33 protein-coding genes, 1 tRNA gene and 1 pseudogene (1 of these 35 running past the window's edge) are annotated in these 57,671 nt (G+C 58.2%); 11 read left to right on the forward strand and 24 right to left on the reverse strand.

Translation table 11 applies throughout. The features are described from left to right. A protein-coding gene (locus GDN47_RS28525) for an IS3 family transposase (RefSeq protein WP_152094740.1) occupies positions 1-1,172 on the reverse strand; the annotation gives its coding sequence in 2 pieces (ribosomal slippage) (positions 1-920 and positions 920-1,172; 1,173 coding nt annotated over the 2 pieces). This gene is flagged as partial in the annotation. 119 nt (positions 1,173-1,291) lie between these two features. Here GDN47_RS28525 and GDN47_RS28530 point away from each other — a divergent pair. Beyond that, positions 1,292-1,477 (forward strand): annotated as a pseudogene (locus GDN47_RS28530) (IS66 family transposase); the annotation flags it as partial. Positions 1,478-1,847: 370 nt separating this feature from the next. Here GDN47_RS28530 and GDN47_RS28535 read toward each other — a convergent pair. The 6 genes from GDN47_RS28535 to GDN47_RS28560 form a co-directional block, all read right to left on the reverse strand. Continuing rightward, positions 1,848-3,746 (reverse strand): M10 family metallopeptidase, encoded by a 1,899-nt coding sequence (locus GDN47_RS28535; protein WP_152094741.1) that lies wholly within the window; start codon positions 3,744-3,746, stop codon positions 1,848-1,850. Between the two features lie 139 nt (positions 3,747-3,885). After that, positions 3,886-5,196 (reverse strand): HlyD family type I secretion periplasmic adaptor subunit, encoded by a 1,311-nt coding sequence (locus GDN47_RS28540; protein WP_152094742.1) that lies wholly within the window; start codon positions 5,194-5,196, stop codon positions 3,886-3,888. Then, complete coding sequence (locus tag GDN47_RS28545; protein ID WP_152094755.1) at positions 5,193-6,905, reverse strand: type I secretion system permease/ATPase; 1,713 nt, start codon at positions 6,903-6,905, stop codon at positions 5,193-5,195. The genes GDN47_RS28540 and GDN47_RS28545 overlap by 4 nt, the downstream gene beginning before the upstream one ends. A 2,846-nt stretch (positions 6,906-9,751) precedes the next feature. Next, positions 9,752-9,825: transfer RNA gene (locus GDN47_RS28550), tRNA-Gln, on the reverse strand. A gap of 241 nt (positions 9,826-10,066) precedes the next feature. Further along, on the reverse strand, positions 10,067-10,702 hold the full coding sequence (locus GDN47_RS28555) for an NrsF family protein (protein WP_152094743.1): 636 nt from the start codon (positions 10,700-10,702) through the stop codon (positions 10,067-10,069). Next, positions 10,689-11,255, reverse strand: coding sequence for a sigma-70 family RNA polymerase sigma factor (locus GDN47_RS28560; RefSeq protein ID WP_113389714.1), 567 nt, complete (start codon positions 11,253-11,255; stop codon positions 10,689-10,691). Before GDN47_RS28560 ends, GDN47_RS28555 begins: the two co-directional genes overlap by 14 nt. A gap of 292 nt (positions 11,256-11,547) precedes the next feature. Here GDN47_RS28560 and GDN47_RS28565 point away from each other — a divergent pair, with 292 nt between their 5' ends. The 5 genes from GDN47_RS28565 (at position 11,548) to GDN47_RS28585 (ending at position 14,386) form a co-directional block, all read left to right on the forward strand. After that, complete coding sequence (locus tag GDN47_RS28565; RefSeq protein ID WP_113331357.1) at positions 11,548-11,814, forward strand: BufA1 family periplasmic bufferin-type metallophore; 267 nt, start codon at positions 11,548-11,550, stop codon at positions 11,812-11,814. Positions 11,815-11,861: 47 nt separating this feature from the next. After that, positions 11,862-12,146: a BufA1 family periplasmic bufferin-type metallophore gene (locus GDN47_RS28570; RefSeq protein WP_092718465.1), complete on the forward strand. Its 285-nt coding sequence runs from the start codon at positions 11,862-11,864 to the stop codon at positions 12,144-12,146. Between the two features lie 121 nt (positions 12,147-12,267). Then, on the forward strand, positions 12,268-13,122 hold the full coding sequence (gene bufB, locus GDN47_RS28575) for an MNIO family bufferin maturase (RefSeq protein WP_152094744.1): 855 nt from the start codon (positions 12,268-12,270) through the stop codon (positions 13,120-13,122). A 10-nt stretch (positions 13,123-13,132) separates the two neighbouring features. Next, the gene (locus GDN47_RS28580) at positions 13,133-13,888 is read left to right on the forward strand and encodes an HvfC/BufC N-terminal domain-containing protein (RefSeq protein WP_152094745.1); all 756 of its coding nucleotides are present in this window, start codon (positions 13,133-13,135) and stop codon (positions 13,886-13,888) included. Positions 13,889-13,906: 18 nt separating this feature from the next. Beyond that, entirely contained in the window at positions 13,907-14,386 is a 480-nt protein-coding gene (locus GDN47_RS28585; RefSeq protein WP_152094746.1) for a DoxX family protein, read from the forward strand. Between the two features lie 122 nt (positions 14,387-14,508). Here the strand turns inward: GDN47_RS28585 and GDN47_RS28590 are convergent, their stop codons facing one another. Further along, entirely contained in the window at positions 14,509-15,465 is a 957-nt protein-coding gene (locus tag GDN47_RS28590) for a phytanoyl-CoA dioxygenase family protein (protein ID WP_152094747.1), read from the reverse strand. A 470-nt stretch (positions 15,466-15,935) separates the two neighbouring features. On the opposite strand from GDN47_RS28590, the gene GDN47_RS28595 reads away from it, so the two are divergent. Beyond that, entirely contained in the window at positions 15,936-16,853 is a 918-nt protein-coding gene (locus GDN47_RS28595) for a DUF1003 domain-containing protein (RefSeq protein WP_113397672.1), read from the forward strand. Between the two features lie 99 nt (positions 16,854-16,952). On the opposite strand, the gene GDN47_RS28600 is transcribed toward GDN47_RS28595, so the two are convergent. Continuing rightward, complete coding sequence (locus GDN47_RS28600) at positions 16,953-18,170, reverse strand: TCR/Tet family MFS transporter (RefSeq protein WP_152094748.1); 1,218 nt, start codon at positions 18,168-18,170, stop codon at positions 16,953-16,955. Between the two features lie 74 nt (positions 18,171-18,244). On the opposite strand from GDN47_RS28600, the gene GDN47_RS28605 reads away from it, so the two are divergent. The 3 genes from GDN47_RS28605 to GDN47_RS28620 all read left to right on the forward strand — a co-directional run bounded on the left by GDN47_RS28605 (position 18,245) and on the right by GDN47_RS28620 (position 20,589). Then, a complete protein-coding gene (locus tag GDN47_RS28605; RefSeq protein WP_113367131.1) occupies positions 18,245-18,850 on the forward strand; it encodes a TetR/AcrR family transcriptional regulator C-terminal domain-containing protein in 606 nt (201 codons plus the stop codon). A 1,135-nt stretch (positions 18,851-19,985) separates the two neighbouring features. Continuing rightward, positions 19,986-20,276 carry a type II toxin-antitoxin system RelE/ParE family toxin gene (locus tag GDN47_RS28615; protein ID WP_112420575.1) on the forward strand — a complete coding sequence of 97 codons (291 nt, stop codon included), beginning with the start codon at positions 19,986-19,988 and terminating at the stop codon, positions 20,274-20,276. Between the two features lies 1 nt (position 20,277). Further along, on the forward strand, positions 20,278-20,589 hold the full coding sequence (locus GDN47_RS28620; RefSeq protein WP_113367134.1) for an addiction module antidote protein: 312 nt from the start codon (positions 20,278-20,280) through the stop codon (positions 20,587-20,589). 291 nt (positions 20,590-20,880) lie between these two features. On the opposite strand, the gene tnpB is transcribed toward GDN47_RS28620, so the two are convergent. The 14 genes from tnpB to GDN47_RS28695 form a co-directional block, all read right to left on the reverse strand. After that, a complete protein-coding gene (gene tnpB, locus GDN47_RS28625; RefSeq protein ID WP_233790171.1) occupies positions 20,881-21,153 on the reverse strand; it encodes an IS66 family insertion sequence element accessory protein TnpB in 273 nt (90 codons plus the stop codon). Between the two features lie 68 nt (positions 21,154-21,221). Next, on the reverse strand, positions 21,222-21,608 hold the full coding sequence (locus GDN47_RS28630; RefSeq protein ID WP_162751111.1) for a transposase: 387 nt from the start codon (positions 21,606-21,608) through the stop codon (positions 21,222-21,224). A gap of 373 nt (positions 21,609-21,981) precedes the next feature. After that, positions 21,982-26,736, reverse strand: coding sequence for an autotransporter domain-containing protein (locus GDN47_RS28635; RefSeq protein ID WP_113397674.1), 4,755 nt, complete (start codon positions 26,734-26,736; stop codon positions 21,982-21,984). Between the two features lie 233 nt (positions 26,737-26,969). Further along, entirely contained in the window at positions 26,970-27,236 is a 267-nt protein-coding gene (locus GDN47_RS32780; protein ID WP_113367136.1) for a hypothetical protein, read from the reverse strand. Then, on the reverse strand, positions 27,233-27,664 hold the full coding sequence (locus tag GDN47_RS28645; protein WP_113367137.1) for a YeeE/YedE family protein: 432 nt from the start codon (positions 27,662-27,664) through the stop codon (positions 27,233-27,235). Before GDN47_RS28645 ends, GDN47_RS32780 begins: the two co-directional genes overlap by 4 nt. Then, positions 27,661-28,071: a YeeE/YedE family protein gene (locus GDN47_RS28650; RefSeq protein WP_113367138.1), complete on the reverse strand. Its 411-nt coding sequence runs from the start codon at positions 28,069-28,071 to the stop codon at positions 27,661-27,663. The genes GDN47_RS28645 and GDN47_RS28650 overlap by 4 nt, the downstream gene beginning before the upstream one ends. After that, on the reverse strand, positions 28,068-28,415 hold the full coding sequence (gene bigR / locus GDN47_RS28655) for a sulfite-sensing transcriptional repressor BigR (RefSeq protein ID WP_113367139.1): 348 nt from the start codon (positions 28,413-28,415) through the stop codon (positions 28,068-28,070). Before bigR ends, GDN47_RS28650 begins: the two co-directional genes overlap by 4 nt. After that, the gene (blh, locus tag GDN47_RS28660; RefSeq protein WP_113367140.1) at positions 28,406-29,704 is read right to left on the reverse strand and encodes a bifunctional sulfur transferase/dioxygenase Blh; all 1,299 of its coding nucleotides are present in this window, start codon (positions 29,702-29,704) and stop codon (positions 28,406-28,408) included. The genes bigR and blh overlap by 10 nt, the downstream gene beginning before the upstream one ends. 349 nt (positions 29,705-30,053) lie before the next feature. Next, a complete protein-coding gene (locus tag GDN47_RS28670) occupies positions 30,054-30,548 on the reverse strand; it encodes a hypothetical protein (RefSeq protein ID WP_113367141.1) in 495 nt (164 codons plus the stop codon). Between the two features lie 34 nt (positions 30,549-30,582). Next, the gene (locus GDN47_RS32480; RefSeq protein WP_152094749.1) at positions 30,583-43,464 is read right to left on the reverse strand and encodes a hemagglutinin repeat-containing protein; all 12,882 of its coding nucleotides are present in this window, start codon (positions 43,462-43,464) and stop codon (positions 30,583-30,585) included. Between the two features lie 189 nt (positions 43,465-43,653). Further along, entirely contained in the window at positions 43,654-44,256 is a 603-nt protein-coding gene (locus GDN47_RS28680) for a hypothetical protein (RefSeq protein WP_113367143.1), read from the reverse strand. Between the two features lie 10 nt (positions 44,257-44,266). Beyond that, a complete protein-coding gene (locus tag GDN47_RS28685) occupies positions 44,267-44,677 on the reverse strand; it encodes a hypothetical protein (protein WP_113367144.1) in 411 nt (136 codons plus the stop codon). A 73-nt stretch (positions 44,678-44,750) separates the two neighbouring features. Continuing rightward, on the reverse strand, positions 44,751-46,496 hold the full coding sequence (locus GDN47_RS28690; protein WP_113367145.1) for a ShlB/FhaC/HecB family hemolysin secretion/activation protein: 1,746 nt from the start codon (positions 46,494-46,496) through the stop codon (positions 44,751-44,753). 13 nt (positions 46,497-46,509) lie between these two features. Next, positions 46,510-47,187, reverse strand: coding sequence for an invasion associated locus B family protein (locus GDN47_RS28695; protein WP_113367146.1), 678 nt, complete (start codon positions 47,185-47,187; stop codon positions 46,510-46,512). An 848-nt stretch (positions 47,188-48,035) separates the two neighbouring features. Here GDN47_RS28695 and GDN47_RS28700 point away from each other — a divergent pair. Continuing rightward, on the forward strand, positions 48,036-50,291 hold the full coding sequence (locus GDN47_RS28700; RefSeq protein WP_152094750.1) for a bifunctional diguanylate cyclase/phosphodiesterase: 2,256 nt from the start codon (positions 48,036-48,038) through the stop codon (positions 50,289-50,291). Between the two features lie 344 nt (positions 50,292-50,635). On the opposite strand, the gene GDN47_RS28705 is transcribed toward GDN47_RS28700, so the two are convergent. After that, positions 50,636-57,671, reverse strand: the end of a protein-coding gene (locus GDN47_RS28705) for a T1SS-143 repeat domain-containing protein (RefSeq protein WP_152094751.1). Its footprint extends 8,840 nt past the window's final position; 7,036 of the gene's 15,876 nt are visible here — the last part of the coding sequence; its start codon lies beyond the right edge, outside the window — the gene reads right to left on this strand; it ends in the stop codon at positions 50,636-50,638.

The raw sequence follows: 57,671 nt of genomic DNA on the forward strand, positions 1-57,671 counted from the left end.
AGCCCCGGCGGTTTTGAATACGCCAAGTGGCGCGGTGTGAGCAACCGGCGGAAACGCGAAGCTTTCATCTTGCGCAGCGTTGGAGCCGGTTGCGGCGATGGTCCCGGCAAAGTCTGCCGGGGTTTTGTATCCGAGCGATGAGTGCGGCCGGAAATGGTTGTAATCGTCCGCCCATTCAGCAATGGCGCCGCGGGCATGATTGAGGCCGAAGAAGAGGCTCTCGTTGAGCAACTCGTCACGCATCCGACCGTTGAAACTCTCGACATAGCCGTTCTGCATTGGCTTCCCCGGCGCGATGTAGTGCCACTCCACCTTGTGATCCCTCGACCAGGCGAGAATGGCATTCGACGTGAGTTCGGTGCCGTTGTCGGAGACAATCATTCCGGGCTTGCCGCGTCGTTCGATCAGCGTCGTCAGTTCTCGGGCGACACGTCGACCAGAGATAGACGTGTCCGGGATCGCTGCCAGGCATTCGCGCGTCACGTCATCAACGACATTGAGGACCCGGAATCGTCTGCCGCAGGCGAACTGGTCGTGGACGAAATCCAGCGACCAGCGGGCATTGGCTTTCGCCTCGACCAGGATCGGTGCACGCGTGCCGACAGCACGCCGCCGGGCCTTTCGCTTGCGAACGGAAAGCCCTTCCTCGCGATAAAGACGGTAGATGCGATTGACGCCGGACGGCTCTCCATCCCGCCGAAGCAGGATGAACAGCCGACGGTAGCCGAAACGCCGCCGCTCGTTGGCGAGGTCGCGCAGCTTCGCTCGCAGATCGACCTCCGGCGGTCGACTGGACCGATAACGGATCGTCTTGCGGTCGGCGGATATGATCTGGCAGGCCCGACGCTCCGAAAGGCCCATGACGGCCTTCAGGTGGGTGACGGCTTCACGCTTGGCGGCGGGCCCTACCATTTTTTTGCAAGAAGCTCGCGGAGTGCGGCTGCATCCAGCATTTGTTCAGCCAGCAACTTCTTTAGCCTGGTATTCTCGTCCTCAAGCGCCTTCAGACGCTTCGCTTCGGAGACTTCCATGCCGCCGTATTTGGCTTTCCAATTATAAAACGTCGCTTCTGAAATCCCGTGCTTCCGGCAAAGATCGGCTGCCTTCGCGCCAGCCTCCTGCTCCTTCAACACCGCAATAATCTGCTCTTCCGTAAATCTCTGCTTCTTCATTCGTCCGTCCTTTAACACGCCGAACTCCAATCCATTCTGGAGGAAATTCTCAGTGGCAGGTCAAGGCATCCGAGGCTTAATGCTGGCGCGTCAGAGGCAAATCGGCTAGTTTCGCGGGTATGGAAACAGCGCCGCTGGACAGTCAGGACGAGATCACTGCTTTGCGCGCACTCGTCGCCGAACAGGCGGCGAAACTTGAGAGCCAGGAAGCCGAGGTCATCAAGCGAGACTCCATAATTGGGCTTCTTCGCGCGCAACTGGAGCTTCTCCGACATCGGCAGCATGGTGCGGGTTTCGGCAAAGTCCGGACAGGATTTCCGGTAATCTCCGGACACTCACGTTCCACATATGGGGGCAAGGTCAGCGTCAACGTGCTGCGAAAATCGCGCTTACATCGGCACCACGATCGGAGCCGGCAAAGAGCCACGACGACCACTTCCAGTCAAAACCTCGAACCCGGACGCTCACTTTCAATCTGAGAAAAGTTCTGATCCCTTGCACCTCGGCAATAAGGACATTGGCGTGCAGTGATTTAACATCTACGGTTGGACGGGGTGACGTGAACTTTGATCTGTGCTGAGATACCGTAACCCGCCACAGCGTTTCACTGCGACCCGATCTCATGGCATCTGCTACTACTCCGCACAAGTACCGACTTCGCGCGCTGTGTATAGCTTAGCCGAGTATCCCATCATTTACATAGGTCCTACCCTCAAAGACGCCAAACTCCAAGTAATGCACAAGGGGGTCGATGCCGGCAGCGGCGACATCCGGGTAAAGTTTTAAATATCCCGCGGTGTCAAACTTTGCGGAGGGATCTCGCCCCTCATGCCAGCCAAATTCCAAGTAATGCTGAAATGGGTTGATTCCAGCAGCCGCTACATCCTTGTACCTCGCCAAATATGCTGAGGTGTCAAAAAATGCGTCAGGATCTCGCCCCTCATGCCAGCCGTACTGGTTATAGTGCTGCTGTGGATCAAGATGGGCGGCCGCTACATCCGCGTTATTCTGGTAGTAGAATTTTCCATTAATTAGCAGATCATTCGCCGTGACAGCACGACCCTCATACATACCGAACTTCAAATAGTGCTCAAGCGGATCAATCTTTGCTGCGGCGACATCTGGATTAATACGCAGATATTCCGCCGTGTGGAAATGGTCAGAGGGGTCACGCCCTTCCTTCCATCCGAATTGATCATAATGCTGTAGCGGGTCGATTCCGGCAGCCGCAACATCATGATATTTCGCCAAATATTCGGACGTACTAAAGAAACTGTTCGGATCACGCCCTTCCTTCCAACCATGTTGATCATAGTGTTGATCCGCATCAACGCCAGCATTGAGAACATCACGATTGTGGGTGTAATAGAACATATCATCGACCAGGCTGTCGCTTTGAACCACCGCTCTATCGGAAAACTGTAGCTTCTCAATTGAAACTAAGCTTTCCACCGCTCCGCCGCCCTTGACTATCATTGCGCGATAGCCGTAATCGACTGTCGCCTGCGCTAGCCTGAAGTCGAATACGGCCGTGTCAAAACCAGCTCCGCCGTCCAGCCAGTCGTTACCGGTGCCACCCTTTAGTGTATTGTTTGCGTCATTGCCGATAATCGTATCATTGCCGGATCCGCCAATTGCGTTTTCGATCAATGAGCGGCTATCGCCATGATACTGCAGAGCATTATAGACATTGCCGTGCGCGAAGTTGCCATCCCCGAGGTAGGCGCTTTGTGCGGCGGACATCAATGACCAGCTGCCCGGTCGCAAATCTATAGACAGATTTGTGGTGTAGTTTGAGAAATCATAGGTGTCGTTGCCACCACCATCCCAAATGGTGAGAAAAATGCGATTGTCGCCAGGCTTTCCCTGCCCGACACCATCAATGAACATTTCGCCGGTCGTGGGTGAAAAGGTATAAGTCGTGTCTCCAGAATGCGTCGCGAAATTAGCACCGTACAACTTCTGGATGGCTGCGATGTCATACATCATCAGTGACTGCGCATAACCAAAATCTTCGTTTGTATAACCAAAGCTCGGCAATGCTGCAAAATAGGACCGGTAGCTCATGACAGTGAATTCCATGCTGTCATGCCAGATACTCACCCTCGGAAAGCCCTCGAAGGAATGCTTGAGACCCAGTGCATGTCCGATCTCATGTAGAGTAGAAATCCATGCATAATTGCCCCTGATCGGATCAGTCATCGCGCTTGTGCCGGTCTGCGTGCCAAACCAAACGTCGCCACCAAGATCAGAATTCGATGGAAAATACGTATAGGCGGTATCTTGCGCCTCATCCGACATGCCAAACCGAATTGTGGCACTTCCCGCATCAGCTTTTTCGTTGAAGGAAAGATTCGAGACGGAGGCATACTGCGCCAACGCAGAATTCACCGCAGCCTGCATGGTGACGTTGAGTGGCTGAAATGTCAGCTGCTCTCCGGTGCTATAGCTTCCATACTGCGCGCCACTCGTCGGGAACGAAAAATCCAGTGAAGTTTGCGCCCAATACTGTCCATAGATCAAGGCGTCGGCATCGTCTCCAAACACCGAGACCGGATAGGTGATCGTTAGCATTCAATACGTCTCCGAGATCGTGACGCCCTAGTGGCCGTTTCACTGCGATGAATAAACGAGGAAAGGAAAATCTGCAAGCATGGGTGGCATCAGCTTTGGCACAATCCTTGATTTCAGAGCGCCATCCATTTCCACATCGTTACTGTTCTTTAAACGCACGAACCACCTGGTCGGACAACGGTTTTGTCAAATAGGCTAGCATCGTTCGCTGATCCGTCTGGACGAATGCCTCCACCGGCATGCCTGCTATTGGTACCATATTACCCAATCGAGCCCATTCGGCCGAAGGTATAGCAACTCTGATATCATAATAGCTTTGCCCAGTACGCTGATCCGTTGTCAGGTCGGCCCCGATACTTGTTATTCGGCCTGCCAATCCCGGCGTGGTCCGTTGATTGAAAGCCGAAAACCGAACCATCACCTCCTGCCCTACAGCCACTTGGTCGATATCCCGTGGTGATAGTTTGAGTTCCGGCGTCAATGCATCCTTGTCGGGCACAATCTGCATGATCGCCTCACCAGGCGTGACAACCGTTCCGGCAGCATGAACGACAAGCTGATGAACGATCCCTTCCTGAGGTGCGCGAATATCAACATGTTTTAGCTCATCTTCGGCAGCAACAAGCCGCTCAGAATATTCGCCGATATCACTTTCGGCCTGACGCAATTGGTCCGATATCTCCGTTCTCTGATCGTCATCGACTTGAATAATCTGCAACCGGGTTTCGGCAATTTTTCCGTTGGTTTGAGCGGCAGAGGCGACCAGGCTGCCAAGCTGGCCGGTGAGATCAGCAGCATCACGCCGTAAGCTATAGACTCGCGTCGCGGGAATGATACCCTGCTCGAGCAGTGGCTGAAGACTGGCGAGTTCGGTATTTATGATATCGATCGCCTGTCGTTTACCTTCCTGCTGAGCACCCAGCCCATCCGCCTCCTTCGAAAGCTGACGAACCCGTTCAGCCAATTGCGCCTTGCGCCCCATTTTGGATGAGCGCCGGTCTTCAAACAGCCGCCGTTCTCCATCAAGTATCGCCGCTACTTCGGCTATATCTTGTTCGTTTAGAAGGTCCTTTGGAAAGGTGATTGTTTCTTTCGCATCTCGCTCTGCCGAGAGCCGAGCTACACGCGCCGAAAGTTCCTTCAGACGCTTTAAGATAATGGCACGATTGGCACGGGCCTGCGTATCGTCAAGATGCACGAGTATTTGGCCAGCTGCAACGAGATCGCCGTTTTTGACGAACACCTGACCAACAGTACCGCCCTTTTGGTGCTGGACGGGCTTGACATAGCTGTCAACAACCAGCGTCCCAGTGGCGATAACGGCACCCTGAAGACGAATGGTGGCAGCCAATCCTCCAAGGACGCCGACAAGAAGGATAACGGCGGCGAGCGCAACCAGCGTGAGCCGGCGCACGGCGCGTTCGGCAAGCGGCGTAAGAGCGCCGTTCATTGTGCCATCTCCTCACCGCCGACAATCAGGCGGACGGGTTGAGGCCCCGGGGGTCCGGGTTGCGTCGTCCTCCTGAGAACCTCATCCTTTGGCCCGAAAGCCTGTATTTGGCCATTCGTCAACACGAGAACCTTGTCGACCGCAGCAAGCGCGCTGGGACGATGCGCAACGACGACGACAATGCCTCCACGGGCCTTGACGCTCAGTATAGCTCGCGATAGCGCCAACTCTCCATCAGCGTCGAGATTCGAATTCGGCTCGTCGAGAATGATCAGGAACGGCTCGCCATAGAGCGCGCGGGCCAGCGCAATACGCTGCCGCTGTCCGCCCGACAGCGACGACCCTTGCTCGCCAATCTTCGTTTCAAAGCCGTTAGGAAATTGCAGGATCATGTCGTACACGCCCGCCGTCTTCGCAGCAGCAATGATCTTGTCCGAGGTCGCATCCGGATCAAACCGGGCAATGTTTTCGGCGATAGATCCGCTAAACAGTGCGACATCCTGCGGCAGGTATCCGATATGTTTGCCAAGCGCATGCGGATCCCATTGCGACAGTGCTGCTCCGTCCAAGCGAACCGCTCCTGCAACCGGTGGCCAAAGGCCGACGAGTCCCCGCGCGAGTGTGGATTTGCCGGATGCGCTGGGGCCGATTACACCAACAGAATCCCCCGCCTGGAGCTCCATGAATATATTTCGTACGATCGAGTTCTTGGACCCCGGCGCCGCAAGATGCAGATTTTCCACTTTCAACGCTTTCACCGGCTTGGGCAAAGCGACCTCGCGCCCATCGACAGACATCAGGTCGGCGAGCTTTACGAGGCGCGACCAACTATCTCTGGCGGCAACAAAGCCCTTCCACTGGCTAATTGCCAATTCCACCGGAGCCAATGCTCGGCTGAGGAGAATGGAGCTCGCAATCATGATGCCACCCGAAGCCTCCTGGCGAATGACGAGCATCGCACCCACGGCAAGGACGGCTGATTGCAGCATCATTCGCAAGATCTTCGAAATTGTCCCGAGGGTAATGGTTAGGTTTGAGAAGCGTAAATGATTGCCTAGATAGCGGCTATTGATCTCATCCCACTTCGTGCCAAGCATATGACCGAAGCCCATTGCAAGCACAGCTTCAGAGTTTCTGCGTGTTTCTTCGGCCAGCGCCATGCGCTCCGAGATTATCTTGGCTGCCTCTTTTGCCGGTTCGCGAGACATCCGTTCGGTCAGGATCGTAAGTCCGACAAGTATCAACGCGCCGGCAAGCGCCGTGACTCCGATCCAGACATGAAAAAGGAAACACAAACCGAGATAAAAAGGCATCCACGGAATATCAAATAGAGCGGTCGGTCCCGGCCCGGAAAGAAAAGAACGTACGACGTCAAGATCGCGTACGGGCTGGAGACCATCTCCTTGCATCTGCATGCGCGCGGGAAACAGGACAAGAGAATCGTAGACTGTTGTTCCAAAGCGCTCATCGACTGACAGTCCTAAACGAACCAAGAGCATTGAGCGGACCACCTCTAGAAATCCTTGGAAGGCGTAGAGGGTCGCCGCAATGATACCGAGGCCGACGAGAGTCGGCAGACTACGCGCCGGGATCACCCGGTCGTAGACCTGCAACATGAAAAACGAGCCGGTTAATGCAAGGATATTGACAAGCGCGCTGGTCGCTCCGATCCCCAGGAATGCCATTTTTAGTGATGATAGCACCGCCATCAGAAATGATCGGGGCGGCTTAATTGCGTTATCGAACACGTCTAAATTCCCCGCGCGCTGTTGCGGGCAGACCGTGAGCCACCGGACCGAGAAATTGCTGCAGCCAAACGGTCGAATAAAAACGAACTATTCGCGTCCTTGAACATAAAGGATACGTTCCCTCTCCGGTCACTGATTTATTTCAGCCCCGCTCCAACTTACTTCAACAATTGACGTGCGGAGCGTCGGGCAGCCAATCGGCTCAGAGCAAAACGAGCCACTGCGGTAGTTGATGAATGTGTTATAAAACGTCGTACCGGCTGCTTCGTGCTGCATTACGGCTGATCGTTATCCTACAACAGAATCCAGTTTTCACCACTCTGTCCGATTTAGCACCAAAACTTTAAAGATTGTTGATTGCTCTAAGGGCTACCCCTAAGGTTGGCGTCGAGGATTGACTCGTTCTCAGGTATTGAGCGTGTCGGTTGTCCTGGTCAAGTTCTTTCGCGTCCGCCTCGTCGTTTCGGGCTAATTCGCTGTGATGTTCTTAGAAAAAGCTGTCCTTCCGATTTCAAGGAAATGGCGGTGACGGGCGAAACGACCCAGCAACGCGATGGTCATCCTGACATCACCAACGATTTCATGGCGTCTGTTTCCTCGATCGTCTATTGCGTTGAGTGCGAGTGCGCAGAATTTCGATCTGGCCCTCGGTCAATCCGATCTGCCGCTGTTGTCCTTTCACTAGATGCCGGCTTTGAACCAGGCCACGTACCAAGTATTTGAAGATGGTCTGCGGCGTAATGCCAAAAGCTGCAGCAGCTTCCTAGGTGGAATAGGTTTCGCCTGGCCATTGGAGGATTGGGCTGGTACCGTTGGTTGTAACCCTTGGAAATACCCCAGCGCCTACGTGGAGCCCAATATTGTTGCAACCGTTTCTGACCGAGAGCCTCCAGATAACAAAGCGAAAGATACTCTTCGCTCGAACGCCTTAGTCGATGGGGCATGCCAAGTGCCACACAGGTTTTTCCGAGTGCCGGTAGCCCGTCATGATCTGCCTCGCTCAGGGCCAAGGGCTCGTCAGGACCGCCACCGTTCATAGTCCCGCTCAATTGTCCCGACTGCACGCAGCTTCTCTTGCCATCCGCATTCCAGCGAATGGCCAGCAACCGCTTCTCAGGCTCGACTGCATCATATTTCCGTTGTGCCCTTTCCGCCTCGTCGCACTCTCGTCCGCGCTGCGCAACCCAATGACGCTCAGGTTGACGGGCTTCCTCTTGCATCTGGCGCAATGCGGCTACAGCAATAGCGAACTCATCCGGCGTCAGCGCCTCGAATAGAATGGTTCGACGCGTGCATCTACCGCCAGAGCACGTACCTCCAGGAAATCTTTCGTAGCGCAACTCGCCTCGCGCATCGGCAAATCCATTTCTCGGCGAAGACACAGTCGGTGTTCGGCGGGTGTCAATACTTAGACATCATACCGTTCGTACTTGTTGCGAAATGGAGCCTCAAGGTCGTCTTCTATAGGGGTACGGTAGCGGCTTATAAGGGCCCACTTTGCATAGGAGAAAACTGGGCGAAAGACGGAGAGTGGCAGCGATAAGAGGGGACGCAATCGCATGAAGGCCTTCACAAAAACACGCCTTACAGGACCCGGCCTCGAATCGTCACCTAAAAGGAGGATCGACAAGATCGATGCAGCCACTAAGACGATGGCCGAAATAAGAAGGATCATTTCAATCTATCCTTGTTGTTTAATGGGCGCTTCCCGCGGCGACTGCGTTTCGAAATGCGCCTATATAAGGGCGATTGCAGACCATTTTGTAGTTCAAGTTAGTTGCGAGAGCAACTTCAACCGAAACTCACAAAAGATTTGATTAACGGTCGACAGTCACCTCTATGCCACCTGGTGACCTCCAAGGGCTCGGCGCGGACGACCATCATCAACAAGGTCGGCCAAAGATTGCGCCCGGCAACTATAGAATTACTCAAAGCTGCAACCCATCCATCCCAATTTGGCAGACTGATCCTTTTTGGAGATCAGAGCCAGAATACAGCGACAATCAGGACTATACACGTAAGCACCACAGCGACGACTGCCAAGGCGCTTTTCCATTCCTGTTCGATATATGGAAGATCCTCGTCCATGGCGTCCATCTACACCTGAGCGCTGATAGGCAGTATGCCCGCAAATTCGCGCGAGTCGAGTAAATAATTCGCCTAAAACAGCCGGAAGAATAGAGAATAAGCTAGCTGCAACTTCGCTCGGTCAGGCAGAGCATTTAAAACGCCACTCCATATTTCGGCTTGGGATAGTCATCCCATCCATGTTCATAGCTGTGGCAAGGCGTTTCGCCCACGCCGATATCGTATCCGAAGCAACCCCACATCTCTTTCAGCCTGGATGCTCGAACCAGTGATCGATGTGGACGGTATCCATCGGATGTATAAGCTCTTCGGGCACCAAGTTCAGATCCCTTCCTGTGGCACCATCAAGTGAGGCCGCCATATTCTCCGTGAAGTTCCGCAATGTCTTCGTAGCGTAGATAAAGCGCGTCGCTCGCGGCGCACCGGCTGCTTCAATCACAGCCTGGAGATCGAACGCGATACTGCCCAGCAAGTTTCGGGTGAAACCTCCATGTTGCACGTTCTTGATGCTAGGTTACCGAGCAAATGGAATACCGTCAGGTCGTGTGTCACGCAGCGACCATCTAGCTCGGCTACTCGCTTTCTAAGCGTTGTTTGATACAACCGCTAGCTCTGATGTTGGCGCGGGAGCCGATCGCTATCACAGGCATAAGGCAATCATTGATGCCAATCTCCGAGACGAATGGCGAATCACTAAATTAAGGAGATTTAGAGAAATTTGGCTGGGAAACCTGGATTCGAACCAAGATTAACGGAGTCAGAGTCCGCTGTTCTACCATTGAACTATTTCCCAACAGCCGCCGGGCCGAAAGTGCCCCTACGGGGAAAGCAGGGCCTCTATAATCGAATTTGCCACGGATGCAAACACTTTAACGCGGGGAAAATGCGATTTTTTGAAAGTCACTTTCATTCAGACATAATAGGTCAGGAACCCGCCTGCCGCCACAAGGTTTTCCGCGCAATACTGCATCATTGGCCGAAACGCATCCTTTAGAAGCGATTTCGCTGGTTTAGGCGTCACGCCTTCTATCGCCTCACCAGCGCAACAGGCGCTTGCCAAGGACATATCCGACAGCGGTCACTATCGCGATCGCAATAGGATACCAGAGCAGGACGAAAAGCGGGCTGTCATCCGTGCAATTGGAGGCATAGAAGGTCGCGGCGATGCCGCTGGCGGCAAGGCCAGCAACGGCGCCGGCCGCCCCCGGCTTTTCCGGCGCACCATAGCGCAGCGCGTAAAGGAAGCAGGCAAGTGGCCCGATCGAAAGCAGCGGGATGAGTGTCAGGCAGAAACGGGCATTATGTCCGATCATCCGCGCGCTCCAACTGTCAGCCGGCATGACGGCCATTTCGACGGCTGCGGCGGCAAGCAGCAGGACAGGCGCCAAGAGCAGCGTCCAGCCCCACAGGCGCAGCGAAGCGCCCGGCCGCCCGATGCGGAAGACGACGGCGCAGGCTGTTGCGGCAAGCGCGATGGTCACGACGAACTTGAACAGGAAACGGACGGTCTCCATCGCTGTATCGATATCGGCCCGAAAGCCAATCATGGCGAAGAAGATACCGCCGCTGATCAGGATGCCCGCGACGACCGCCAGGGTCAGGACTTTGCCGATCCGCATCCGGACCGGCGCGTCCTGCGCCAGAAGATTGATGAGGTCATCGGTTTTCACTGGTCTCACTCCGATACAAAGCCGCAAGCATCTTCAACGCGCGGTGCAGCGCCACGCGCACCGCCCCTTCCGTCATCTTCAGCCGGTCCGCCGTTTCCCGGACACTGCTTCCCTCGACGGAAATCGAGCGCACGATCGTCTTCTGCGGGTCTTTCAGCAGCTCCAGCATACGATCGACATCGAACCGGTCCAAGGCGTCGGTATGCTCTTCCGCCTCCAGGAAATCGATCACATCGTCGATCGGTACGCTCATATGCCGCCCGCGCCGTCTCAGGCTGTCGATCAGCTTGTTGCGCACGATCGTCGACAGCCAGGGTCCGATCGGGCGGGATGAATCCCACGTGCCGCGCTTCAGATGGATGGCGAGCAGCACTTCCTGTACTACATCTTCGGCCTCGCTTACCGGCGCACCCAGCTGATCGCAGCGCCGGCGCGCCATGGCGCGCAGATGCGGCGCGACCGCGGTGAGGAAACGGTGATAGGCCTGCGCATCGCCGCCGATCGCCGCGCGCATCCAGACTGCCCATTCCTCTTCGCGCGCCGAATGATTCATCCGACATCTCCTCTACGCGGGACCGCAGGCCTTCGTTACCGGCAACGGCAACTATTTTTCAAGCCCTTTCGCCTCCGTGGCGGATTCTCCGCAAAATGCATCTGCTACCCATGCGCATGCCAGCCTCACCACCATACCTGCTAGGTTATCGCCCGGCGCAGCAGATAGCCGGCGCACTATAAGTGACGCCATCTTGAAAAAAATTCCGACGCGGCTGTAACATCCGCTCGAGACGCTCCGTAGATCTCGATGCAAGCCAATGACGGCTCGCATCCATCTAGGAGACAGATCCATGAAGAACAGCATCCTCACCCTGGCCATTGCTGGCTCGATCGCATCGGCACTTGCATCCGTCGCCGTCCCGGCTTCGGCGGCCGATTCCAAGGAAAAATGCTATGGTGTCGCCCTCAAGGGTCAGAACGATTGCGCCGCCGGCAAGCATGACTGCGCCGGCAAGTCGACCATGAGCTACGACAAGATGTCCTTCAAGCTCGTTCCCACCGGGACCTGCACCTCGATGAAGACCCCGAAGGGCCACGGCTCGTTGACCCCGGCCTGATCCGAAAACCGGATTGATCGTCAATCATCTCTCGTAAGGAGTTTGTCATGAGCAAGATGTCCGCACTCGCCCTGGCCGCATCGGTCGCAACGGCGGTGACGCTGGTTGCCGGCGCAACGACAGCATCGGCCGCCGATGCCAAGGAAAAATGCTACGGCGTTGCCCTCAAGGGTCAGAACGATTGCGCCGCCGGCCCCGGCACGACCTGCGCCGGCACGTCGAAAGTCGACTATCAGCGCAACTCGTGGAAGCTGGTTCCCGCCGGGACCTGCGAGACGATCAAGACGCCGAACGGCCACGGCACCCTGATGCAGGGTCCGGCCCCGGTTTGACCCTGGTCTGACTGGGCAGCGCAAACGCGTGGGCGACGCAGCCTTTTACAGGCGTCGCCCGCCTTCCGAACATAAACCGCTTCGTAACTTTGCTGGAATTGCCCCAACCCGGAGGCCCGCAATGAAACCGTCAGAACTCCCCCGTCGCGCCGGCGTCGGCTTCAAGCCGGAGCATTTTGCCGCGATCAATGGCGCCTCGCAGCCAATCGGCTTCTTCGAAGTCCATGCGGAAAACTATATGGGCGCTGGTGGTCCGCCACATGCCCAGCTTGGCAGACTGCGCCAGGATTATGCCGTGTCCATCCACGGCGTCGGCCTCTCCATCGGCTCGATGCAGCCTTTGGACAGCGAACATCTCGCTCGCCTGAAGATCGTCTGCGATCGCTACGAGCCGGAGAGCTTTTCGGAACATCTCGCCTGGTCGACCCACGACACGACCTTTCTCAACGATCTTCTGCCCCTGCCCTATACCGAAGCGACACTGGCGCAGATCTGCACCCATATCGATCAGGTGCAGACATTGCTCGGCCGTCAGATGCTGCTCGAGAATCCGGCTACCTACCTTCTGTTCGAAGAGAGCACAATCGAGGAAACGGAATTTCTGGCCGAGGTCGCCAGACGTACCGGCTGCGGCTTGCTGCTCGACGTCAACAATGTCTTCGTCGCCGCCATCAATCACCACATGGACGCGCGCGCCTATCTCAAGCGCTTCCCGGTGCAATGGGTGCGCGAGATCCATCTGAGCGGCCATTCGGAAACCGTCGACGATGCCGGTGCCCCGCTTTTGATCGACAGCCACGATACACCCGTGAAAGATCCCGTCTGGGCGCTCTATGAAGAGCTCATCGGCCGGATCGGTCCAGTAGCCAGCCTGGTCGAATGGGATAATGACGTGCCGGAATGGCCGGTTCTAAGGGCTGAGGCCGAAGCGGCCGATGCCATCCTGAAGCGTGCCGCGGCACGCAGAGCAGCCTGAGGAGGGACCGATGTCTCTCGTCACGCAAAGCGAATTCGCCGCAGCACTCATCGATCCCGCTCTCGCGGTGCCCGATGGATTGACGGCCTGGAATGGCCCACAGCCGGCACGGCGTTTCGGTGTCTATCGCAATAATGTCGCCATCGGCCTGATCGGCGCGCTCGCCTCGCGCTTTCCGGCTGCGGAAAGGATCGTCGGCGAGGAATTCTTCGCCGCCATGGCGCATGAGTTCATCCGGCTGCATCCGCCGCGCTCGCCGCTGTTGCTTGCCTATGGCGATGACTTCCCCGATTTCGCCGGGAGTTTCGAACCGGCGCAGGAAATCCCCTATCTGCCCGATGTCATGCGACTGGAGGCGCTCCGGGGGCGGGCTTATCATGCGACGGACGCCGTGCCGCTCGATGCGGCGCTCGTGGCGACCATCGAGCCGGCCGGTCTGGCGGAACTGGCTTTCGTGCCGCATCCTTCCGCCTCGGTCACACGTTCCGCCTATCCAGCCGTCACCATCTGGGCGATGAACACCGGCGAGATCGAACTCGAAGATATTAGCGATTGGACGGGCGAGCATGCCCTCGTCATTCGCCCGCAGATGATCGTCGAGGTGCATCGCCTGCCGCCGGGTGGCGCAACCTTTCTGGAAGTGTTGTTTTCGGGCGCCTCCCTTGGTCAGGCCTATGAGACGGCTCTCGCCGAAGCCGCCAATTTCGATCTTTCCGCCAACCTCGCCGGTGCGTTCACGGCAGGCGCTTTTATGGCCATTCGCTGAACGCCAAGAGGAACGAAGATGCAGAACCAGATGATGACGGCCGCTACGGCCGAACGCGAAACCTTGCCCCAAAGGTTCTATAGCGGCCTGAAGCTTCTCGACCGCATTCCGCATGACCTGATTGCTCTGATAGCGCGATTGTCGATCGCCGCCGTCTTCTGGCAATCCGGCCAAACCAAGGTGGATGGCTGGCACGTGACCGACAATGCCGTCTATCTCTTCCAGACGGAATACAAGCTACCGCTGGTCGATCCCTGGATCGCCGCCCATATCGCCGCCTTCAGCGAGCACTTCTTTCCTTTTCTGCTGGCCATCGGATTGGCGAGCCGCCTCTCGGCGCTGGCGCTGCTCGGCATGACTCTGGTCATCGAGATCTTCGTCTACCCCGATGCCTGGCCGACGCATGGCACATGGGCAACCTGCTTTCTGGTGATCATCGCAGGCGGGCCTGGGCGTATCGCGCTCGACCACCTGATTGCCAGGCGGTTCACGCACTGAGCCTGAGATCGGTAGACGGGAGCGCCAATACGAGCGGCGCTCCATGATGCCGGCTAAATGCGCATTTTCATTCTGCGCATGTCGTCGTCTGAAAACCACGGCGTACTTCTGCGCGAGATGCCTTAACGCAGGACGGGTTCTCCGTGGAAGCGGCGGCGCGACGGCTTCGAGACCCCGAAACCCACCTCCATCATCAGCCGCGGCTTCTGCGTCGGCACGGTGCCCATATGGAAACCGAAGGGATCCTCGACGAAGCCCGACCCGGCTTTGCCGGTCAGTGTCAGTGCATTCGCCTCGCCATAATAATCGAGCACTTCGTTTGCCGGATGGCCGACCAGCAAGGTCAGCTGATGACGGACCCGGCGGCGTTTGTGACTTCCCTTGACGAAGACATGCGGACCAGTGCCCTCATCCACATCGACAAGATTGAAGAAGAATTTCAGCATCCGCCAATCGTCGAGATCGAAGTGGTATTTGTCGAGCGAAGCGAGGCTGCGGTCGGCTTCGGAAGCCTGGGTCGGGAAGCTCCACCAGATGCGGGTGGTGATCACCTTGGCCTGACCGCCGAGATATTGGCGGGCGACGTCGATCAGCAGCGGATCGCGCTGGACCGCCATGACCGCTTCGCAATCGAGCGAGCGCTCGAAGAAGTGTCCGCTCAGAATCGGCCGCCCAAAACGAGCCTCCGCTTCCTTATGTTCGCCTGCGACGAATTCGAGCTTCCTGTCGAAATTGCCGAAGCAGGCGGTGTTGGCGGCGAATTCTGCGATTTCTCGATGAATATGATCCTGCAGCATCAGGCTCGGATAGATGCCATCGGTCCGCAGAGCGTTGACGACGGCGCTGCGCTCGGTGCCGGCAAACATCGAAGCGCCGGAAACGGGAAGCCTGACGGGCTGCTTGGTGGCCAGCCAATGCATCCGTCGAAACGGTAAGGTTCTGGCCAGCAGGAACATCGGCAGCCATGCCGGGTTTTCCTTAAGATCGGTCAGGTAGGTGGGTATCCTGACAGCCATTCGCTTGAATCGGCCGCCCCGTCGGGCGATAGACTCCAAGTCTTCTGCCGGGGGATTGTGCATAGCGATCCTTTCCACGCATTTAAAAGATCCGTGACAGCAGGCCCCCAACCCGCTGACGATAATTCATTGAAACTTTAACATTTATTCGCTCGCGCGAATGTCTGCTGCACCGCGGCAAATAGAAATCGGCCGGCCTTGGTCAAGGGGTGAAAAATCAAAACCTGATCGAATGGGTAGAAATTTCTGCAGAAACACGCAACGCTTTCGAAACTGTTGACGAATTCGCCCGGAAGGGTTGCTTTTCCGGGGTGGCGGGCGAGACAGACGCAAGGGATTGCGGGAACGGCGTATCGCGTTTGCCGTTGCTTAGGATAATGGCGCTAAAAATTTGATAGGAGCAAATACCAGAGAAGTTGCGGATAGGCGGCTGCGGTCCATGTCGGCGACAATTTCCATTGTCTTCTAACAGTCATATTCCTGTTCGCATTATTGGCTAAATGAGCGAGAAAACGTCAAAGAAGGCCCCTTAGATGACAGAAACGAAGACCTTTGAGCCGGCGGAAGGCATCGTCGATTTCGACGCGGGTGAGGGCGAAAGCCCAACCGTGGTGGAGATGGACGATTATACCAAAAGCCTTGCCCAGGCGAAGGCCAAGTCCGTCAAGCTGGTCGACGCCATCACCGGTCAGGTGCTCAAGAAAAAAGATGCCGTGCATGTCGATGACCTCCGCCCGTCGCTCGCGGATTTCATGCGGCTGAAGCATCCGGAGCTTCGTGCCGACGATTATATCAGCCGCAAGGTCATGGACGATTATCGCGCTCAATATATCGCCGAGCTGCTGACGGTGGAGCGCGGCGAGCTTTCCAACCTCGAGGACGAGGTCGTCGAAAGCCTGAAGACACATGACACGCTGGCGGAAAACATCGAAGAGGACTATGAGGACCACCGCTCGATCGGCGACCGCATGGCCGATGGCGTCGCGTCCTTCGGCGGCAGTTGGACCTTCATCATCTCCTTCTGTCTGTTTCTCGCCGTCTGGATGGGGATCAATCTTGCCATGGGCGAAAAGCAGGCCTTCGATGCCTATCCGTTTATCCTGCTGAACCTCGTTCTATCGACCATCGCAGCACTCCAGGCGCCGATCATCATGATGAGCCAGCGCCGCCAGGAAGAAAAGGACCGCCTGCGTGCCCTCAACGACTACAAGGTCAACCTAAAAGCCGAACTGGAAATCCGTCACCTGCATGAAAAGGTCGACCACCTCCTCAATCGTCAGTGGGAGCGCCTGACCGAAATCCAGCAGATCCAGATCGAGATGATGCTGGAACAGGCCAAGGCGGCGACGCGGGCGATCAAGGCCAATAAGGCAGCGAAGGCAAAGACCAGTGCGCTGAAGAGCCTCTTTACCAAGGTCAAGGATTCCGATCCGGACGATTCCGTTAACTGACGTGGGCAAGCGGCTGCCATTACCGGCGTGCCTGCATAGACACGCCTGCATAGACAGGATTGTTCGCTTGCCAATTCACTTAGCTCGCTAGGGTGCCGCTCACCGCGGCTCCCCTTGCCGGTGCCGCGCTCCGTCCTTCTGTCGATCTGCCCGCTGGCGGTTTGCGAAGAGAACCGGCACGCATAGGAGATAAAGCGAAGCACCAAGTACCCAGACCAGTCCAGGAAAGACATGCCTCGAGGCGAAGTAGATCTCGCTGATCGCCAGAGGCGCGATCATCGATGCGAGGCTCGTCAGGCTGGTCAGCACACCTTGCAAACGCCCTTGTTCGTCCGGACCCACGCGCTTGGTCATCAAGGACAGCAGCGCCGGCTGGCCGACCCCGCCGAGGCAGAAGAGTGGAAACAGAAAAAAGACGAGAAATCCCCGTGTGACGAAAGCGATGGCGACATAAGCCGCGCCGTCGCAGACAATCGCGACCATCAGCGCGCAGCGTTCGCCCCAGCGCTCACTCAAGGGACCGGCGACAAAAGCCTGGGCGAGCGCATGGAACAAGCTGAAACCAGCGAGAGACAGGCCGACGGTCGCCGTATCCCAGCCGAACTTGTCCTGACCATAGAGCACCCAGACGGTGCCGCCGACCTCGCCGACAATGGCAAGGAGGAGGGACATGAAGAGCAGCGGCACCAGCGCTGGAAACGCACCGATCCAGCGCAGCGCCGCCAGCGGATGAAAGGCCGCCGGATCGATCTGCTCGGGCTTCACCGTTCTTGTCTCGGGCAGCGCGACAAGCGCAACGACGAAATTCATCATCACCAGAATCGCGGCCGCGACGAAAGGAGCACGTAGCGAAATCGTCCCGAGTAATCCTCCGATGACAGGCCCCAGGATGAAGCCGATGCCGAAACAGGCACTGAGAAGCCCGAAAGCGCGCGTCCGGCGCTGCTCCGGCGTGATGTCGGCGAGGCAGGCACTCGCAACCGCGGCATTCGCTGCGGTCAGGCCGGCGATGGCACGGCCAAGGAACAGCCACCAGAAGCCTGGCGCCCATGCCATGAAGGCGTAGTCGATCATGCCACCCGCCAACGAAGCGAGTAGCACGGGTCGACGGCCGTAACGATCGCTCAGCGTCCCGAGAATCGGAGAGGCGAGGAACTGCAATGCCGCATAGAGCGACAGGAAAGCGCCGTAGCGCCAACCGAGTTCGGGCGAATGCGCCACGCTCAGCAGAAGCTCCGGCAGGATTGGCATAACAAGGCCGGTGCCGGCGGCATCGAGAACGACGACCGCCAAGATAGTCAAAAGCATCTTGTTCATAGCGAAAACTTATCATTGATAAGGGACTTTATCGCCGATAAATTATACGAGAGAGACTGTCAATCGGAGAGACGATGAAAATCGATCGAAGCCAGATCGTCGATGCGGCGCTGACCATTCTGAACGAAGTCGGCATCGACGGCCTGTCGACGCGGCTGATCGCCCAGCGCCTCGGCGTGCAGCAGCCTGCGCTCTATTGGCATTTCAAGGGCAAGCAGGCCCTTCTTGCGGCTATGAATGCCGAGATGCTGAGGCGAAATCACTCCCGAAACATGCCCCTTGCCGGAGAGACCTGGCAGGAATTCCTGCGCGCCAATGCCCGCAGCTTTCGCTCGGCCCTGCTGGCTTGGCGCGACGGCGCTCGCGTTCATGCGGGAACCGAGATCGATGCTCCGCACCTCGATGCAATCGAAGCGCAGCTCGAATGCCTGCATGCCGCCGGTTTTGATCCCGAGAAGGCTCTGGGGCTACAGATCGCGATCAGTCGCTACGTGGTGGGGTGCGTGCTTGAGGAGCAGGCGGACGAAGCCACCTCCAGGGATGGGTCGGCAATTGATGCCGTCGCCGAAAGCCATCCGAACCTTGCCAAAGCTTTGGCGGTCTATCGCGCCAAAGGCCATGAAGCCTTGTTCGAAACCGGTCTCGACCTGCTGATCGGCGGGGCCGATGCCGGCAAATAGATACCCGCTCGCCCCGGGGCCGTTCCGGCCGAAAATGGGTCATCTCTCGGCCTGAAAGTGCAGCCGAGATCCGGCCCCATGCCGAAACACTGTCGAAACACGTAAAACAGCGGGTTTCATCTGCTGGTGTCGATATGATGGGTGCAGGCGAGACGATATGCGCGTTCGGCGGCCTTACCCGCTCTTGAATGGAGCCAACATCCAGTCAGCCGAAGCTACGTCACCTACCTTGCTACAAGTACTGAATTGTTTCAGGCATGCTTCGATGCGTGGGGGCAACGACCTGCGATCACGATCGATCGTCGCGATGTGCGAACCGGCCTTGCAGCAGTTCTTCGCAACATGCTGCTTGCCTTGAGGTCCGTTCTCGACAATGGTTCTTGCGGAAATGAGTAAGGAACGCCACCAGGTTCCTTACTGGGGGCAGCTTGCGCATCGAGAAACATGAAGCTGACATTACGCGAAGTCAACAACGATGGAATTAAGTTTTTCTCCGGCCTCTCAATCAGAAGACGCTGACGATTTAGCCAGAGAATGCCAGCGTCGCTTGCAGCCCATCATCAGCGAAGTCGTTCGAACTGCGGTTACAGCTGGATGGAGCGAGAGCGCTGTTCTTCTGGCGACGGTTGACGTTGCCTGGGCCCTCTATGAAGGATGCCGAAGCGAATCCGATAGTCATTGATAGCGGAGCAAAGTGCGCGACAGCGCTGCCGCCATCGCTGTGCCAACGGGTGCCGCGGAAGCTGTGGAAGAGAGGCCTGGCTACAAGGATGTTGATTTTTCCCATGTCTGGGAGGAATGGCAGGCCCTTCGCCGGCAGTTCGATCAATCTAAGCCGTGACGAGCCAAAGCGTACGATTTCGCCCCAGCCATCAATTGGAACACCAATCCCGATTTTTGGCACGCGCCCATATCTACCGGCGATTCATCGGGATGATCCGTCTCAATTATCGTGACGGCAATGCCACCGGCACGATCATGACGCCGAAGACGGCGACATGATCGACCTCCCGAGGCGGCTGAGTAACGCCAGCTGTTGCAGGCCGCAGCTTCTCCCCACTGCGGCAGGGGCCTTCTGTGAACTTTAGTTCACATTTAGTTTGCCTTTCTTTGGCGCGTGAATTATAGTTCACAGATGATCGAAGTCCGCCAAACCACCGTTTTTTCAGAATGGCTCAAGGCTCTCCGAGACAGAAATGCCGCTTCGCGCATTGCCGTCAGAATCCGGCGTCTTGAGCTCGGCAATCCCGGCGATATCAAAGCCGTGGGTGATGGTGTGAGTGAAATGCGGATCGATTACGGACCAGGATATCGTTTGTATTTGACTTATACGGGCCGCACCTTGGTCATTCTTTTATGTGGCGGCGACAAGTCCTCGCAGACGCGCGATATTGCCCAGGCGAAGAAAATGGCGAAGGAGATCTGACATGGTGCTAGAAACGACCCGCTTTGATGTTCTGGATTACCTGAAAACGCCGGAGGAACGCTTCGCTTATATCGAAGCTGCTTTTGAGGATGGCGACCCCTCGCTGATTGCTCATGCGCTTGGCGATGTTGCTCGTTCCATCGGCATGAGTGCTGTTGCCAAGGAAGCAGGTGTAACGCGGGAAGCGCTCTATAAAGCCCTGAGTGAGCACGGCGATCCGAAGCTTTCGACGCTGATCGGTGTCGCCAGAGCGCTCGGCGTGAAACTCTCCGTGTCGCCCACCTCGTCGGACGAGCCCTCGAAGGCGGCTTGATTACGAGGTGGCGTGAAGATTTCCTTCGTCGCTGTCTTATAGGGCTGAAGCCGCAGCCTATGCCGAGACTTGGGCCATCGGCGCGGCTTGGCTCCCCCTCCCTCATCCGCCCTGCCGTTTCCACGGCGGACGAGGGCAAGGGCCGTTTGCTGGCTGCCGAGGCAGATCAGGACAGCGACTGCCATGCAAGGAACATGATCAATGTCTCCGAGGCAGCTGAGTAATCAGCCGTCGACAGTCGTAGTTTCTCCCCGCTGCGGCCGCTTGCTTTCTTCGTATCTTGCCCGTTGTTCAGCCCGTGGAGCGCGGTCTCCTGATCGTTGCTGGGCGGATCTTCTTCCAATCCAAACCAGCCAGAAGTGCCATGAGCTGAGCATGGTTGAGGCGGATACGCCCCGCCGTCGCTGCCGGCCGGCAAAAGCCATTCTCCTCGAGAATTTTCGAATAAAGGCAGACCCCGCTGCCATCCCACCAAACGATCCGGACACGGTCCGCCCGTTTCGACCGGAAGACATAAAGCGCGCCGTTTAACGGGTCGAGGCCACCATCTCTGACCAGAGCCATCAATGATGCCGCACCTTTGCGGAAGTCGACAGGCTGGCACGACACATAAACAATAACACCAGACGCGATCATGCCTGACGAACCGCCCGCAGGATCTTCACCAGACGTTCAGTCGCAAGATCGCCGCCTACGCGCACTACAGCATCACCGATGACAATCTCAACCGCAGAACCGGCGACCGCCTCGACCTGTGCAAACCGAACCTGTGTATCAACTGACTTCGAGAGAGGAGCAATCGATCCCGAGGCGATTGCTTTGCGACGCCAATCGTAAAGCTGAGAGGGATCCAGACCCGCTCCACGGGCAATCGCTGATACATTCGCCCCCGGCTCCAGAGTTGCGGCAACCAAACGGGCCTTCTCATCATGCGGCCAGTCTCTCGGCTTGCGGCGCGTCGCGATTGGTGTCGCCGTCAAAAGCTCGAAGGCTCGGGTCTGATTCACAGTATCACTCATAGGACTCTCCGCATGACTCATGCAGAAAATGAGCGTTCTGTCCCTCCAGCGCTACGTGGGATGGCCTACCCGCTTACGAACAATTGGTAATTGGCGCCACATCACTCAGGAAAGCTGGACACGTTGCGCCGAGATTCTGTTTACAGCCGCAGCTTATTGGGCTGGATTTCGCCGTTCCCGATCACACGACCCTGAGCCGTCGGACGAGATTGAAAATCCGCCAAGTGTAGCAGGACAGGTCACGTCATATATGTCGGATTAGGATCAAGCTTTTCGAACGCGCCATTTCCGAGTGGCTGGGAGCCAGCCCTATCATTCGCCGGAAATCGCACCTCAAATGACAAGCGACGTATACCTGTCCATAAAACGGATTTCAGAATCTCACCTTCAGATCGGCCCGCAATCCATGCTCTCGCGCGTTGCGAGCCAGTGAGCCGGAATATGAGAGCCCCAGCATCGCCCCGTTAGTAAGATTGAGATCAAGACCGGTCTCGATGACGGCCACGTCCTCAGCAATCGGCACGCCAGCTACCGTGTATGGATTGCCGCCCGTAAATGCGAGTGACGCGGTCGGCACTTTGTCGCCAAAGGTGTGACGCCAACCAACCATGGCGCGTGCCGTAGCCTCGGCATCCCCGAGCGCAAATCGGGTGTTCCCCCTGAGGCCTAGCGTCGAATAGGTGACGTCCTCTCCGCCGCGTGATCCGTTGAGAGCCGCATCTCCGCCCTTCTCTGTAAAGTTGTTGCTATTGTAATTTACATGAGCGAGACCAGCAAACGGCTCCAACGAGAGCGCCTCCCCTTCGAGCCGATATCCAGCCTCGCCGAAAATCTGGGCGGTGGCTGCGTGATAGCGACCTCTTTCCGTTTCGGAAAAGCCCGGAAAAGCGACAGACCGGGTCGTATCGACATTGTGCCAGGAATAAGCGGTTCCGAAACGCAAACCCAAGCGGCCAATCTCGGACCCACCATAGGCACCGATATGGTATGTGTCGACGCCAGCGTTGGAGGCGCGGCTTGCGAGATCATTGGAGGCATGGTCATAGCCGGTGACAAAGCCGAAGCGCCAATCATCGTTAACGCTCACGTCAGCGCCCAACAGAAACCCACCAATCGAACGATCGAACGATTCTGCATTGCCATTACCGTCCCATCGCCCCCAGGAGCCGAAGCCACGCGCCCAGGCGGTAACGGCAGTTCCTCTAACCGGGGCCGTGTCCGGCCCGGATGGCCGCGCACCTGCCGAGTCGATGTCCAAAAAGGCAGCGCGCGATCGATCAATCGCCGCCTCGCGAATGAAGCGGCTGTCCTCCAATATCGCCCCCTGGAGCGAGGCATGAATTTCACCTGATAACGCGTCCAGTGCCCGCTGTGCGTCGCTCGCGTCCGGAATCGCCGCCAAGGCCTGGTTGACCAAATTGCCTTGCCCGCTACTCTCTAATCCATTGGCCGCCACGCACTGATTGGATGTGCGGGCGACATCACAGTACCTGACCGCGTTGCGCGTGACGTCGACAAAAACGTTTTCGGGATCGTAGGAGAGCGACAAATTCACAAAAGGCATATTCTGCGTCAGCTGCTCAAAGGTGCCCGTCACCCCATCATCAGCCGAGAGGATGACCCAACGACTGCCCGGAGTGAAAGTACCGGCGGACTTCACCACATCAACCGTTCCACCATGAATAGTTGCTGCACCCGTCGCTCCGATCAAGTCCCCGGCCAAGCTCGGGGTGATGTCTACAGCATAGGTCGAGCCTTCATCAAATGTGATATCGCCATTGACATGGAGGGTTCCCGGCGAATGACCGGGAGAGATGGTGCCGCCTTGAGCAATAGTCGTTGTTCCGATGGTGCCGGTGCCGCCAAGTTTGCCGCCGGAAGCGATGTTGAGCGTTCCGCCGAGCTTACCATCGACGAAGAGCGTGCCGCTGGAGATCGTTGTTGTACCGGTAAAGGCGCTCGAGTCGGCCGAAAGGTTGATGCTGCCAGAGCCAAGCTGCCGTATGTTGCCGCCGCCACTGATCCTACCGGCAAAGACAAGATCGTCGGAACGGTCGAAGGCGAGCGTTGCATTGTCAACGACGTCGCCCACAATTGAGCCTGATGCGCCGCCAACGCCGAGCTTCAAGGTTCCGTCGCTGATTATCGTATTGCCGGCATAGCTGTTGGTTCCCCTCAGCGTGAGCGTGCCGGCCCCCGCTTTGACGAGTTCCCCCACACCGGTGATAACTCCGTCCACCCGAAGATCCGCATCCGTCTGAAGCGTGCCGCCACCGGCATCCAAGCTAACTGTCCGCAGGGTTGCAATATCGGATGTATTTCTAAGGCTGCCGCCGTCGAGGGTTAGTCCACCGGCTTCGGTACCAAGATTAGAGTCCGAAGAAATCAGGAGTGTTCCGTCTCTGATCGTCGTGCCGCCGGCATAGGTGTTGGCGCCCGTCAGCGTCAGCGTGCCGCTGCCGGTCTTGACGAGCGCGCCACCGCCGCTGATGACACCGCTCGCCGTAAGGTCGGAGTCTGTTTGAAGCGTGCCGCCACCGCCATTGAGCGTCATGTTGCGGGCGGTGTCGAACGCTGCGGTTGTTTGAAGCACGCCTGCGTCAAACGTGAGCGCGCCCGCCGTCAGGCCCAGATTGGCGTCGGAGGAAACCCGCACGACGCCGCCCAGAATGCTCGTTCCGCCGGCATAGGTGTTTACTCCTGATAAGATGAGTGTCCCCGCATCCGTCTTCACCAACCCGCCGCTTCCAGAAATTTGGGCGTTTATAGTCGCCACCACGCCCGGGTCGGTCCTGATCGTGGTCGCCGCGTCGCTGGCGGTCAGGGTATCTCCGTCGATCACATAGCCATCGCTCATGAACTGAATGCCCTTGAAACCAACGGCACCAGCGGAATTGTCAATGGTGACAGTACCGGCGCTACCCCCAAATACGGCGAAATCCTGCCGCCAAATGCCATTGATCGCGCCATTCGCATCGGTCCAATTGCGGCTTGAGGCGTCCCACCTTCCGCTGCCGCCGGTTATGGTGCCGTCATCGTGGCGAGCGACATCGCCACCGTCCCAAAAGCCGAGTGTGGCGCCGACGCTGGAGATGAGATTTATCTGACCTGCAATATTGGTTTGGACATAGAGGTCGCTCGAACTGACGCCGCTGGGTAGAGCGCCCAGGGCCAGGCCGTTATCCGTCAGTCCCCCGCCATAGTTCATCAACCGATAGACACCAGCGCTGAAGCCGCCGACGTCGATGACGTTCAACGTGCCATCCAGGGTAAGGTTGCCAGTGACCTCGATCAAATCATTGACACCGCCGCCGATTACGCCCGGGCGACCGAGCTGATAATTGAGAATGGAACCGCCATTAAATGAAAGCGAACCCACCGTCAGGGTGCCGGGGCTCGACCCCGGCGCGATTATGCCGCCATCCGCCACGGTGACGGATCCGGCAATCGAGCCTGAACCTCCGAGTGTGGCACCGCTAGCCACGGTCACAGCGGTATTGGCAAGGGAGCCTTCGACGCTAAGCATGCCATCCGCGACGGTCGTCGCGCCGATATAGGTGCTAGAGCCCGACAATGTCAGTTTGCCGCCACCCGTTTTCGTGAGCGGCCCGGAACCGCTGATGACGCCGCTCAGTTCGAGATCGGCGTCGGTCTGAAGCGTTCCATTGTTGTCCAGGACAATATCGCGTGCGGTGGTAAAGGAACTTGTCGCCTGCAGCGTGCCCATGTCGAATGTCAAGGCACCTGAAAGCGCGCCGAGGTTGTTGTCAGACGAGACTGACAGGGTCCCACCGCTGATCGTCGTGCCGCCCAGATAGGTGTTCAACCCAGTAAGGGTCAATCGTCCATTGCGGGATTTTATTACGCTACCGGCTCCCGAGATGGTGCTCGCGTCGACAAAATCAGCCCCGCTGGTGTCAAAGCCGATCGTCGACATACCGTCTTGCAGGTCAATTGAATTGTTTAGAATTAGCCCGCTGCGCAGTGGCGAGATAACCGCACCCGCGCCTGGCGCGATTACGATATTCCCGATGAAATTCGAGCCGTCCAATAGCTGAAGGACGTTTCCGGTGCCATTGAACTGTATGGCCGCGGCGCGGGTCACACCGTCGCTATTGAGCCCGCCAGCGATGGTGCCACCATTAGTAATGAAAGTATGTCCCCAGCTGATAACGCCCGCGCCCGCGGCTGCGCCATTTCCCGCCCCGCCCGTGATTGTGCCAATGTTTTGCAGAAAGCTGCCGAAGCCGCCAAGATTGACACCCGCGCCACTCGCCCCGGCGCTACCGGTTCCGCCCAGAGAAGCCGTTCCGGGGCTGCCTCCCATGCCGCCGGTGATGGAGCCGATGTTGGTAACCTGCGTCGCGTCACCAAAGACGAGCAAGCCGTCACCGCCACCGCCGCCACCGGCGCCAAAGCCGCCGCTACCACCGTCTCCTCCATTCCCTCCGACGATGGTGCCTTCATTGGAAACCGTGGCCCCGACAAAAGCCGATACTATACCTGCGCCACCACCACCACCGCCGGCGCCATTGCCCACGCCACTGCTTGCCGTGCCACCCCGACCACCCAAACCCCCAGACACGGTGACGCCGCTGACAATGAAGACGTCTGAACCGGAAAAAAGAGCGGCTCCGCCACCGCCTCCGCCGCTTGCAAAATTAAAACCATCCGGCGCAGCCGTCCCATTAACGCCGGCCAAGTCAGCGCCAATCACGACGGAAGCACCGAAGGCAAATGAGGCTCCTGTTGCGCCGCCCTGCCCTCCGGGAACATCGCCGACGGCCCCATTTCCACCCGCGCCGTTCGTGCTTGCGTTGCCGGAAATAACGTCAGTGTTGCCGGTGCTTGGGTTGAAGGCACTTGTACCACCGCCATCGCCGTTGCCGGCGCCGCCATTTCCCGTGCGGTTTGGAACGCCGGCACCACCTTCGGCGCTGCAAGGAGCTGTCGCGGCCGGGCCGCACGCAGCCCAGGCCGATGTAAGATAACCATCCGTCAGAGTAAAAAAGGCCGCCATCGCCAAAGCCGATGCGCTCATCAGTGGTGTCGGCCAGGCTCGAGGGGTTAGGAAAAGAAAGCAACGCCGTCGCTCAACGAAAGGCACAGCAATTTTTTTCGTTTCCATCCCATCCCCAACACGTCTTCGCAGACTGACTGCCCCACGCCCCAATGTCAGCACCGTGCTTGCGCTTTCTCGTCAAACGCGGAAGTGCCTTTCAATTCCCTCTATCATGAGGAGCATTTTACAGCCAGAGAATAACATCAAAATTGCGCAACATGCATCTTCGGCGCGCATTCCGCGACTATGTTACGGCACCCAGCCGCTCGCGGTTGAGCAATTGCTACTCCAAACATTCGTTATTGAGGCCGGACTTCACACGATAGGTAATTGGAAAAGTAAGCGGCCATGGCCATGTTCAAAGGCAATATTTTTGAACGACCCTTGGCAGGGGCCGCTAAACGCCGCCGAAGCACGCCGGTACCAATAGCGATATGAGGTTGCGCGATGCCGACGACATAGAGCAGGAGCGGCGTCGCCAGGATCGAGCCTCCGCCACCGAGCAGGCCAAACATGAAGCCAACGATTCCACCGGAGCCAACGGCCGGCAAAATGGAGAAGCTCATGCCCTACTGCTCCAAACCCGGTCGTGGAATGTCATGCCGATCAGCATGGCAACCACGAATAGCACCGTCTGCGGGATACCAATCGACAGGGAGGCGACGGCAGGGCCGGGACAGAAGCCGCCAATCCCCCAGCCGAGGCCGAACAAGGCGGAACCGACGACGAGCGGCGAGTCAATCTTCCGGTTCCCAGGTACATGGAAGCTGTCGTCGAACGCGGGATGTCTTAGCCGCTTCATGACCTGCACGCCGATGAAGGCGACGATGACTGCGCCGCCGAGGACGAAGGCAAGACTTGGATCCCAGTTACCGAAGACGTCGAGAAAACCCTGGACGCGTATGGGGTTCAGCATGCCGGAAAGCGACAGGCCGAAGCCGAAGGCTATGCCGGACAAGAGCGCGGCGAGGAACTGGTAGATGTTTCTGTTCATAGTCCGAGCCCTCGAAGAACCGTGACCGCGATCACGCCGGTTGACAGGAAGGTGGCGACGGCCATCATCGATCGCGGCGACAAGCGCGCAAGCCCGACTACACCATGGCCACTGGTGCATCCGGATCCCATGCGCGAGCCGAAGCCGACGAGGAGGCCGGCGACGATAGTCAGCGGCCAGTTCGCGGTAATCTCGACGGTTGGCCACCCGCCGAATGCCAGTAGGTAGCCCAACGGGCCAAGCAGCAGCCCGAGCACGAAGGCGAGATTTGTAGCCAGCCCGACGCCTTGGGCCAGACGTCCGATTATGCCGCTGATCCCCGCGACCCGGCCGTTTAGAAGAAGGAGCATGGCGGCTGAAGCGCCGATCAGCATGCCTCCAGCCAGAGATTGAGAATAGGCGCTCATGTGTCTTCTTTCACGCAGAAGATGTCATGGAGGGCGCAGACCAGTTGCGCGGCCTTCTCCTCGGTTAGGCGGTAGAATATCTGCTTTCCCTCCCGCCGTGTTTCGACAGTTCCCGAGCTGCGCAGTACGGTCAGATGCTGGGAAAGATGCGGCTGATGGATGTCGAGTTTTTCTTCGAGCTCGCTGACGGAGAACTCTCCCTCAACGAGCGAGCAGACAATCATCAGACGCGCCTGGTGCGACAAGGTCTTTAGGAGATCGGCGACCTCTCCGGCCCGGCCGGCCATCCCCGCGGGGGAGAGCCCCGCTTTCATCACCGCCTTCGATTCGGTCCTCATTCCCATGCGGCTCCCTGCAACGCATCGAGGGGAAATTTGAGGTAGCGCTTGCCATTGGCCTCCGGCTTTGGAAGGCGCCCGCCGCGGATGTTAACCTGCAAGGCATGCAGGATGAGCTTCGGCATGGGCAGCGTCCTGTCCCGCTTGGTCCGGAGCGCCACGAACTGCTCTTCCGTCATACCGGCAAAATGCTGGTTGGTCTTCTTCTGCTCGGCCACCGTGCTTTCCCAGCGCGGGGCACGACCGTATGGCTGGTAGTCGTGTCCGGTAAAGATGCGTGTTTCTTCCGGAAGGGCGAGAATGCCCTGAATTGATTTCCAAAGGACGAGGGCGTCGCCTCCAGGGAAGTCCGCGCGCGCCGTGCCGCTGTCGGGCATGAACAGCGTGTCGTGAACAAACGCCGCATCGCCGATCACATAGGTGATTGAGGCAAGTGTATGGCCTGGCGAGAACAGAACCTTCCCATCGATGGAGCCTATCTTGAAGATCTCTGCGTTGGCGAACAGCCGGTCCCATTGCGAACCGTCGGTGGCCAGGTCCGGCCAATTGTAGATGCCCTTCCACAACTTCTGAACATCGACGACGCGTTCACCGATCGCCGTCCGGGCGCCGGTCTTCTCCTTAAGATAATGGGCTGCGGAGAAATGGTCGGCATGCGGATGAGTGTCGAGGATCCACTCGACGGTTAGACCGCTGTCGTGCACATAGTCGAGGATCGCATCAGCATTGATGGTTGCGGTGGCTCCGGACTTCTCATCGAAATCGAGCACTGGATCGATGATGGCGCACTTGGACGTCTCGGGATCGGACACGACATACTGCACGCTCCAGGTGCGCTTGTCGAAGAAACCCTTCACCTGCGGCCGACGCGCGGCGTTCTGCTTGAGCCAGGCGGCAGCGGCACTGGTGTCGAAGCCGCTGGCGCGTCCAAACTCGGCGACGTCTTCCGCGGCCATTCGCCCGTCGAGGACCTCGCCGATCAGATAGAGGCTGAGTGACCTCGTGCCCGACTTGCAGTGCGCCAAGACCGGGCCTTCGGAGGCGTCGAGCGCCTTCTGGAATGCACGCACGTCGGCTTCGGTGATCGTAGCGAGGGTGATCGGGATGTACAGGTAGGACAGGCCGCATTGCTCGGCCTCCTGGCTTTCGACGTCCGTGCCGGGCTGGGCGGCGTCCTCGCCGTCCGGGCGGTTGTTGATCAGCGTCTTGAATCCCCGGCCACGCAGTGATCTGATATCATCGACAGTCGGCTGCGGCGAGACCGATAACCTCTCAGAAACCTTGATGACAGACATGACTGGCTCCGTAGTCCATAACAATATACATTATAATATATTATATAATATAATAATCTCAAGCCTCTTGAGGAGCTTTATTGTCGCGGCAGACTACAGACCGAAGAGGCGGCACGCAGACCTAGAAAAATGGCTTGCAGCGGCGCCTCTCCACAGTCGGCCGGCCGAAGCTGGCATCGCCGAAATGATGGCAGGCCTCTACCGCCGCCCGCTTGATCCTATAGCCGAGGCGCGGCTATTCGAATGGCACCGAATGATCATGATGGCGCCTGGATATCGCAGTTAAGGGCCCAGGTCAGGTCGGAGACATTCAACTGACTCAATATTTAACCCGTGGAAAAAATAACATTCATAGCAGATTGTTATAGTCATAATTGTATTCCAAAACCTCCTGATAGCTCCAAATTCTGCCATCAATTCTATCAATATAGATATGCTTCGATCCGACTCGTTCCTCGACATCTGGATCAACAGCTCTCTTGCTGATCCGAAATGCCCAGAAAACAGGAGGACACAACTCCGTGGCCGCACTATGAGTGAGCTGTTCATCGCTATCCTTCAAGAAGTCAGCAGCAATCGCTCTTGCCTTCTCCTGTGGAATGTTCTCGCTATCTCGGTACTCAATAGGAACGCTGAAGGAAACGATATTACTTTGACGTAAACACGTGACGGTCGAAACAGCGTGCAATCGTTGCAGATCTACCCGCAGATATTCACGATAAACCTTCTGCCGGTCGATAAACCCAGCAATCGTAAACAAATTCAATCCTTGAAGACAGCCATGATCTCCGCCGACGGAAGACGCGAGATATATATCACATATTTGTTTCAATTTCAGCATCATGACTACGCCTTTGTTAGATTTTGCTTAATCCAAGTTAGTCGGCCGATTGTATAAAAACTGCTCTACCGGTCATTTCTTTCTCCAGCGCGCTTTTGGGTACAGAGTAACTAGAACCTGCGCCGAGAGGCCAAGGATCACGTATATAGGCGGTATTGTTCGAAATGGAATCAACAATTATTGCGTGTGGTTGAACGCTTCCAGGCACCTTTACGGTAACTATTACTCCATTACCTTTGGCCAAGGCATCTGAGATAGCGTTGGCCGTCGTCTCGCTGGCAAAAGTCGCATTTCCTCGGAACCCAAGCTGTTCGAGCGCTTGAGGTACACTAGATAGGAAGGCACCGTCGCCAGAATCCCCAAGAGCTTGTCGAATGTATGCTTCCGGCAATTCGATGTTACTACCCATTCTAACGCAGGCAGAAACGCACGAAGACAACTGATTTTGGCCAACGGCAGGATTTTCGGGCACATACTCTCCACGTGCAATTCCGGGGAAAATTCCCTCACCAGATCCTGTTCGTTCCTCGTTACCTAGGTTTTTGAGCACATTGTTCGTCTTAAACTTTGACAAAAACGTCAACACTTGAACAAGTGCAAGCGGATCGCCGTTGCTGGCCTTTGCAATAAGCGATGGGATGGCGGTCACGCCAAATGGATCCCCGGTAAGCACCGTAATAAGCTTGACGGCGTCGCTCCTTTCTTGTGGGGAGAGTTTATCAAATCCTTCTGGAGCCATGATCTTCAATATTTGCTCGAACCCGCCGCTCCTGTTGAGCTCATCGAGTTCTGAGCGGTATTCATCTGCGGATATAAACCAAGATGATGCCGTACCACTGTAACTCGACAACGCAGCTACCACGCTAGCGAAAACTGCACCGCATCCTTCAGCCTGATAACCACTTGGTTTGCACGCAATCATCGCGTCCTGCTGCTGCTTATCCTTGGCCTCCAGCCGTGCCTTCTCCTTGCAGGCTTCATCATCCCCGCCTTTGCACGCTGCCTTTGCCGCATTCAACGCATCGTTGTCGGCATGGTCGAGATAATTATACTGATACTGCGCGACGCCATACGAGGCACCTTCACCACCACCGATTGCTCCCGCGAGACCACTAAGGCTAGAACCGATAGCTGCTGCAAGCGCCTGCTTGTCCTGATCGGACAAGGTGCTGTCCTTCAGCATGCCCTTGACCAGATCGGCAATGGCTGGTGTCAGCAGCGCTGAAGTTGCAGCACCGGCAGCCCCCTTGAGCGCACCCTCCCAGCCATTGACGCCGCCGAGAATGCCGGCGCCGATCGTGTGCAGCAGCACGCGGCCGGCTCCACCCTCCTTCCAATAGTCCATTCCAGCCTGGTCGCGGCCTTCCGCGGCCTGCCGGTAGAACTCACTGGCGATATCGCCCACCAGCCCCGCCATTGTCGCTTGCGCCGCCTGCAGATCGGCCTGCGTCTTATACTGCTGGCGCAGGATGTTCTGCAGGTCCGGCAGACCGGGCAGCGAGCTATTGGTGTTCTCGGTATCGCGGCGGATCGTGGAGATGTCCTGCACCTGATGCGCCGGATCGGTGATCGCGATGCCGATATTGCCGCCGATGGCCGAATAGGCCTTGCCGGTCTCCTTCTCGCCGGCCTTGACGGGCGGAGCGATGGTGAGCCCGCTGGTGCCGATCCCGCCGCCATAGGTTTCGGCCTTCCAGGTCGAATGCGTGTCGATATCGGCAACCGTCAGCGTGCCGGTGGAGAAGGAGTTCTTGTCCGCCGTCGCCTGGCTGGTAATCAGCCCGCCAACAAGCGACGTCTGGCCGCTGACATCGATGTTGAGACCGCCGGTGCCTGCATGAATGCCCGATTGTTCGGAGACGAGCACCGCATCGCCCTTGGCCTTCTGCACCGTGCCGGAGACGCCGGTGTTGCCAAAGCCGATCTGGCCGGAGACATTGAACTGATCGGCCTTGGCCTTCTGCGTATCAAGCTGGCTTTCGATCGTCAGCGAGCGGGCATCGATGCCGACCGAATTGCCGGTAACCGTCGCCCCCTTCAGTGCGAGATCGTTGGCGACGATGGTGACATCGCCGGTGCCGTTAACATGCGTGTTGATGTGGCTGGTGCCGGAGGTTTCCGAACCGCCCTTGCCATAGGAAGCGTTGACCCCGACGCCGGTCTCCTCGCAGCCATTTTTTGTACTGCAGCCGAAGTTGACGCCGACGCCGACACTCCAGGAGTTGTTCGAGCTGGTCGAATCCGTCGTGCCCGTGGCGGCATTGAGATTAATGTCGCCATTTGCCGCCGACAGGAAGATATCGCCGGTCAGCGGATCGCCCGATATCGTCGGGATACCGTTCTTGTCGTAGCCGGCGAGGATCTGCGCGCCATCGCTGGTGATGGAGCCCTTCTCGGCTGTCATAGTGATCGAGCGGCCGGCACGAATATCCGTCACAACCGGGGTCGAGAATGACGAGGACCAGCTGCTTTCCTGATGGCTCACGCCAGCATTGAGGCCGATGCTGAAGGAAAGACCGGTTGCAAGCTTCGGATCCGTGCTGGTCAAGCCCTGATAGACATTCTTCAGGTCCTTATAGGCCTGATAGAAACCGAGGCCAGCAATCGCCGTGTTGGTGACGGCATTGACGCCGCCGCTGTCCGACAGGCGTTCGGCCGAGCTCATGATACTCTCAGCCGCCTTGCCGACCTGGCTCGTCACCGAGAGGGTTACACCGGCGAAGGTCTTTTCGTGCACCTCCTGGTAGTTGGAGACATCATTGGCCGAGAGCAGATTGATGTCCTTGCCGGCGAAGAGAGTGACGTCGCGCTCGGCCGAGGCGCTGGTCGCCTGCAGGTTGACGTTATTGCCCGCCGAGATGTTGAGGTCATGTCCGGCCGAAAGCTTGGAAACCGCATTGGTGTCGGATTGCTGCGCCTTGCTGTCCTTCGTCGACTGCGCGCCGATGCCGATCGAGAAGCCGCCATTACCGGCGGAAAAGGCAAGACCGAAGCCGGACTTCTTCTGCTGCTCGGATTGTGAGGAGCTTTCGGCGCCGGGCGTGACGTTGACATCGCGAGCGGCCGAGAGTTTGATGTCCTGGCCGGCACTGACCGACGATCCCATGATGTTGAGATCGGTTACCCTCGCCGTCAGATTGACATCCTTACCGGTGGACAATGTCGAGCCGACATTGTCCGTGGAGCTTTGCTGGCCCTGCTTTTCATTCTTGCCGTAGAGCGAGATGAAGCCGCCGCCGGAGCCGACGAAGAGGCCGGAATCCTTGCGCTTGCTGTCGGACTGGTGGTTTTCCTGGGCGCCGATGATGCTGACGCTCTCTCCGGAGACATTCAGCGAGCCGTCGGCATCGACCTTCGAGCCGACGATCACGGCGGCCTTGCCGGCATCGAGATTGACATCACCGGAGGCCGAGAGCTGTGAGCCGACGGTCGTCTCGTTATAGCCGTCATAGCTGGAGCTGCCGCTACGCAGGAACCCTTTGCGCTTGGCGCTATCATGCTCCGTTTCCGTATCCTTGCCGGCGGAGACAATCAGGTTGCCGCCAGTCTTGACGTTGAGATCGGCGGTATGAGTATCATCACCTGCCGTCACCTTGGAGGCGGAGACCGTGGTGTCGCCCCCGGAAATGATCGTCACACCGTCCTTGCCTGACAGTGACGAGCCAGCCGCTGTCGTGGTCTCCAGATGACCGGAGGCATTCTCCTTCGTCGAACCGAAGAAGCCGCTCTTCTTGCTCGAGCTCTTGACATCGAGGGTAGCGCTATCGGTCGCCTCGGCGATCGTTACGTTTTTGTCGGCCTGGATGCCAAACATGCCGTCGGCCGCCATCGTCGAACCGATGACGTTGATGTCGCTGTTCGACTTGGCGACGAGATCACCGCCGGCCTTAATGGTCGAGCCGTTATGCGTGAGTTCGGACGAGGAGTTTTTGCCGAAAGTCGAATTCGACTGGTTTTGCGAGGTGGTGATGTTGATGTCACCGTTGGAGGTCAGACCAACATCGCCCTTGGCTGTCAGGTCGGAACCGGAAATCAAGACACCAGTATTGGCATTGACCTGAAGGTTGCCGCCGGCCGAAAGCTGCGAGGCTTGCTGATCGGTACTGGTCGTCTTTGTGTAGCCGTCACTGGTGCGACGGGCGACATCGGTGGACACGATGTTAACCGCGCCATCGGTGGCCTTGACCCTGAGATCGCCACCGGCCTTGGCAGAGGAGCCGATGACATTGATGTCGTTGTTGGCCGCAATGGTGAGACTACCACCGGCGTTGACACGGGCGCCCGTCGCATTCTGCTGACCGCCATTGTCAGCGGAACCGCCAGCGGTTCTCGCGTCAACCTTGACGGCGGCGAGATTGACATTGGTGCCGGAAAGCTGGGCATTGCCACCTGCCGTGATCTTGGTGCCCTGCAAACTCAGCGTGCCACCCGCCGCGATCTGCAGGCCACCGCCGGCCGACACGCCGGCATTGGTGTTGACGACATTCTGGCCGCCGATCGTCATCGTCTGGGCGGCAAGCGTAATGCCATTGGTGGCATTGAGATTCATGTTGCCGCCGGCCAGGAAAGTGCCGCCATTGGCTTTGATCTCGGTCGCATTGATGGTCATGCCATCCGCTGCGGCGATCGCACCGGAGTTGTTGACGGAGCCGGCATCGATGCTGATGCTGTTGCCGGCGATGACGGCGCCGCCTGCGTTGACCTTCGCCTTATCGGCGGCCGAGAGATAGACGACCGGCACCAGCACCTGCGCGCCGTCGACGATCTGGGTCTGGTAGATCACCATCGACTGGGTCAGCGATGCCGCCTGCTCCGGCGTCAGTGCCTGGCCGAGGGCAAGCCCGTTCGCCTCGGCGTATGCGACGCCGTTGTCGAGCAGCGTCTTCATCTGGTCGGTGGCGTTATTGCCGGGGATGAAGGATCCCGCGCCAAGGCCATCGCCGACCAGTTGCCGCATCTGTTCGTCTACGAGCTGATTGTCGAAATAGGCGTCGCCGAGGAAGGGAACCTTGGTTTCAGGCGTATAGCCAACACGGTCGATGAAATAACTCGAGCCGTAGAACTTCGATACGTCGAGGAAGGCCGCCCGTGTCTCGAACAGGAAGACTTGGCCCGGCACCGTGCCGCCGACGCCACCCGATTGCGGCTTGGCAAGCGAGGCGAGTTTCGCGCCGTTGACCTCCAGGACCTGGGCCAGGTTGCCGCTATTGCCGATCGCTGCGGTGAGCTTGCCCATCAGGCTGTTAGGATTGATCGCAGCACTACCAGCTATCAGGGTACCCGAGCTGATCGAAGGGCCGCTCACGACCGTCACACCGTTGCCGCTCACCGAAGCGCCGACGGCTGCCGTCAGGCCGCTGCCGTTGACGGTCGGGCCGCCGCCGATCGTTGTACCGGTACCTGTCAATGATGGACCACTACCGACATTGGCGCTGCCATTTGAGGTGAAACCGCCAAGCGCGGCATTGACATTGAACAGGGCGCCGCCGGCCGTCATGCCGTTCAGGGCCGACAGAGGATCGTTCGGTGTCGAAGGTGCGCTAACGGCCGCGCCGCCGCCCGTCGAACCGAGCGACGTATTGATGACCGTGCCGAAATTGAGACTCAGGGCGCGGGCCGCCTTGAGCGTGCCAGCCGCGCCGCCGACAACCTGCGATCCCGACACGATCGACGTGCCGTTGGCGATATTGCGGGAAGGATCGGCAGTGCCATCGGTGTTGTAGGCCGAGCAGGCGCTCTGAGCGCTACAGGTCAGCGTCGTGGTGCGATTGAGAACGACACCTTCATTGGTGAGCGTCGAACCGGTGAGCGACGCATTGCCGCCGGCTTCGATCCGGCTGTAGGAGTTTGTGAGGTTGGTCGCATCGACTGTGAGACTGCCGCCGGCGCGGATCACGGCCTCAGGACTGAGCGCACTGGTGAAGCGGTCTTCATAAACCGACTGGCTGATATTGGCCGTCGGATCCCAAGTGTAGGTCGTGCTCGTATCCGAACCGTTGCGCACGACTTCATCGACGATGAAATAACGCGAGGGATTGTTGGGATCGAGGATCGGATTGCCGTTGGCATCCTTAGGGACGCGAGCCTTGATCCAGTCGAAGATCGGCCGAACTTCGGTCGGCCCACTGCCGCTGACCCAGGTCCAGGCGTGATAGGAGGTGCCGTCAGCAAGGGTTGCGACCGAATACAGCAGCGGCTGGTAATCGGAAAACTGCCCCGGATCGACCCCTGCATAAAGCTGGAACATATTCTGATCGGTCGATTCCAGATAGGCGAAGGGTTGACCTGCGACTGCTGGATTGAGCGCAAAGGTCCCGACAACGGCACCGGAAGAGACCAACTGACCCGTCACCCAAGTCGGCGTCGTCGATCGCCTGTTAGTGAGATTGTTGGTCAGTATCGACATGTCACCATTGGCCTGAATAAGGCCGGACACATTGGCGACTGCGGCATTGCGCTGGCCAGCGGTCTGTCCCTGGATGGTCATCCCGCCATCTGCGAGGATAGCGCCCTGGTCATTGGTGAGCGTGCTGCCGACGAAGAGGTTGGCATTGTTGCCGGCAAAGACGAGACCAGACGGGCTGTTGTAGAAGTCGCCAGCGACGTTGAAGGTCAGATTGTTGCCGGCCGCCAATTGGCCGGTATTACCAAGCGACGGCAGGTTCAGCGTCAGATCATGGGCGGCGAGCAGCGAAGTACCCGCGGTGGTGGCAAGGCCAGCGGCCGAGATGGTGATGTCACCGGAACCGCCAGCATTGGTAACGGTGCTGACTTGCGCATTGGAAAGATCAGCGCCGCCGGAAAGATTGAGGCTCAGGCCACCGAAGACGAGATTGCTTCCCGACAGATTGGCGGATGAGGCGTTGACGATCAACGTGCCGCCCGCGGCGATCCGGCTTCCCCTGCTGCCCGAGAGATCCAGGGCGCCTGTATTGAGCGTCAGATTGCCTCCGACGCGGGTGGTGCTGGTATAGGCAATGGCGCCAGGGCCTGTGAGCGCAGCATTCCCCAGGCTCTGCAGGCTGTTGTAACCTATGTTCTGCGTCGCCGTAGCGGCAAGATTGCCGCCCGAAAGCAACGAATTGGCGCTGATACTACCGCTCGAGGCCGACAGCGTCATCGCGCCCGTACGCTGCAGCATCAGGCTACCGCCAGCCGCAGCATGGGTGGCCGCGAAGTCGACGCCGGAGACCAGTGTATCGATCGTCATCGATCGGGCGGATAGATTGGCGTTACGGCTTGCAAGCGATTGGCCAGTGAGCGTAATCGCGTTACCCGCTGTGAGCGACAGATCACCATGGGCGACGGCATTGGCGCTGATATTGTTCGCGGCGTTGGCCGTAATCGTCCCGGCAGCAACCAGGCTGTTGAAAGATATGTCGCCTGCCGTGGCCGCGAGCGTTAGATTGCCAGCCGAACCAAGGATGACATTCCCGGCGCCCGATTGGCCGGTTGCGGCGAAATCGACACCGGCCGCGATGACGTTGCCGCTGACGGCGGATCCGGTCATCGAGACGTTGCTGGCGCCCAGGAGTTGGCCGTTGATCCTCACTGTGCCGGGACTGGTAGAAGAGCCGATCGTGACCGCACCGTGGCTCGTGATGTTGCCGCCCGTAAAAGCACTCGCGGCCACATTGAGGTTGCCTGCGACGATCAGCATGCTGGCCGACGCACTTTCGGCGTTAATGGTCAGATTGCCGCTTGATCCTAGAGCGATGGCGCCGTTTGACGATCGCGCGGTGGTGGCGAAATCAACGCCGGTGACTGCCTGACCGAGTTGGACTGTCGAACCTGTGAGCAAGACGTCGCCGGCACCGAGGAGCTGGCCCGAGACATTGACGCTGTTGCTGGCGGTAAGGGTGACATCGTCATGCCCGGTCACAGCATTGGCTGCAATCGCAGACCCACTGGCATTGATAGCGCCGGCAGACAGCATGGTCTGGGCGATGATGCCCGCAGAGGCGGTCAAATTCATATCGCCGGCAATTCCGAGAACTATACCGCCGCCACGAGCATTGGTGGCAGCGAAATCGACACCCGAAATCAAGACAGGCGCACTGATGCTGCCGCCGGTTATTGTGAGATTGCCCGAGGAAATCACCTGATTGGTGGCTGCGAGATTGCCAAAAATATCGACTTTGCCATGACTGGTGATGCTGGCAGCCGTTAGATTTGTGGCTGTTGCCGCGAGATCTCCCGCAGAAAGGATCGTTCCGGCCGTGATGTTGCCGGAGGCTGTCAGATTCATGGCTCCCGACGACGCCAGTACAATGCTGCCGCCGGCGGCATTGGTGGCGGCAAAGTCGATGCCCGAGATCAGGGTTGGCGCGCTGATGCTGCCACCATTGATGGTGAGGTCGCCTGCGCCCAGAATCTGGCTGCTGACATCGACATTGCCGGTGATGCCGACATTGCCGTGGCTTGTAACACTGCCCGCCTGGAGATTGGCCGTCCTTACCGTGATATCATCCGACGACAGGACGGTTCCTGCCGTGGCATTGCCGGAGACGGTGAGGTCCGTCTTACCGGCCCCTCCAAGCACGATGTTTCCGCCGTTGGCCGCGGTCGCCGCAAAATCCACGCCGGAGACCAGAAGTCCAGCGTTGAGGCCAGCGCCATCGATCGAGAGATTGCCGGCCGACAGCAGCTGGCCGCTAACAGAGATACGACCGGTTCCGGTCGTCGTGCCACTGGCCTTGAGATCGACATCGCCGTGGCTGGTGATGCCGCTGGCCGTCAAGTTAACCGCCTTTGCGGTCAGATCGCCCGCTGCCAATACCGTACCGATGGTGGCGTCGCCCGTCGACGTCAGCGAAACGTCACCGGCTGTCGTCTGGACGATGTTGCCGTTGGCGGCAGCGGTGTCCGTAAAGTCGACACCGGAAACGATTGCCCCGGCCGCGATGCTCGCGCCTGAAATTGTTATATCGCGGCCGCCAAGAATCTGACCGCTGACATTAATTGCGCCGGATAGGACAATGTCGTTGTGACCAGTGACCGCACCGGCACTCACGGCAGCAGCATCGACGTTGACGGCGTCGGCGGCCTGCATAGTCGATGCAGAGAGCCCGCCATTGAGCCGGGCGGTAAGATCCCCAGCGCTGCCGAGGATGATATTACCACCAGAGGCGTTGGTCGCGTCGAAGTCAATACCGGCGACAACTGCCTGTGCCGACAGGCTCTGCCCGGTGATCAGGATGTTACCGGCGCCGAGAACCTGCCCAGCAATGCTGGTGACGCCATCAAGCGTGATATCGCCATGCGCTGTGACAGCATCCGCGGTCACGGTCGCACCGCTGGCGGAAAAATTACCGGCTGAGAGCAATGTACCGGTATTGATCGCACCGGTAGAAGCGAGCGTCAGGTTGCCGCTTGTCGTCTGGACGATGCTCCCGTTGGCGGCTGCCGTCGCAGCGAAATCGACGCCTGACACAATGGCGCCGGCTTTGATGCTCGAGCCGGAGATGCCCACGTTGCCGCCGCCCAGAATCTGCTGATTGACGGTTGTTGCCCCGGAAAGGGTAATGTCATGATGACCGGTGATGGTATCGGCCGTCACAGTCGCGGCATTCACGGTGACGGCACCGGCGGCTTGCATCGTCGATGCCGAGAACGCGCCACTCAACTGAGCCGTCAGATCCCCGAACTGTCCAACAACAATATTGCCGCCGGCGGCGTTGGTTGCGCCGAAATCGATACCCGCAACGACCGTTTGGGCCGACAGGCTTGGACCCGTGATCAGCACGTTTCCGGCGCCCAGGATCTGGCCGGTAACGCTAGTGGCACCCCTAAGTGTCACATCGCCATGCGCCGTGACGGTGCCGGCGGTGATGGCAGACCCGGCCGCATTAAGGCTGCCTGCCGAGAGCAGTGTGCCAGTTTCAATGGTGCCAGCAGAGGCGAGCGTCAGATTGCCGCTTGTCGTCTGGACGATATTCCCATTGGCGGCGGCCGTTGCGGCGAAGTCGATACCCGAAACCGCGGTGCCGACCTTAATGCTCGAGCCGGAGATGCCGATGTTGCCGCCGCCAAGTACCTGGTTGGCAACATTCACGCCTCCGATTGCCGTACCGGAAAGGCTGATATCCTTATGACCGGTGATCGAAGCTGCGGTGACGGATGCACCGCTGACGTCGATGGCACCCGCAGCCTGTATGGTCGGCGCCGCAATGGCGCCATTGACGTTCACCATCAAATTCCCGGTCTGACCAAGGACGATATTGCCGCCGGCGGCATTGGTGGCATTGAAGTCAATGCCGGCGACAAGCGTCTGCGCCGATAGGCTCTGGCCTGAGATAAGCACGTTGCCGGCGCCCAGGATCTGGCCACTGACGCTGATCACGCCGGTAAGCGTCATGTCGTGGTGCGCGGAGATATTGCCTGACGTTATCGATGCGCCGTTTGCAACGAGATCACCCGCAGACAATAGCGTTCCGGCGCTGATCGCGCCTGCGCTCGTCAATGTCAGATTGCCAGTTCCCGTGACCGTCGGGCCAAGGGTGATGCGCCCGCCTGCCGCATTGGTGGCGCTGATATCGACGCCTGAGACAATGGCGTCGGCTGCAATGCTGGAGCCGGTGATGCCGACATTGCCGCCGCCGAGGACCTGACCTCTGATCTTCACGCTGCCGCTTCCGGCGGTCGCACTGGCGGCGCCGGACAGCGTGACGGTCTTGCTGCCGGTGATCGCATCGGCAGTGATGGTCTGACCGGTGATGTTGATTACACCGGCTGAAAGCACGGGTCCTGCCTGGATGGCGCCGGCGCTGTCGTTGATCGTCAGATCGCCGTTACCCGCCAGCACGATATTGCCGCCGGCGGCCTTGGTCGCGGCAAAATTGACTCCAGACGCGAGCAGACCAGCGCTGACACCATTGGCGTTGCCATTGATGGTGATATCGCTGGCTCCGAGCAATTGGTTGGTGACTCGCATGCCGCCGTTAATACTGACGTTGCCGTGACTGGTGAGATTGTTAGACTGCAGCAAGGAAGCTTGGGCGGTCAGGTTGCCGGCCGATAGCAACGTGCCGACCGTGATGATTCCGGCGGCAGCTGTCAGATCGATTGCGCCGGCCGAACCTAGGACGATTTTGCCACCAGCGGCGTCGGTCGAGGCAAAGTCGACGCCGGACGCGATGGCGGTCGCCTGAATGCCAGCCCCCGAGATCAGGATATCGCCCGCTCCGAGAATCTGACCGCTCGCGTTCATCGCAGCGTTGACGGTCAGCCCACCATTCGAGGTAACGTTAGCGGCCGTGAGCAAGGTCGCGGTCGTGGTAAGATTGCCGGCTGATTGAATATTCCCCGCCGTGATATTGCCGGTCGCACTGGTGTTGAGGCTTCCAGCCGACTGCAGATTCCCAGTGGCTATCGTGCCGCCGGTTGCCGTCAGGCTCAGGGAGCCGACACTACCAAGGACGACATTGCCATTCGGATCGGCACTGGTGGCAGCAATATTGATGCCCGAGACCACCATGCCGGTGGAAACCGAGCGGCCGGTGGCGCTGACATTGCCTTGCGCCAGCACATTGCCGGAAACACCAATATCGAAGCCGGCGTTCAATGCGATGCTCTGGTTGCTCAGCAGCGAGGCGGCCGAGATCGAACCGGCCGAAGCGGTCAAATTGAGGTCGCCTGTGCTATTGGCAGCGCCGACAATCGCTATATCGCCGGAGGTGGCGACAAGTGTCGCCGCACCGTTGCCAGCGGTGACGCTACCAGCAGCAATGCCGCCGCCTGAACTCATCTGCACGCTTGTGCCGCTGTTGATATCGCCTGACACGCTCAACAGACCGGCACCATTCGCAAGGACGATGTCGCTATCGGCTGCGACCGATTGCAGGGTGATGCCCTGATCAGCCCGGACCGCAACCTTCTGCCTCGAGGTCACCTTGGCAGCAGTGACCTTCTGTTTCGAGGTGATGGTCACGCCATCGCGTGCGGACCCATTGCCGATCGAGATCTTGCCGTCGGCTGATAGAGATAGTTCGCCGGCATTGGCGGCCATATCGCCGCTCATCTTGACCCCGGCGCCCTTCTCGGTGACGACGACCTTGATACGGTCGGCCTGCATGGCGCCCAGCGCAGTGCCATCGATCGCATATTCCGGCGTGCCTGATGTGGCGGTCAGCGCCGTGGACCCTCCGGTCGCGTAGTTATACTGGCTGGCACCACCCGTCAGCCGGATGGTCTTGCCGTAGATTGGCGCGTTGACATGGATCTGGCGGGAGACGACGTCGAACAGATCGACAGCGGCAGGAGCAGCCGCGAAATTGCCGCCTGCCCCTTCGAAGGTGACATCGCCGCCATTGACGGTGAAACCGGTCAGGCTGCCGTCGGCGCCGATATTAGGAACACCGGTCGTCAGCGTCGCATGCGGCGTGTTGATGAAGCCGCAGCCCGCGCAGGTGATTCCGTTCGGGTTCGCGATGATGACGTCGGCCCGGCCACCGAAGACTTCCGTCGGGCCATTCAGAGCTGAGCGGTTGCCTGACGTAACCTCGTTGAGAATGACGGAAGCCGGGTTCGAGGCATTGAGGTTTGGATTGCCTGGCGTCACCCCGCCGAGGTTCGAGATGCCTTGCTCGCCTTTGAAGTTATTGAGGATCAGACCCTGTGTGCCGACATTGAAGTTGTCATATTTGTTGTGTGAAAGACCTACCGCGTTCGGGGTGACGATATCGATCAGCGGCACGCCGTTCGGGGCAGCCCCGACGCTGGGCTGGTTGGCAACGGGTGCAGTGGTGCTTGCCGATACCGACTGAGCGTTCGCGATCGCTGGCTGTAAAAACAAGAGGGCGCTGAGGGTAACGGCGAGGGACTGCCGCCCGAGGCGCACAAGCGACACTAGGAGGCGGCCTGCGGCTCTCCCATCTCCAGTTGCGAGTTTCGATTCAACTGACGCGAACTTTCTACTCATTACAAGCCCTCATAATTATGCAGGCGGCAAACCAATCTCGCCATAATTGTAACTGGCTGTTGGAAAGAGGCACCGGCGCCACGAGACCGGCGTCAATTGCGGCTTTGGTCGGGATAACCCTGTTCCAAATAAAATCGGTTGCTTACGATGATCATTGCGGCAGAACATGCGCCATGGCCGGTCTTGCCGCTATTTCGTCGTCAGCAACCACTGCTTTACCTGTTGGGTGAAGGCGTTCGACAACCGCTGCGCCAGAATATCGTCGGGGCCTGCGGCCGAAGCTGCGTTGACGGCCATGGCCACAAATATGCCGAGCCCCTCCCCACGCATGCCACTGTTACCCGCCGCAATGGGCTGCTCGGCAATGAGATGCCCTGTCTTGGCGTCTTCCAGCCTGACCATCCCAGCAATGCGACTGTCGCTGTGAATAAGAACCCGTCCAGCCTTCGTGGCCAGATCGACCACATGGAGGCTGACGACCAACCGCCCTCGCGTTGGACCACCGGGTAACCCGATCAGTTCCTTCTCCATGGTCCCTTTCAACACGCGTACGACCGTGGCCAATTGCGGATCGGGTTTACCGTCCGTGAAGAGGCCTGTCATTTTGACATCGGGCGCTGTCTCGATGCGGATTTCGCGCACGGAGGTCTTTTGAAGAGCAGCCACAAGCCGTGGATCCGTTGTGACGCAGGATGCGAGCAACATCGCGAAAACAAGGGCGATACCGCCGGAGATATACCGCATCAGCCGAGCTCCCAAGGCACCGGTTACAGAAATCAAGCGCAGATCCATCTTCATCTCCTCAGCCGCCTCTTGCAGCCGGCGCGGTTTTCACGCCGCCGTCGAGCTTCTTGTAAAGTTCTCCCAACTGAGATTTCGGCGCCGCGCACCCTCTCGAACGCGCAAGATCCGTCAGCACCTGATTGCGATTACGCAATGCGTCGATCTCTATCTTCTCCGGCGATTTTGGGTCCATGAAGAACAGGGCCGGCCAGAAGAGAAGAACGCCAGTTGCACCAAGAATCACGTTCTTGCCCTGGGCTTGCGAGCGCTCCTTGACCGTCGAGAGAATCTGGCGTTCGTTCGCTGCAAATTCGCGGCTGATACCACTGCAATCCAACCCGCCATCACCGGTACTGGTCGACGCGATCGGATGAGCCTCACGACCGCCACAACTCGAAAGCACGACTGCGCAGCAGACAAGCGCTGTCATGGAGAGCGATGTCGTGGAGCATTTCCCATTCAATTTTTTTCCAACCCGTTTCATGATTTCCCTCAAAATATGATCACCATTTCAATGACGTGCTAACAAACAGAAGCCCGGAGTCGCGGCGGTCGACCGTGCCGCCGAAGACATCCGAGTAACCCATATCGAAATTGAGATTGCCGCCGGCGAGCTTGGCCCCGACCGTCCAGCCGAGCATGTCGCCGCCCGCGATCTGGTAGCGGGCCTGGCGCGCGATCCGCCCGTAGTCGAGACCGACATAGGGCCTGAACTCTCCAAGCATCTTTGCCAGCTCGGCATTATCGGCAAAGGGCTGTGTCCGCCAGACGAGATCGTTGCGGATGAAGACGCCGTTATTGCCGTAAAGCATGGTCTCACGCGTGCCGCGCACGGAGGAATAACCACCGACCGAGATCTGCTCCGCCCCGAACAGATTGTCGGGAGAATATTGCCCGGTGACGATGGAATTGATCTCAAGATGTTGATCTGCCACCTCGAACGGCCGCGTCAGGGTGATCGTGCCGGTGAACTTCGAGAAGCGGGGATCGGCATTCCCTGCTCCGGCATCACCAGGGGCGACAGCATCGAAAAGGTTGAGCCCCTGGCTGTAGGAGAGGTCGAAGACCCAGAGGCCGCCGAGCATGCGGCGCGAATGCGAGATACCGAGATCGCCGACGGTATATTTGCGGCTGCCGACCTCGATCCTGTTGCCGAGCAGGAAATTGTTGGTTTCCTTGTAGGTCAGGCCGCTGTTGAAGGTCGTGATCGAATCCTTGTCGCGGAAGATTACGCGATCGGCGCCGATGCCAACCTGCTTGCTGTCGCCTGACGTATTGAGCGGCCCGAAATTGCCGGGAACGGAACTGTCGTACTCATACCAGGAGCCGTTCGCCGAGAAGGTCCAATAGCCATAGGGCACGCTGACATTGCCGGAATAGCTGTTGCTCTTGCCATGGCCATCATCGCGCCAGGGGTAATCGGGGCCGGTATGCTCGTAGCCGAAATTCCACTGATCGTTGATGCCGAAAAGATTGTCGTATCCCATGGAGGCCGAGCTCTTGGAATAGCCGGTCTGTGCCTCACCGAGATTGCTGTTGCCGAATGACAGATGCCAGGGATGGCTGGGCTTGTTCTCGATGTTGAGGATGGAGGTGCCGTCGGTCTTGCCGGGCAGCATCGCCGTCTTGGCGTTGTTGGAGGTCAGACGATTGATCTGGTCGAGGCCCTGCTCGATATCGCGCAGATTGGTGATCTTACCCTTCATGCCGGGAAAAGCCGTGGCGATCACGCCGGAGCCTCCCGCACCGAAGCCCGAAACCGGCTTGCCGTTGATGTAGATGTCGGCAAGCGTGCCCTCGACGGCAACGAGGCGCAGCACCTTGGTCTTGGCGATATCCTGCGCCGGCACATAGACGCGAGAGCTGACAAAACCCTTGTCGAGATAGAGATGCGTCAGGTCGCGGAGTAGCCCATTGATCTCGCCGACGCCGACGCAGCGGTTCGCGTAAGGCGCCGTGACCTTGTCGATCGCACCGGGAGAAAACTGCTTGACGCCCTCGACCTCGATATGGGTGATGGCAAAGCACGGGCCAGACTTGCCGCCACCGGCTTTCGCCGGCTGCTGACCTTCGGCCGCAGAAGGCTTTGGGGTCATCTGACCCAAGTTCTGCAGCCGCTGCTGTTCGGCTTCCTGCGCCTGACGGCGCGCGAAGTCGTCATTCGGAGTTTGGGCGGCCGCGGTCGACACCACGAGGACCGCTGCCAAAAGTCCACCGATGGCGGTCGCCGCGCGCGAGATTGAGGTCATAGGCTCGCTCGGATCAGTTGGAGGCGGCCTTCTGCAGCGCATCGAGCGCCGCCGACAATCCCTTCAGCGAGAATTTGATGTTGACCTTCTGACCATTCATCATCTGGACATGGCCGGTGCCATCGGCGGCCTTGGAAAGAGCCGACACCATTTTGGCGTCCAGCTTCTGTTGCGCCCAGCATCCCGCCTGATTGCAATTGCGGTAGGCAAGCTGCACGACGGGCTTGTCGCTTGCATCGATGCCGATGCCCGCTGGCAGAAACATATTGAGCGGCACGAGCGTCGTCAGCACCAGTTCACTGGCCGGTTGCTTTGCCGCCTTCTTGTCCGTCGTGGCGGGCGCCGCAACCTTGGCAATCGCCAGCGTCAAAACGTTGACGTCCTGATCGCCCTGCTTGACCGTGGCGATCTGCGCGACTTCGCAGCTCTCCGCTGGAGAGCCATCCGCCGCCTTGCCGTCAATGCAGCGATAGTACCAATCATCGAATTTCTGAACGCGTGCCTGCGGCGCGGGCTGCTGCTCACTTGCCGCGGCAGGGGAGGCCTGAGCAGAACCGGTGTTGGACGACGTATTAGCTGCAGCCGGAGCAGGCTGTTCCTGCGCGGCCGCCGAAAATGCAACCAGCGCCGAGGAAAGGAACGCGATAGCGGTGAAGCTCTTGAAGGAGAAAGACTTAATTGCGGGGGGCATACAAACTACCAGGTCAAAGCCATCCGCTTGCGCAAGGCGCACGTACCTTGCTCAATCGGCATGTCGGTCGAAAATCAGGAAGGTTCACCACAGGGTGGCGTAGCCGATCATGGGCCTAATCCGCTCAATAGCAGATTTCTAAAAAAGTACAGCAAAAAGTAGCAAGCACATGAGCGATTCACACGCTCGTTTTTAGATATGCGTGTAAAATCTGCAACACCGACGTTCAACAATTGAATAAAATTGTTGTTTGCTCTTGAAGGCACCTCTCCGGCCGATGGGCGGAGCGCGCCCGAGGAATCCTAGATCGTTTGGAATGATGCCAATCATCCACCTGCTTTTGCTGTTTAAGAGCGCATCACCGATTATGAGCTGCCATTCAGCGCGGATTTTAAACCCAACTCACCCCAGCAGGCGGCTTAGTTTAAAGCGTTTCGATGGTCCAGCTCGAGGGGTTCATGAATGGACGGCCTTCCTTGGCAAGGGATTTTGGTGTGACAGCGACTTGGTCGGGCGCAGGCACTCCGAAACCGGCTCAGTTCCGCGTCGAACCAACAGCAAAACAACCGCAATGATGATACGTTCCGACCATTAGAGCGCATGGTTTGAAACAAATGTAACCGTTCCCAAGTCGGGAGCGGGAAAAACCTGGGGTAAGGATCTTTGGCAATCGGGTGCTTTTCTGGAAGTGGTATTCGTGACAGCTCGGATCCCTGTGATAACAATATTCAGACTTCCAATTTAAGAAAGCGGACAGCTTTCCTCGACAGTAGGTTAGTGGTGGACCTTAGCGTTGCTTTAAAGAAGCTGTGCAAGGATGCAGGCGCGTCTCATATACCGGCAACCTGATGAAGTTTCGAAAAAATCCAAAGATATTGCGTGGCTTCGCGAGTTCTGCAGTAAACCATGCTAGCGCATTTGCTCCGGCAATATTTGCGACGATCATCGCAGTAATCGTCGTCTATGTTGCAACCAACTGGCGGCTGGAACGATCACTCGCCGACGAGCGCTCGGTGGTTGCCGGCGAACTTGCTACCATATCATCTCGGCTTCAGACGAACCTCAACAGCAATGTGAAGCTGCTGCAAGGACTGGCGGCCGGTATAACAGTCAACCCGGCAATGGACCAAAGTGCCTTTTCGAAACTCGCCGCGGAGATTTTGCAGCCAGATTCACAGTTGCGAAGCTTCGCAGCAGCCCCCGGCATGGTGGTCAAGTGGGTTTATCCAGAAAAACCAAACCAAAAAGCGATCGGTCTCGACTATCGAACGAACGAAAAGCAACGCGATAGCGCAATGCTGGCGCGCAATACTCATAATATTGTCCTGACAGGCCCTGTGGACCTCCTTCAAGGCGGAAGGGCTTTCGTTGTCAGATGCCCAGTTTATATCACGGACGGAACAAGCCAGATCTTCTGGGGTCTTGTTTCCGGAATCGTAGACATACCGAGGCTCTACCAAGATAGCGGTCTGGTATCTACCGATCTCGAGATTGCCATCAGCGACACACCGGAACCGACGATACCCAAACAAGTTTTTCTCGGCGACCTCGATACTTTTTCGAAGAATCCGGTCGTAGCATCCGTTGATATGACTTATGGCCGATGGACACTTGCCGCAGTACCTCGGGACGGATGGGGTCAAAACAGGGGATTGGCCACTTTCGAGCTCTATGCTTGCTTATTGTCCGTGTGTGTCCTTGCACCGATTGTCTGGATAGGCTTTCTGACCAAATCACGCCAAAGGACCATCGAAAAGCTTCGCCTTCACAAGAAAAAGCTTGTTCGAGCACGGCAACGGCTCGAGCACCTGTCTTTGCACGACGCGCTAACGGGCCTTCCCAATCGCCGATTTATTGACCAGATGATCTCACAGCCGCCGAGGCCGAGTCCGAAAGATTGTCTGATACTGATTCATATCGACCTGGATCGATTTAAGGAGATCAACGACACCAAGGGACATGCCGGAGGTGATACGGTCTTGCAGGCGGCAGCTTCGCGCCTTGTCGACTTGGCCGGCCCAAACGACGTGGCGGCTCGGATCGGCGGAGATGAGTTCATCTTCGCTAGCTGGAGCGCCGATCCCGCGCCGAGGGCAACTAAATTGGCTCAACAGATCGTCGATACACTCAAGCTGCCCTTGTTCGTTGACGGTTTAGAGTGTGTGGTCGGAGCAAGCGTCGGCGTGGCGTGGGAGACTGAACGTGCACAGCGAGATCTCAGTCAGCTGCGTCTCAACGCCGATTTGGCTCTATACGAAGCGAAGAAGAGGGGTCGGGGCCGGGCGGCCATATTCACCGAGGAGCTTCGCAGTGCTGCCATCCATACGAAGGAATTGGCGGACGAATTCAATCATGCGCTCGATTGCGATGAACTGGTTGCGTTCTTCCAACCGCAGTTTCATGCAGACACATTGGATATTGCGGGCGTCGAAACACTTGCGCGTTGGGATCACCCGCAAAAAGGTCTGCTCACCCCGGATAAATTTCTCGCGGTCGCGGAAAATTTGGGACGCTCCGGCGACATGGATCGGCTGATCCTGCAAAAGGCGCTGTTCGAGCTTACAAGATGGGACAGCTTGGGAATGCGCATCCCCCGCGTCTCGGTCAATATTTCCGCCCGTCGACTGGCGCAGCCAAGTCTGCTTGCTGAACTGGCTGAGCTTCCTTTAGTCACGGGTCGCCTGTGTTTTGAGCTGCTTGAAACCATCTCTTTTGACGATCTTCAACCAGCTCTCGACGAGATAATTCCGGCCGTCAAAGAGCTCGGGATCGAAATCGAGATCGATGATTTCGGCACCGGACATGCCAGTATCGTCAGTTTGCTTAGATTTGAGCCACGACGGCTTAAAATCGATCGGGAAATTGTCAAACCGATCGTGACATCTACATCTCAGCGCCGCCTGGTCTCTTCGATTATCGAAATCGGTCGATCGCAGAACATCGACATCGTCGCCGAAGGCGTAGAGACGATGGAACATGCGAAGATCTTGAAAGAGCTTGGCTGCCATTTGTTGCAAGGCTACGCTCTGGCAAGACCAATGTCCTCAAAGCGGTTGATCGAATTTTGCCGCGCGAAGGATAAGGAGCTCAAGCTGGTGGGATAGTCCCGACCATGAGGAAGACTGCAGCGTATCGACATGGCGATGGACGGGCTTCCATTCCCACTCCGCTGGCCGGAAGACGTTCATCACGCACAGCGACATCGGAACGGTATCACGGCCTGACTTCCTGACTTTAGTGTGCTGGCCTCCTGTCCAAAAGCCGGTTTCCATCCGGCGAGTTTCGAAAGACTTCGAAACTGCCTGTGCCCCCTCCTTAAACGAGACGGTCCTTTTCGAAACGTTGACCGCCGCCGCGCCTTCGATCCTGTCCGGGACGGAGGAAAGAATGCACGACAGCGCCATCGATGAAAAGCGTTGCTTCCAGATACAGATCCGACACAAAGCCGTCAGGCGCCGGCGGTCTGGGCATGGGTCGCAAGCTGCTCCTCATGGTTGTTAAACAGCACGTGGACCGCATCGTGGCCCGTCGGCGCGTAGTTCTGCAGCGTGGCGACCACATGGGTCTCCGAACCAGTGTTGACGCTGATCTTCGTCGAATTCGCTGCAGTATCGACCTCGGCGGTCATCGACGCGACCGCACTCGCCTCGGTCATGCCCGGATGTTCGCCGACCAGCGCATTGAGCAGGTTCGATACATCCAGCTTGTCGCCGTCTCCCTTCGGGCTGAAGTCGGTGATGACATCCGCCATGTTGAGGTTGTGCAGGGCCTTGGCATCGAGAACGAAGGTATCCGCACCGGCGCCGCCGGTCATGGTGTAGCCGCCGCCGCTTGTCAGGGTGTCGTTGCCGTCTGTCCCGTAGAGATGGCCGATCCCGCTGAAGTCGATCTCGGCAGATGTACCGTCGTGACCCAGCGAGAAGTCACCGGCCGAATACTCGCCCGTAAGACCGACCGAGGCGGTATGGGTGCCATCGGTGACGGTCAGCACGCCGCCGGTCTTCGCTGCGTTCTCCGTATAGGAGAAGCTGGCGGTCGCGGCGGAGATGTCGCCGAACCGCAAGGCGTCGTTGCCGTCGAGACCGGCGATCGTGCCGGTGAAGGCGGCCGCGTGGTCGATCGTGATCGTAGCCTGAGCGTCCTTGCCAAGTGTGATCGCCTCGTTGAACGAGCCGCCGATTTCAAGGCCTGCGTGACCCGACACCAGCACGGTGCCGGTGCCGCTAACATTGCCGTCGAGATTGACGTCGCCGCCATTCGCCCACAGCAGGCCGTTATTGACGACATCGCTGTGGATATGGAGACCACCCGCCCCGGTCGCCTCCAGCGTGCCGGTGTTGCTCACCGCATTCACGCCGGTGTCGATGACGAGCGCGTGGCTGCCGTCGGCAATGATCGTGCCCGCATTGACCAGCGTCAGGTGGCCGTCGCCGATCTGGCCGGCGCCGGAGATGGTGTTGTCGACATTCGTCAGCGTAACGTGGTCGCTGCTGCCGAAGATGACATTGGATGCGCTGTCGGACAGTGTCACCTTGCCGCCGCCGGTCAGCGTGAGACCTTGCTGGACGATTTCGAAGTCCGTCTCGCTGCCAGCCGAAGAGATATGGATGCTGCCGGTGTTGTCGAGCGTACCGCTGAAGGGCATCAACGCACCGTCGGCAATCACCATGTCTCCGCTATTGTGCGTGACGACCGCTTCGTTGAAGAGGAAGTCGTCAGCAGTCAGCGCCGCGGCGCTGACACCTGCCAGGGTGATAGTCTCACCACTGCCGAGTGTAATGACGGCATTGCCGGAGGCATCGCTGGACAGATGGGCCAGAACATCGGCGAAGCTGTTGAAGCCCGCAAAGCCGATCAGGTCGATCTTGTCATGCGCCACATCGAACTTGTGCACGACGTCTGTGCCGATGGTGTTTGCAAAGACCAGCACGTCGCTGCCGCTCGATGCTGTCAGCGTGTCATCGCCCGACCAGGCAAAGATCGGCGAACCCTTGGCATAGGCTTCGACATTATCGGCCATGGTGGCCATTCCAGTCGAACCATCGGCATTGGTCCAAGCCTCAGTGACCTGGAGAACCACCGCACCGGTTACGCCATCGGGCGAAGTCACCGTCAGCGTGGACGGATTGTTCGTCTCCACGGTCCAGGTGCCATCGGCATTATGCGTGCCTTCGTTGAGCACCCAACCCACCGGAAGGCCGGCGACGCTCACCGTGACCGCGCCGACGTGATGCGACGGATCTGCAAGTGCAAGGTTGATGGACTCTCCGGACATGCCGGCAGGCTTGTTCGTATAGTTGACCGTTACTTGGGCTGCGGCTGAAATTCCGCCGTCACCATCATCGATAGAGAAACTAACTATCCTGTTACCAGCCGTGCTGGAGTTCGAATTATATTGAATACTCTCAAGCAATGCCGTTACTGCTGTCGGAGTAGCATTCGAATTAAATGCAACCGTAAGGGTTGACCCATTGTTCGAGTAGGAGCCGATTGTTTTGCCGTTATAAAATACGCTCCCATTACTGCCATTCACGGTGAAAGTTATCAGGCCTTGAGACTTGATGCTCAACTTGTCCGAAGAACCTGACGAACTGATCGTGAGACTTCCATTGGCGAAATTCGCTGAGTCAACATCCGTGACAAAGGCATTCGGCGCCAAGATAATAGCGTTTGCGCCCTTTGTGTAATTGACCGAGGCATTAACACCGCTCATGGAGCTACCGTTTAGGTCCACCACTGGCGCATCATTCGTCCCGTTGATCGTTACAACGATATCCTGAGAGGCTGTCCCGTCTACCGACGTCACGGTTAATTTGTCCGTGACAGTCTGACCTCCAGTCAACGCCTGCACATTTGCGGCCGAATTATTGAGCGTGTAGCTCCACACGCCGCTATTCGCATCGAAACTGAATGCGCCGTATGTTCCCGACAGCGAAGACGGGGTCTGGAAATGATTCTCGCCGTGGTCGACATCGGTAACCGTAAGCGTGCCCCCAGCCGTCAATTGTCCGTTTTCGGTGACCGTGCCGGTCGCCGCGCCGGAGATCGAGGCTGCGTCATTCGTACCGTTGACCGTTACGACCACATCCTTTGTAACCGTTCCACCGTGACCATCACTCAACGTCAGCGTGTATGTCTGATTAATATGATCATTGGCCCCTAGCGACTGGATGGCATTATCATTGACACTGAATATCCAATTTACTTTGTTATTTGCATTATCAACGCTTGCCGCAAATGTGCCGTAGTAATTACTTCCGGCGGGCACCGTGTAGCTTACGGTGTGGGTATAGGCCGTGTGGACATCGTTAAACGTGATCGCCCCCGATGTCGTTTCAATACCCGGTGTTCCCGCGATCGCCTTTACCGAGACATCATCGATATTGAATGAGCCAAACGGCTGGTAAGGAGACCAGAATTTGATGACGGTGCTCGAGCCCGTTGCAACGAAGTTGACCGTATAGAGTAGGTAGGGGCTACTGCTGGAGTTAGAGTACGTATAGCTGATGGCCTGCGTTTGAGATCCTGTCGTGACATCGAAAATTGCCGCTGCCCCGCCGGGTAGGCTAGTGGCAAAATCCTGCATGTAGAAGCTGAGCTGATATGTCTGTCCAGCAACCGTCGATATTGTCTGCGAAAGCGAGTTGATGGAACTGGTATTTGAGACAAGCATTGCCGACGTGGAATCAAGCCGGCCGCCATTCACATCGTAGACTGACCCGGTGAGAGACCAATTGGTTGGATAGCTGTGGATTCCGGAGAAGTAATAACTCTGGAAACTGCCGTTCGTTATCAGCTCTGGACCTACGCTGTAAGACGCATCCTCCGTCACCGACCCCGTTGTCGTTCCCGTGCCGAACACCGGTGGGTTATCGACGCCCGTAATCGTGACGGTAACGTTGTGCGGCGTTCCGTCGGCCGAGGTGAGGGCCAGGGTATCGGTCAGCTTGGCGCCAGCCGTCAGCGCTTGAACCGCCGTGTCATTGTTGTTCAGCGCATAGGTCCAAGTTCCAGTCGCGGAACCATCATTGGTGAAGGTGAATGTCCCGTGTGCGCCCGCGATCGAGTTTGAAGACGCGGTCGTGAAGGAGCTTTGGTTTGCATCGACGTCAGAAACGACGATCGCGCCGCTGATCGGAGCAGTGCTCCCCTCCAGAATGCTTCCGGTATCACCGGTAAATGTCGGTGCATCGTTGGTGCCGTTGACTGTCACATCGACCGTCTGCGTCGTGACGCCGCCATGGCCATCGCTGACCTGCACCGTGAAGACATCGTGCTTCTGATCCGACGCCGTCAGAGGATCGGCCTTCGACTGATCCAGAACATAGGTCCACTTGCCAGTCTGATCGACGCTCAGCGTACCATAGGCTCCGACCTCGGAACCGGCGCTGTTAGCGCTGTTCTTCGGATCGACAACCGACCAGGTGAAGGACGTGTCGTCGACGTCGCTCGCCGTCAGAGAGCCCGAGACCGTGCCCGCGCTGACTGCGACGTTGACGCCGGCTTCCGCGACCGAACCGGTTGCCGCGCCGCTGATTACGGGTGCATCATTAGAGCCGTTGACGGTGATGTTGACCTGCTGCGTCGCGATGCCGCCATGGCCGTCCGCGACTTCGACCGTGAAGCTATCGACCTTCTGATCGCCGAGCTGCAGCGAGTCGGCCGCCTTTTCGTCGATCGTGTAGGTCCATTTGCCGGAGCTCGCATCCATCTGCAGCGTGCCGTAGGTGCCATGCACCGACGACGCAGTCGTCTGGCCCGAGACGATCGACCAGGTGGCGGTATCGCCATGATCAACGTCACTGCTTGCCATAATGCCCGAAACCGTAGAGATCCCAACCGGATGACCGCTCGCATCGAAGCCCTGTTCTACGACCGAACCGCTTGTCTGGCTCGATGCAAGGATAACAGGCGCGTCATCGGTGCCGGTGACGGTCAACTCGTAGACACCGGAGGTGACGCTGCCGTTGCGATCCGTCACTTCGAAGGGAATGCTGATCTTGGCAATCTCACCGGCGCCAAGCGCGTCGAAGGCCGTGCCCGGTATCACTGTGATAGTCGAACCATCGAAGCTCAACTGCGGCATACCGAGAGTGATACCCTGGGGAGCGGAGACCACCGCATGCGTGGTGTCGAAGGTGAGCGCACCCGTGGTGCCCTGACCATCGGCGCCGTAGTTGAACTGAGCCGAGCCGAAAGTGAAACTATGGGTGTCGTTCTCGTTCATCGCATCGGCGATGACTGGCAGCGAATTTGCCGATGCGGCGGTCAACGAAACGTTCGCGAGATAGGTGCCGGTGTTGTCGCTGGCAGTGCCGACCTCGACGAAGGAGATCGTATTGTCGCTGCCATGTGCCGTCAGCGGCAGAGTAATGATCGACATAGGCCCTGCGCCGGGCGTGGGGGTCAGCGTATCGACCAGCTCTCCATTCCACCAGACCTGTACGGCTGCGGTGCCGTTGGCCGGCGTGCCATATTCGAAGCTGAGAACGTAGCTGGCACCATCAGTCAGTCCGTGAACGGTCTGCGAGATCGCGATATTGCCCGGAGAAGCACCGAGATCAACCATCGGCGCGCCGTTGGAGGAGGTAACGCCGTTATAGTTGCTCGCAATTTCTTCGAGGCGCACGCCGGTCTGCCCCGGTTCGGTCCCGGATATCGTCCAGCCGGTGCCTTCGGTTGCCCAGATGAAGCCACCACCATTCGTCCAGGCGGATGCCGTTGCATGGGCGAAATCGCCGTCGACCAGCAGGTTCGGGGCAGCGGCATGGCCACCAGCATCCTGTACACCGATGATGACCGGGAAATCGTCAGAACCGTTGATCGTCACCATCAGCGTCTGGGTACTGGTGGCGCCGTGATTGTCGGTGATCGTGAAGGTGAACGTGTCGGTCAGCGTCTCGTTCGGGATGAGATGCTGCACGGCCGGATCTGCATTGTTTAGGACATAGGTGTATTCACCGCTCGTGCTATCCCAGGTCAGCGTGCCATAGGTGCCCGCAACGCCTGCATGACCGTCGGTAACGTCACCGACCTTGGCGACCGAAAGGACGTCCAGATGGTCGGCGTCGCTGGCTCCCGCAAGAAGGTTACCGGTCGCCGTGACAGCCGTGTCCTCGGTCACCGAAGCCGCCTCGGCAACGGCGATCGGCGCATCGTTCGTGCCTATAACGTTGATCGTGATCGTCGCGGAGCTTTGGACCCCATGGGCGTCCTGAACGGTATAGTCGAAGATCTCCTTGACCTGTTCTCCCTGGCTGAGGGAGTTGGTCGCATCCTTCGTGTCGTCGAGTGTATAGCTGTAAGTGCCGTCGGCGTAGATGGTCAGTTTGCCGTAGGTGCCGTCAACAACGGTCGGGTTGGAGCCCGTCACATTGGCGACCGCGGACGGCATCGTTCCAGCATTGATGCCGACAACCGTCAGTGTATCGAACTTATTGGTGTTCGCATCCGTTGCATGATTGCCGTGCAGAATGAAACCTTCGACTGTCTCGCTCGAGCTGTCCTCAATCACCGCGCTCAAGGCGGTGAAGCTGTTGGCGACAGGCGCGACATTCATCAGCTGGCTGAGCGACAGCGTACCGCCGGCACCGCCGTTTTCACCCATGAAGGTGAACTGCTCGACATTGGTGACGGTGATCGTCTCCGCACCGTTCGTCAGCGTGTAGCTGCCGGTGCCGTCGTCGACACCGGTGTGCGTAACCGTCCAGTCGGCCCATTTGCCGGCAAGCTTCAGCGTGTCGGTGTCGCTGCCTGCGGTTGCAACAGGATCGCTGTCGTTGATGACGATGTGTACATTGCCGGTGAGGCCGGTCATGTCGAACGTATCGTTGCCGTTGCCGCTGTTGACGACGATCGTGTCGGGCGCCAGCGCCGTATCGCTGACATTGCCGAAGACGACCGTGTTGTCAGCGCTACCGCCAAGATCGAGGTATAGGTCCTCGATACCGTCGGCACGGATACTGCCGCCGCCGCTGATGCCGATGGTCAGATCGGCATGATCGTCAGCCGACACGATGTTGCCGGTATCGCTCAAGGCGATCTCGCCAATCGCGTAGGTGTGGCCGTTGCCATCACCAACGATATGCAGTTCGTCGGTGTCGGTTTCCTTTCCGCCAACCAGGGTCGCACCGCCGTCGATACGGTCGTTGCCGGAGCCCACGGTGTAGTAGATCTTGTCGCTACCCGTACCGCCGAGAATGGTGTCGTTGCCCGTGCCGGCGACGATGATGTCGTTGCCAGCGCCGCCGATCAGTGTGTCGTTGCCAGCGCCGCCGAAGATGACGTCGTCACCCGCACCGCCGTCGATGGTCACGCCACCGCCGGCTGCATCGCTCATATAGGTCTTGGAGACCGCAATCAGGTCGTTGCTGTCGGTGCCAACGATGTGTTCGACGCCCTGAAGCTGCAGGCCGGAGGTCGAGCGGTAGTCGAGGACGTAGCCGTTCGAGCCCGAACCCTGCAGATAGAGCGTATCGTCGCCG

Source organism: Martinezella dioscoreae (assembly GCF_009176305.1).
GTDB lineage: Bacteria > Pseudomonadota > Alphaproteobacteria > Rhizobiales > Rhizobiaceae > Rhizobium > Rhizobium dioscoreae.

What these genes read in the sequence shown, in the direction of transcription:
- GDN47_RS28615 (WP_112420575.1), top strand. Translation starts at nt 19,986, where the DNA reads ATGATCGAAGTCCGCCAAACCACCGTTTTTTCAGAATGGCTCAAGGCT.
- GDN47_RS28620 (WP_113367134.1), top strand. Translation starts at nt 20,278, where the DNA reads ATGGTGCTAGAAACGACCCGCTTTGATGTTCTGGATTACCTGAAAACG.
- blh (WP_113367140.1), bottom strand. Translation starts at nt 29,704, where the DNA reads ATGTCTGTCATCAAGGTTTCTGAGAGGTTATCGGTCTCGCCGCAGCCG.
- GDN47_RS28680 (WP_113367143.1), bottom strand. Translation starts at nt 44,256, where the DNA reads ATGGATCTGCGCTTGATTTCTGTAACCGGTGCCTTGGGAGCTCGGCTG.
- GDN47_RS28535 (WP_152094741.1), bottom strand. Translation starts at nt 3,746, where the DNA reads ATGCTAACGATCACCTATCCGGTCTCGGTGTTTGGAGACGATGCCGAC.
- GDN47_RS28560 (WP_113389714.1), bottom strand. Translation starts at nt 11,255, where the DNA reads ATGAATCATTCGGCGCGCGAAGAGGAATGGGCAGTCTGGATGCGCGCG.
- GDN47_RS28670 (WP_113367141.1), bottom strand. Translation starts at nt 30,548, where the DNA reads ATGATGCTGAAATTGAAACAAATATGTGATATATATCTCGCGTCTTCC.
- GDN47_RS28595 (WP_113397672.1), top strand. Translation starts at nt 15,936, where the DNA reads ATGACAGAAACGAAGACCTTTGAGCCGGCGGAAGGCATCGTCGATTTC.
- GDN47_RS28695 (WP_113367146.1), bottom strand. Translation starts at nt 47,187, where the DNA reads ATGCCCCCCGCAATTAAGTCTTTCTCCTTCAAGAGCTTCACCGCTATC.
- GDN47_RS28650 (WP_113367138.1), bottom strand. Translation starts at nt 28,071, where the DNA reads ATGAGCGCCTATTCTCAATCTCTGGCTGGAGGCATGCTGATCGGCGCT.
- GDN47_RS28590 (WP_152094747.1), bottom strand. Translation starts at nt 15,465, where the DNA reads ATGCACAATCCCCCGGCAGAAGACTTGGAGTCTATCGCCCGACGGGGC.
- GDN47_RS28600 (WP_152094748.1), bottom strand. Translation starts at nt 18,170, where the DNA reads ATGAACAAGATGCTTTTGACTATCTTGGCGGTCGTCGTTCTCGATGCC.
- GDN47_RS32780 (WP_113367136.1), bottom strand. Translation starts at nt 27,236, where the DNA reads ATGAGCTTCTCCATTTTGCCGGCCGTTGGCTCCGGTGGAATCGTTGGC.
- GDN47_RS28700 (WP_152094750.1), top strand. Translation starts at nt 48,036, where the DNA reads ATGAAGTTTCGAAAAAATCCAAAGATATTGCGTGGCTTCGCGAGTTCT.
- GDN47_RS28605 (WP_113367131.1), top strand. Translation starts at nt 18,245, where the DNA reads ATGAAAATCGATCGAAGCCAGATCGTCGATGCGGCGCTGACCATTCTG.
- GDN47_RS28585 (WP_152094746.1), top strand. Translation starts at nt 13,907, where the DNA reads ATGCAGAACCAGATGATGACGGCCGCTACGGCCGAACGCGAAACCTTG.
- GDN47_RS32480 (WP_152094749.1), bottom strand. Translation starts at nt 43,464, where the DNA reads ATGAGTAGAAAGTTCGCGTCAGTTGAATCGAAACTCGCAACTGGAGAT.
- bigR (WP_113367139.1), bottom strand. Translation starts at nt 28,415, where the DNA reads ATGGGAATGAGGACCGAATCGAAGGCGGTGATGAAAGCGGGGCTCTCC.
- GDN47_RS28565 (WP_113331357.1), top strand. Translation starts at nt 11,548, where the DNA reads ATGAAGAACAGCATCCTCACCCTGGCCATTGCTGGCTCGATCGCATCG.
- GDN47_RS28685 (WP_113367144.1), bottom strand. Translation starts at nt 44,677, where the DNA reads ATGACAGCGCTTGTCTGCTGCGCAGTCGTGCTTTCGAGTTGTGGCGGT.
- GDN47_RS28630 (WP_162751111.1), bottom strand. Translation starts at nt 21,608, where the DNA reads ATGAGTGATACTGTGAATCAGACCCGAGCCTTCGAGCTTTTGACGGCG.
- bufB (WP_152094744.1), top strand. Translation starts at nt 12,268, where the DNA reads ATGAAACCGTCAGAACTCCCCCGTCGCGCCGGCGTCGGCTTCAAGCCG.
- GDN47_RS28645 (WP_113367137.1), bottom strand. Translation starts at nt 27,664, where the DNA reads ATGAACAGAAACATCTACCAGTTCCTCGCCGCGCTCTTGTCCGGCATA.
- GDN47_RS28540 (WP_152094742.1), bottom strand. Translation starts at nt 5,196, where the DNA reads ATGAACGGCGCTCTTACGCCGCTTGCCGAACGCGCCGTGCGCCGGCTC.
- GDN47_RS28635 (WP_113397674.1), bottom strand. Translation starts at nt 26,736, where the DNA reads ATGGAAACGAAAAAAATTGCTGTGCCTTTCGTTGAGCGACGGCGTTGC.
- tnpB (WP_233790171.1), bottom strand. Translation starts at nt 21,153, where the DNA reads ATGGCTCTGGTCAGAGATGGTGGCCTCGACCCGTTAAACGGCGCGCTT.
- GDN47_RS28690 (WP_113367145.1), bottom strand. Translation starts at nt 46,496, where the DNA reads ATGACCTCAATCTCGCGCGCGGCGACCGCCATCGGTGGACTTTTGGCA.
- GDN47_RS28545 (WP_152094755.1), bottom strand. Translation starts at nt 6,905, where the DNA reads ATGGCGGTGCTATCATCACTAAAAATGGCATTCCTGGGGATCGGAGCG.
- GDN47_RS28580 (WP_152094745.1), top strand. Translation starts at nt 13,133, where the DNA reads ATGTCTCTCGTCACGCAAAGCGAATTCGCCGCAGCACTCATCGATCCC.
- GDN47_RS28570 (WP_092718465.1), top strand. Translation starts at nt 11,862, where the DNA reads ATGAGCAAGATGTCCGCACTCGCCCTGGCCGCATCGGTCGCAACGGCG.